The sequence below is a fragment of the Nocardia sp. NPDC004860 genome (genome assembly GCF_040609015.1).
GTDB lineage: Bacteria > Actinomycetota > Actinomycetes > Mycobacteriales > Mycobacteriaceae > Nocardia.
Map to the genome: position 1 here is coordinate 56,726 of NZ_JBEXJI010000017.1, position 57,671 is coordinate 114,396.

Annotated in this window: 48 protein-coding genes and 2 pseudogenes (2 of these 50 running past the window's edge); 21 read left to right on the forward strand and 29 right to left on the reverse strand. The window is 64.5% G+C overall.

Annotated features, from left to right (window positions below; genetic code table 11):
* The 5 genes from gabT to ABZV44_RS27315 all read right to left on the reverse strand — a co-directional run.
* Positions 1 to 912, reverse strand: partial view of a 4-aminobutyrate--2-oxoglutarate transaminase gene (gene gabT / locus ABZV44_RS27295; protein WP_354841954.1) — the 5' portion only. 456 nt of this gene lie to the left of the window's left edge; 912 of the gene's 1,368 nt are visible here — the first part of the coding sequence; it begins with the start codon at positions 910 to 912; its stop codon lies beyond the left edge, outside the window.
* A gap of 566 nt (positions 913 to 1,478) precedes the next feature.
* The gene (locus ABZV44_RS27300) at positions 1,479 to 2,414 is read right to left on the reverse strand and encodes a hypothetical protein (RefSeq protein WP_354841957.1); all 936 of its coding nucleotides are present in this window, start codon (positions 2,412 to 2,414) and stop codon (positions 1,479 to 1,481) included.
* Positions 2,415 to 2,424: 10 nt separating this feature from the next.
* Positions 2,425 to 3,870, reverse strand: coding sequence for an aldehyde dehydrogenase (locus ABZV44_RS27305; protein WP_354841960.1), 1,446 nt, complete (start codon positions 3,868 to 3,870; stop codon positions 2,425 to 2,427).
* A gap of 105 nt (positions 3,871 to 3,975) precedes the next feature.
* Positions 3,976 to 5,688, reverse strand: coding sequence for a helix-turn-helix domain-containing protein (locus ABZV44_RS27310; protein WP_354841963.1), 1,713 nt, complete (start codon positions 5,686 to 5,688; stop codon positions 3,976 to 3,978).
* Between the two features lie 187 nt (positions 5,689 to 5,875).
* Entirely contained in the window at positions 5,876 to 6,616 is a 741-nt protein-coding gene (locus tag ABZV44_RS27315; RefSeq protein WP_354841965.1) for an IclR family transcriptional regulator, read from the reverse strand.
* Positions 6,617 to 6,708: 92 nt separating this feature from the next.
* Here ABZV44_RS27315 and pcaH point away from each other — a divergent pair, with 92 nt between their 5' ends.
* Genes pcaH through pcaC form a run of 4 tightly spaced genes read left to right on the forward strand, consistent with a single transcriptional unit; the run spans position 6,709 to position 10,413 of the window.
* Positions 6,709 to 7,491, forward strand: a complete 783-nt coding sequence (gene pcaH, locus ABZV44_RS27320; protein WP_354841968.1) for a protocatechuate 3,4-dioxygenase subunit beta — start codon at positions 6,709 to 6,711, stop codon at positions 7,489 to 7,491.
* Positions 7,488 to 8,039, forward strand: a complete 552-nt coding sequence (pcaG, locus tag ABZV44_RS27325; protein WP_354841971.1) for a protocatechuate 3,4-dioxygenase subunit alpha — start codon at positions 7,488 to 7,490, stop codon at positions 8,037 to 8,039. Before pcaH ends, pcaG begins: the two co-directional genes overlap by 4 nt.
* On the forward strand, positions 8,036 to 9,241 hold the full coding sequence (locus ABZV44_RS27330; protein WP_354841973.1) for a lyase family protein: 1,206 nt from the start codon (positions 8,036 to 8,038) through the stop codon (positions 9,239 to 9,241). Before pcaG ends, ABZV44_RS27330 begins: the two co-directional genes overlap by 4 nt.
* The gene (pcaC, locus tag ABZV44_RS27335; protein ID WP_354841976.1) at positions 9,238 to 10,413 is read left to right on the forward strand and encodes a 4-carboxymuconolactone decarboxylase; all 1,176 of its coding nucleotides are present in this window, start codon (positions 9,238 to 9,240) and stop codon (positions 10,411 to 10,413) included. The genes ABZV44_RS27330 and pcaC overlap by 4 nt, the downstream gene beginning before the upstream one ends.
* Before the next feature lie 3 nt (positions 10,414 to 10,416).
* Here pcaC and ABZV44_RS27340 read toward each other — a convergent pair.
* Together ABZV44_RS27340 and ABZV44_RS27345 are read right to left on the reverse strand one after the other, a co-directional pair.
* Positions 10,417 to 10,680: pseudogene (locus tag ABZV44_RS27340) on the reverse strand (CoA-transferase); the annotation flags it as partial.
* A pseudogene (locus ABZV44_RS27345) lies at positions 10,620 to 11,471 on the reverse strand (thiolase family protein); the annotation flags it as partial. The pseudogenes ABZV44_RS27340 and ABZV44_RS27345, both read right to left, overlap by 61 nt.
* A gap of 178 nt (positions 11,472 to 11,649) precedes the next feature.
* Between ABZV44_RS27345 and ABZV44_RS27350 the strand changes: the two are divergent.
* Positions 11,650 to 12,099 carry a LysR family substrate-binding domain-containing protein gene (locus ABZV44_RS27350; RefSeq protein ID WP_354842240.1) on the forward strand — a complete coding sequence of 150 codons (450 nt, stop codon included), beginning with the start codon at positions 11,650 to 11,652 and terminating at the stop codon, positions 12,097 to 12,099.
* Between the two features lie 31 nt (positions 12,100 to 12,130).
* Here ABZV44_RS27350 and ABZV44_RS27355 read toward each other — a convergent pair whose 3' ends face one another.
* Together ABZV44_RS27355 and ABZV44_RS27360 are read right to left on the reverse strand one after the other, a co-directional pair.
* Positions 12,131 to 13,972, reverse strand: a complete 1,842-nt coding sequence (locus tag ABZV44_RS27355) for an acyl-CoA dehydrogenase (protein ID WP_354841979.1) — start codon at positions 13,970 to 13,972, stop codon at positions 12,131 to 12,133.
* A 119-nt stretch (positions 13,973 to 14,091) separates the two neighbouring features.
* The gene (locus tag ABZV44_RS27360; protein ID WP_354841982.1) at positions 14,092 to 15,585 is read right to left on the reverse strand and encodes an amidohydrolase family protein; all 1,494 of its coding nucleotides are present in this window, start codon (positions 15,583 to 15,585) and stop codon (positions 14,092 to 14,094) included.
* 258 nt (positions 15,586 to 15,843) lie between these two features.
* On the opposite strand from ABZV44_RS27360, the gene ABZV44_RS27365 reads away from it, so the two are divergent.
* Positions 15,844 to 17,397, forward strand: coding sequence for a PucR family transcriptional regulator (locus ABZV44_RS27365; RefSeq protein WP_354841984.1), 1,554 nt, complete (start codon positions 15,844 to 15,846; stop codon positions 17,395 to 17,397).
* Between the two features lie 147 nt (positions 17,398 to 17,544).
* Here the strand turns inward: ABZV44_RS27365 and ABZV44_RS27370 are convergent, their stop codons facing one another.
* Together ABZV44_RS27370 and ABZV44_RS27375 are read right to left on the reverse strand one after the other, a co-directional pair.
* A complete protein-coding gene (locus tag ABZV44_RS27370) occupies positions 17,545 to 18,252 on the reverse strand; it encodes an ABC transporter substrate-binding protein (protein ID WP_354841987.1) in 708 nt (235 codons plus the stop codon).
* A 72-nt stretch (positions 18,253 to 18,324) separates the two neighbouring features.
* A complete protein-coding gene (locus ABZV44_RS27375; protein WP_354841989.1) occupies positions 18,325 to 19,884 on the reverse strand; it encodes an APC family permease in 1,560 nt (519 codons plus the stop codon).
* A 151-nt stretch (positions 19,885 to 20,035) separates the two neighbouring features.
* Between ABZV44_RS27375 and ABZV44_RS27380 the strand changes: the two genes are divergently transcribed.
* Together ABZV44_RS27380 and ABZV44_RS27385 are read left to right on the forward strand one after the other, a co-directional pair.
* Positions 20,036 to 20,788, forward strand: coding sequence for a GntR family transcriptional regulator (locus tag ABZV44_RS27380; RefSeq protein WP_354841992.1), 753 nt, complete (start codon positions 20,036 to 20,038; stop codon positions 20,786 to 20,788).
* Complete coding sequence (locus tag ABZV44_RS27385) at positions 20,785 to 21,525, forward strand: cache domain-containing protein (protein WP_354841995.1); 741 nt, start codon at positions 20,785 to 20,787, stop codon at positions 21,523 to 21,525. The genes ABZV44_RS27380 and ABZV44_RS27385 overlap by 4 nt, the downstream gene beginning before the upstream one ends.
* Positions 21,526 to 21,710: 185 nt before the next feature.
* On the opposite strand, the gene ABZV44_RS27390 is transcribed toward ABZV44_RS27385, so the two are convergent.
* The 5 genes from ABZV44_RS27390 to ABZV44_RS27410 form a co-directional block, all read right to left on the reverse strand.
* Positions 21,711 to 22,829, reverse strand: a complete 1,119-nt coding sequence (locus ABZV44_RS27390) for a CoA transferase (protein WP_354841997.1) — start codon at positions 22,827 to 22,829, stop codon at positions 21,711 to 21,713.
* On the reverse strand, positions 22,826 to 24,295 hold the full coding sequence (locus tag ABZV44_RS27395) for an aldehyde dehydrogenase family protein (RefSeq protein WP_354841999.1): 1,470 nt from the start codon (positions 24,293 to 24,295) through the stop codon (positions 22,826 to 22,828). Before ABZV44_RS27395 ends, ABZV44_RS27390 begins: the two co-directional genes overlap by 4 nt.
* 34 nt (positions 24,296 to 24,329) lie before the next feature.
* Positions 24,330 to 25,529 (reverse strand): acyl-CoA dehydrogenase family protein, encoded by a 1,200-nt coding sequence (locus ABZV44_RS27400; RefSeq protein WP_354842002.1) that lies wholly within the window; start codon positions 25,527 to 25,529, stop codon positions 24,330 to 24,332.
* Positions 25,530 to 26,093: 564 nt separating this feature from the next.
* Positions 26,094 to 27,410, reverse strand: coding sequence for a helix-turn-helix domain-containing protein (locus tag ABZV44_RS27405; RefSeq protein WP_354842005.1), 1,317 nt, complete (start codon positions 27,408 to 27,410; stop codon positions 26,094 to 26,096).
* Between the two features lie 223 nt (positions 27,411 to 27,633).
* Positions 27,634 to 28,500: a PaaX family transcriptional regulator C-terminal domain-containing protein gene (locus tag ABZV44_RS27410; RefSeq protein WP_354842008.1), complete on the reverse strand. Its 867-nt coding sequence runs from the start codon at positions 28,498 to 28,500 to the stop codon at positions 27,634 to 27,636.
* A 182-nt stretch (positions 28,501 to 28,682) separates the two neighbouring features.
* On the opposite strand from ABZV44_RS27410, the gene ABZV44_RS27415 reads away from it, so the two are divergent.
* From ABZV44_RS27415 to ABZV44_RS27430, 4 genes are read left to right on the forward strand one after another with little or no spacing between them, the layout of a single operon-like run.
* Positions 28,683 to 30,299, forward strand: coding sequence for an AMP-binding protein (locus ABZV44_RS27415; RefSeq protein ID WP_354842011.1), 1,617 nt, complete (start codon positions 28,683 to 28,685; stop codon positions 30,297 to 30,299).
* On the forward strand, positions 30,296 to 31,207 hold the full coding sequence (couN, locus tag ABZV44_RS27420; RefSeq protein WP_354842014.1) for a 4-hydroxyphenyl-beta-hydroxyacyl-CoA dehydrogenase: 912 nt from the start codon (positions 30,296 to 30,298) through the stop codon (positions 31,205 to 31,207). The genes ABZV44_RS27415 and couN overlap by 4 nt, the downstream gene beginning before the upstream one ends.
* Positions 31,204 to 32,094 (forward strand): amidohydrolase family protein, encoded by an 891-nt coding sequence (locus ABZV44_RS27425; RefSeq protein ID WP_354842017.1) that lies wholly within the window; start codon positions 31,204 to 31,206, stop codon positions 32,092 to 32,094. Before couN ends, ABZV44_RS27425 begins: the two co-directional genes overlap by 4 nt.
* A 20-nt stretch (positions 32,095 to 32,114) precedes the next feature.
* Entirely contained in the window at positions 32,115 to 32,588 is a 474-nt protein-coding gene (locus tag ABZV44_RS27430) for a MaoC family dehydratase (RefSeq protein WP_354842019.1), read from the forward strand.
* A gap of 73 nt (positions 32,589 to 32,661) precedes the next feature.
* Here ABZV44_RS27430 and ABZV44_RS27435 read toward each other — a convergent pair whose 3' ends face one another.
* Positions 32,662 to 33,528 carry a bifunctional methylenetetrahydrofolate dehydrogenase/methenyltetrahydrofolate cyclohydrolase gene (locus tag ABZV44_RS27435; protein ID WP_354842243.1) on the reverse strand — a complete coding sequence of 289 codons (867 nt, stop codon included), beginning with the start codon at positions 33,526 to 33,528 and terminating at the stop codon, positions 32,662 to 32,664.
* Positions 33,529 to 33,775: 247 nt separating this feature from the next.
* Between ABZV44_RS27435 and ABZV44_RS27440 the strand changes: the two genes are divergently transcribed.
* Both ABZV44_RS27440 and ABZV44_RS27445 read left to right on the forward strand, forming a co-directional pair.
* On the forward strand, positions 33,776 to 35,284 hold the full coding sequence (locus ABZV44_RS27440) for a histidine kinase (protein ID WP_354842022.1): 1,509 nt from the start codon (positions 33,776 to 33,778) through the stop codon (positions 35,282 to 35,284).
* The gene (locus ABZV44_RS27445) at positions 35,277 to 35,936 is read left to right on the forward strand and encodes a response regulator transcription factor (RefSeq protein ID WP_354842025.1); all 660 of its coding nucleotides are present in this window, start codon (positions 35,277 to 35,279) and stop codon (positions 35,934 to 35,936) included. The genes ABZV44_RS27440 and ABZV44_RS27445 overlap by 8 nt, the downstream gene beginning before the upstream one ends.
* A gap of 50 nt (positions 35,937 to 35,986) precedes the next feature.
* Here ABZV44_RS27445 and purU read toward each other — a convergent pair whose 3' ends face one another.
* On the reverse strand, positions 35,987 to 36,847 hold the full coding sequence (gene purU, locus ABZV44_RS27450; protein ID WP_354842028.1) for a formyltetrahydrofolate deformylase: 861 nt from the start codon (positions 36,845 to 36,847) through the stop codon (positions 35,987 to 35,989).
* Between the two features lie 37 nt (positions 36,848 to 36,884).
* Entirely contained in the window at positions 36,885 to 38,168 is a 1,284-nt protein-coding gene (locus ABZV44_RS27455) for a hypothetical protein (RefSeq protein WP_354842030.1), read from the reverse strand.
* A gap of 330 nt (positions 38,169 to 38,498) precedes the next feature.
* Here ABZV44_RS27455 and ABZV44_RS27460 point away from each other — a divergent pair, with 330 nt between their 5' ends.
* From ABZV44_RS27460 to ABZV44_RS27475, 4 genes are read left to right on the forward strand one after another with little or no spacing between them, the layout of a single operon-like run.
* Positions 38,499 to 40,838, forward strand: coding sequence for a nitrate- and nitrite sensing domain-containing protein (locus ABZV44_RS27460; protein ID WP_354842032.1), 2,340 nt, complete (start codon positions 38,499 to 38,501; stop codon positions 40,836 to 40,838).
* Between the two features lies 1 nt (position 40,839).
* The gene (locus tag ABZV44_RS27465) at positions 40,840 to 41,280 is read left to right on the forward strand and encodes a roadblock/LC7 domain-containing protein (protein ID WP_354842035.1); all 441 of its coding nucleotides are present in this window, start codon (positions 40,840 to 40,842) and stop codon (positions 41,278 to 41,280) included.
* On the forward strand, positions 41,277 to 41,654 hold the full coding sequence (locus ABZV44_RS27470) for a DUF742 domain-containing protein (protein ID WP_354842038.1): 378 nt from the start codon (positions 41,277 to 41,279) through the stop codon (positions 41,652 to 41,654). The genes ABZV44_RS27465 and ABZV44_RS27470 overlap by 4 nt, the downstream gene beginning before the upstream one ends.
* Before the next feature lie 19 nt (positions 41,655 to 41,673).
* Positions 41,674 to 42,228 (forward strand): ATP/GTP-binding protein, encoded by a 555-nt coding sequence (locus ABZV44_RS27475; RefSeq protein ID WP_354842041.1) that lies wholly within the window; start codon positions 41,674 to 41,676, stop codon positions 42,226 to 42,228.
* Between the two features lie 18 nt (positions 42,229 to 42,246).
* Here the strand turns inward: ABZV44_RS27475 and ABZV44_RS27480 are convergent, their stop codons facing one another.
* The 4 genes from ABZV44_RS27480 to ABZV44_RS27495 all read right to left on the reverse strand — a co-directional run bounded on the left by ABZV44_RS27480 (position 42,247) and on the right by ABZV44_RS27495 (position 47,129).
* Positions 42,247 to 42,903: a TetR/AcrR family transcriptional regulator gene (locus ABZV44_RS27480; RefSeq protein ID WP_354842044.1), complete on the reverse strand. Its 657-nt coding sequence runs from the start codon at positions 42,901 to 42,903 to the stop codon at positions 42,247 to 42,249.
* A 498-nt stretch (positions 42,904 to 43,401) separates the two neighbouring features.
* Positions 43,402 to 43,650, reverse strand: coding sequence for a hypothetical protein (locus ABZV44_RS27485; RefSeq protein WP_354842047.1), 249 nt, complete (start codon positions 43,648 to 43,650; stop codon positions 43,402 to 43,404).
* A gap of 131 nt (positions 43,651 to 43,781) precedes the next feature.
* On the reverse strand, positions 43,782 to 45,461 hold the full coding sequence (locus tag ABZV44_RS27490; protein ID WP_354842050.1) for an AMP-binding protein: 1,680 nt from the start codon (positions 45,459 to 45,461) through the stop codon (positions 43,782 to 43,784).
* Between the two features lie 162 nt (positions 45,462 to 45,623).
* Positions 45,624 to 47,129: an aldehyde dehydrogenase family protein gene (locus ABZV44_RS27495; RefSeq protein WP_354842053.1), complete on the reverse strand. Its 1,506-nt coding sequence runs from the start codon at positions 47,127 to 47,129 to the stop codon at positions 45,624 to 45,626.
* Between the two features lie 291 nt (positions 47,130 to 47,420).
* On the opposite strand from ABZV44_RS27495, the gene ABZV44_RS27500 reads away from it, so the two are divergent.
* Positions 47,421 to 47,630 carry a hypothetical protein gene (locus ABZV44_RS27500; RefSeq protein ID WP_354842056.1) on the forward strand — a complete coding sequence of 70 codons (210 nt, stop codon included), beginning with the start codon at positions 47,421 to 47,423 and terminating at the stop codon, positions 47,628 to 47,630.
* A 313-nt stretch (positions 47,631 to 47,943) separates the two neighbouring features.
* On the opposite strand, the gene ABZV44_RS27505 is transcribed toward ABZV44_RS27500, so the two are convergent.
* From ABZV44_RS27505 to ABZV44_RS27525, 5 genes are all read right to left on the reverse strand, one after another.
* Positions 47,944 to 48,423, reverse strand: coding sequence for a hypothetical protein (locus ABZV44_RS27505; RefSeq protein WP_354842059.1), 480 nt, complete (start codon positions 48,421 to 48,423; stop codon positions 47,944 to 47,946).
* Entirely contained in the window at positions 48,420 to 50,408 is a 1,989-nt protein-coding gene (locus ABZV44_RS27510) for a primary-amine oxidase (RefSeq protein ID WP_354842062.1), read from the reverse strand. The genes ABZV44_RS27505 and ABZV44_RS27510 overlap by 4 nt, the downstream gene beginning before the upstream one ends.
* Positions 50,405 to 51,847, reverse strand: a complete 1,443-nt coding sequence (locus ABZV44_RS27515) for an APC family permease (RefSeq protein WP_354842246.1) — start codon at positions 51,845 to 51,847, stop codon at positions 50,405 to 50,407. The genes ABZV44_RS27510 and ABZV44_RS27515 overlap by 4 nt, the downstream gene beginning before the upstream one ends.
* Before the next feature lie 1,275 nt (positions 51,848 to 53,122).
* A complete protein-coding gene (locus tag ABZV44_RS27520; RefSeq protein WP_354842065.1) occupies positions 53,123 to 54,349 on the reverse strand; it encodes a serine hydrolase in 1,227 nt (408 codons plus the stop codon).
* Positions 54,350 to 55,058: 709 nt separating this feature from the next.
* The gene (locus ABZV44_RS27525) at positions 55,059 to 55,436 is read right to left on the reverse strand and encodes a helix-turn-helix domain-containing protein (RefSeq protein WP_354842068.1); all 378 of its coding nucleotides are present in this window, start codon (positions 55,434 to 55,436) and stop codon (positions 55,059 to 55,061) included.
* Between the two features lie 87 nt (positions 55,437 to 55,523).
* Between ABZV44_RS27525 and ABZV44_RS27530 the strand changes: the two genes are divergently transcribed.
* Positions 55,524 to 56,507 (forward strand): zinc-dependent alcohol dehydrogenase family protein, encoded by a 984-nt coding sequence (locus ABZV44_RS27530; RefSeq protein ID WP_354842070.1) that lies wholly within the window; start codon positions 55,524 to 55,526, stop codon positions 56,505 to 56,507.
* On the opposite strand, the gene ABZV44_RS27535 is transcribed toward ABZV44_RS27530, so the two are convergent.
* Complete coding sequence (locus ABZV44_RS27535) at positions 56,504 to 56,773, reverse strand: hypothetical protein (RefSeq protein ID WP_354842073.1); 270 nt, start codon at positions 56,771 to 56,773, stop codon at positions 56,504 to 56,506. The two genes, ABZV44_RS27530 and ABZV44_RS27535, sit on opposite strands and share 4 nt — an antisense overlap.
* Before the next feature lie 549 nt (positions 56,774 to 57,322).
* Here ABZV44_RS27535 and ABZV44_RS27540 point away from each other — a divergent pair.
* On the forward strand, positions 57,323 to 57,671 hold the 5' end (the start) of the coding sequence (locus tag ABZV44_RS27540) for a helix-turn-helix domain-containing protein (protein ID WP_354842076.1). The gene runs 1,274 nt beyond the window's last position; the window shows 349 of its 1,623 coding nt (coding positions 1-349); it begins with the start codon at positions 57,323 to 57,325; its stop codon lies beyond the right edge, outside the window.

Sequence of the window (57,671 nt, forward strand, 5' to 3'; positions counted from 1 at the left end):
CCGTCCGGTAACCGCCGCCAACGGCATTCCTCCGGCGATTCCCTTTCCGGTCGTGATCAGGTCCGGGACGACACCTTCGTGATCACAGGCGAACCAGTCCCCTGTCCGTGCGAATCCGGTCTGGACCTCGTCGGCAATGAATACCACTCCGTTTGCCCGCGCCCACACGCTCAACGCAGGCAGGAAACCCTCTGCGGGAACAATGAAGCCCCCCTCACCCTGGATGGGCTCATATACCAACGCCGCGACGGAGTCCGCGCCGATCTGCTTCTCGATACGCGCGATCGCGCGCCGAGCCGCCTCGGCCCCCGACAATCCCGGCTCGTCACGAAAGGGATAGGAACCGGGCATACGGTAGATCTCAGGCGCGAACGGACCAAACTGCGACTTGTACGGCATCGCCTTTGCGGTCAAGGCCATCGTCAGATTGGTGCGACCGTGGTAGGCGTGGTCGAAGGCCACCACTGCGCTGCGCCCGGTCGCCAGACGTGCGATCTTCACTGCGTTCTCGACGGCCTCGGCGCCGGAGTTGAACAACACCGAGCGTTTCTCGTGCTCGCCAGGGGTGAGATTCGCCAGTTCCTCCGCCACTCGCACGTAGCCGTCGTACGGGGTGACCATGAAACAGGTGTGGGTGAATCGCGCAGCTTGATCGGCGACGGCCGCCGCGACCAGTGTGTGCGAGGCGCCCACGGTCGTGACGGCGATACCTGAACCGAGGTCGATCAGCGAATTGCCGTCGACGTCGACGATCACGCCGCCGTCGGCGTCGACCGCAAACACCGGAACCGAGGAGGCGAGTCCGGCTGCCACCGCCGCACGCCGCCGAATTTCCCACTCAGTCGACCGCGGCCCCGGAATGTCGGTGGCAATCCGGCGCTTCTGCGGCAACCGGTAGGTGAATTCGGTCATCTATACTCCTCGACTCCCCTGGGACCTGCAATCGCCCTGCGCGATGGCTCCGTAACCAGTGTGGGCTCACAGACCCCTCCCCACAGTGGCCGTGATGGACAATTACGCGACCACGATGCGCCGCGACGGCGCCTCTGCTCGGCGCCCGGAACCGCCCACCGGATCCAGTCGTCGAGGCAGTGGTGCTGGTCGATCGGCACATCGGGACACCGCGGCCCGAACCGGATCTAAGCCTCGACCCACCAACAGGGCTGTCGGTTGTCTGCCTGCCTTTGTGGCACATAGACAACCGATCTTCAAGCATCGAGGTAGCCGCTGGTCTGCCCAGCTTTCCCACCATTGTTGCAGGGGTAGGTAGGGATGTTTGAGGTGATCGAGATCGTGGTGGCCTGCCAGAATCGTGGCCCAGTCGGCGGGTAGGTACAGCACGGGCTTGCGCTGTTGGGTGGGCGAAACGGGCGGAACAGCGATGATCTTGCAGCGCAGGGTGGCGCCACGGGCCTGCCCGGGCGGGGCAGCTCCCACCAAGCCGACTCCGCACCGGGGTTCTCCTCACGTCGAACGATCTACAGGGAGCGTGATCTCTCCGCTGGGTCAGGCTGCTGCGACTTGTCCGCCTTGCCCTTCCTGGCCGCTGCGGTTCTGGCCGCTGCGGTCTTGCGATGCCGTTCCGGGGTACTGATCCTCGGGTCGGGAAGGATTTGTTCCTGGCTGTAGACGACGGCCGCGAAAGCGAATTCCACTATCTTGCGGATCAGCACGTTCGGGTAGGGCAGTCGGTGCACGCGGTGCGGGGACTCGTCGAGCAGCGACAGGATCATCTGCCGACCTAGGAATCGGGTGCCTTTCGGGAACCACCGGTTGGCGAACTGGGCGAGGAGTGCCTCACACGTTTTCGCGCCTTCCTCGGTGTACGGCCAGTCTCGTCCCTCGAATTCGGCCATGTACTCGAGCATCCCGTCGAAGCTGGTCGGGAAGTCGGAGATCAGCGCATCCTCCTCGGCTCGGAACAGCTTGGCCATCTCCTGCCAGTACAGGTGCGCCGCGATCTTCTGCTTCTCGGTGTACCCGGAAAGCCCCAGGCGCAGCCGCAGCCGGTGTGCGTCGGCACCGATCCAGCACATCGTGTACGTGAAGTCCTCGATATAGGCGTACCGGCCCGGGTATTTTTTGGCGATTCCCGCATGAATAGCGTTGACCTGCTTGACCGACTTCTGGGTGATCATGTCGGATGGCCCGTATTCGAACCACCGCCAGAAGTGCTTGGCGGTATCGGATTCGCGCTTGTCCGGCTGATTGATCGCCTTCCCGGTGTTGGCCCGGTACATGGCCTCAGCGCCGTGCGGGGGGAGGATGAAGTGCGGCAAGCCGGTGGCGTAAAGAACGTTCATCATGAAGTCGTTGATGTAGTAGCACGTCGACAACTTCCAGATCTTCTCGTAGTCCACGTAGGGATCGAGGCCTTCACGCTCGTCAGCGATCCACTTGTAGCCCTTGCTCATCGCCCGCCTCCTACGCGTAGATCGACTTGGTGTTCTGGAAGTTGGCGATCGCATCGGGGCCGAGTTCGCGACCGATGCCGCTGTTCTTGATCCCGCCGAACGGCGAACCGGGGTCGGGAAGGTAGGTGTTGACTCCGATCGTGCCGGTCCGCACTCTGCGGGCGACATCCATGCCGCGGTCGGTGTCGCAGGTCCACACGGTGCCGCCGAGCCCATAATCGGAGGCGTTGGCGATGGCGATCGCGTCGTCGACGTCGGTGTAGGGGATCACCGACAGCACAGGCCCGAAGATCTCCTCCTGCGCGATGGCACGTTGGTTGTCGACGTCGGCGAAAACTGTGGGTTCGACAAACCAGCCACGGTCCAGTGCGGCAGGCCGGCGCCCACCGGTTACCAGCCGGGCACCGTCGCCGATCCCCTTGGCGATGTACCCTTCGACGCGCTCGCGCTGGCGTTCACTGGCCAAGGGCCCGATCTGGGTGGCCGGGTCCAGAGCGTCACCGACCTTGAGCGAGGAGGCGAGGGCCTCGAACACCCCGACCACCTCGTGGTAGCGGCTACGCGGCGCCAGAATGCGGGTGCCGAGGAAGCACGTCTGCCCATTGTTGAGCAGGGTGGCTCCGAACAACTTCTCACCGATGGTGGCCAAATCAAGGTCGGCGTCGTCGAGGACGATGGCGGCGGATTTGCCGCCGAGCTCGAGGGTCACCGGGCGCAGCAGCCGCCCGCAGATTTCGGCGATCTGCCGACCGACGACGGTCGAACCGGTGAACGCAACCTTGTCGATCCCCGGGTGTTCGATGAGGTAGGCGCCGGTGTCGCGGCCGCCGGGGACGATGTTGATCACCCCGGCGGGCAACTGCGACGCGGCGACGGCCTCGGCGAATAGCACGGCGTCGAGGACCGTTTCGGGGGACGGTTTGAGCACCAAGGTACAGCCGGCCGCCAGGGCGGGCGCATACTTGAACGAGGCGAGAGCCTGCGGGAAGTTCCACGGTGCGATGGCACCGATAACCCCGAGTGGTTCGCGGCGGACGGTGGTGGTGCCGCCGAGCAGGTGCGGGTGCGACTGCTCGAACGTGGCCTCGCGGACGAAACCGGCGTAGTAGCGGATGATCGCCACCGGGAATGCCGTCTCAAGCTGGCGGGCGATGGAGATCGGCATGCCGTTCTGAGCGGAGACTCGCCGCGCGATCTCCTCGGCACGGGATTCGAGTTCCGCGGCGAGGCTGTCGAGAGCATCGGCGCGTCGGTCCGGGGACCACCGCGACCAGCCGGAGGGGTCGTCGAAGGCAGCGCGGGCGGCCGCGACCGCAGCGTCGACGTCACCGTCGCGGGCCTCGGGAACCGACCCGATCTCGTCCTCGGTGCTCGCCGAGATCACGGTGATGCGGTGCGAGGTGGTCGGGGGGATCCACTCGCCGCCAATGAACAGCGAGTCGATGTGCAGCGTCATTGCCAGGCTCCTTTGAAACCAAGAGGTGGTGCGATGCGGCCATCGTGACCCGAATCATGTTCGTGGAGTGTTCGCGGACTGGACATTCTTTTGTCTCAGCATGGGTTAGCTGATGATGCCGAGTTGTCCCATGCGCTTGTAGAGGGTGGTGCGGCTGATGCCAAGCTTTTTCGCCGCCGCCAGCTTGTTGCCGCCGCACCGGTCGAGTTCCCGTTCGATCACGTCCCGTTCGGCGGCCTGTAGCGGGCTGAGCAACCGCCGCGGCTGCTTCCGGCGGGTAAATGCCGGGAGTTGCTCGGCGGTGATGTCGCCGGACGAGCGGTGCGCTACGGCGGCCTTGAGCACCATTTTCAGTTCGCTGAGGTTGCCCGGCCATCGATGTCGGGTGAGCGCCTCGATCGCGCCGGCCGTCAGCCGGACGCTGCTGTCGCCGCCGAGGTCGGCGAGGATCTCCCGGACCAGTTGGGGTAGCTCGTCGGTTCGCGCCCGCAGCGGTGCCAGCGTGATCTGCATCCGGGCGTGCGGCACAATGCGCTGGTGCTCGGCCGCGTCGGGCGCGAGGGGGGCGCTCGAGATCGCCCACCACGCCGGGCTGTCGATCAGCAGATCACTGACCCGACGTGCCATCGGCGGTGGAAGCAGGTGGAAGTCCTCGACCACGACCAGGCCGGTGTGGGCGCGCAGCGACCGGCGCAGGGCGTCGAGCCAGGCTGCGGCCGGTTTCTCGGTCAGTACGGCGGCCCGATGGCTGGCGATCTGGGCGCCAGCGGCCAACAGCATCAGAGTGTGGCTCTTACCCGTTCCCGGTTCGCCCTCGACCAGGGTGGACAGCATGCCCGCTCGGGCGGTCGCCATTTTCATTTCGAGGGTACGCCCGACCTCGGCCTGGATCGGGGGGCGGTGGATGGCAGCACCCGTGGTGGCCGATGCGCCGGAGCCGGTGGGGTCGAACTCAAGCACCACCCCACCGCGGGCACCGCTCCGACTCCAGTTCACCCGAACCATCAGCCCGGAATTCAAGGTGACGATCTTGCTGAGCTGCCGGCCGCTGGGGGTGGACTCGGTCAGCGCCCGCAGCACGGTGTGATCGACCGCATCGAGGATCTGCCGGGCGGCGGTGTTGGTGAACAACACATCGTCGCCGATTGCGGCGACCGGGGCGCCCCGGCGGCGGGCGACCGTGTCCTGGAAAATGGCCAGCAGGGCAATCTCGGCGGAGCGGGCGCCCTCGAGCAGTCGGTGTTGGAGATCCTCGACGGCACGGGCCAGCATGGGTTTGAGCAGTGGACTGTCGTCCTCGCTGAGGAAGGTGACGTCGAGGACGCCCTGGAGTCGCCGGGTCGTGGGATGGACGATCGGATACCCGTAACAGCTGTACTTCTTCATCACCTCGACAAAGTGCTCGTCGCCGTGGACGGCCAGCGGTTGCCGGGTCTCGTAGACGGTGGCGATGGAGTTGGTACCGGTGTATTCCTCGGTGAACAGCCTGCCCTGGACCGCCCCGTCCTCCTCGATTCGGTCCCGGATGCGGCGCTGGCCGACGCGCATATCAATAAGGCGGGCGTCCCGGTCGGCCAGCATTACGCAGTACCGTGTCTCCGCAAAGTCGGACTGCATGCGGTCCAGGATCGGCGTAGCCGCCTCGAAGAGGTGGCTACGCCGATCGGCTTCGGCGATCGAGTCCTCGTCGAACGGGTCGTCCGGGCGCAGACCAGCGAGTATCGACCGCCGCCACGACAGCGCGATCTCGTCGCGCAGCAGCCCCTGCTGCTGCGCGACGAGATCGTCATCGGTACCCGGAGGCGGATCGGTAGTCATCGTGGACCTCGCATTACGGTACGACAAACCCTGGTCCTCGATAAGGTTCTGATCGAGCCAGGGGCCGACTTGTGCCGCGAGGTCATCGCAGAGCTGGACGACATCAGACGAGCAGGCCAAGGGAACGGCGCATGACAGCCTCGTATCGCTGGGCCTCGCACCGGCCGATCGAGGAACCGCCTTATCGTCACAGCGACCGTTCGACCCCGCGCGCCGCGACCCGAAGCGCACCCACCAGCCGCGACTGATGCGCTCGCAGCGACGGCACGACGATGCCGAGCGCGGCCACGACCCGGCCGTCGTGCCGGATCGGGACGGCGACCGAACACGCCCCGAGGCTCATCTCCTGAGAGGTGGTGGCATAGCCGTCACGCCGAATCCGATCCAGCTGCCGCCTCAACGTGACTGAGCTGGTAACAGTGTAGGAAGTCACCCGGTGAAGATCGGCGAGCACGAACTCGACAACATCGGCGGGCGCGTGCGCGAGTAGAACCTTGCCGACGGCGGTCGCGTGCAGCGGCAGACGGGAACCGATCGTGCTCAGGATCGGAACAGAGGCGCTACCGCGCAGCCGGTCTAGGTAGAGGACCCTGGTTCCGTCCCGGACAGCGAGATGGACCGTCGCGTGGGTCGCTCCGAACAGGTCGTGCAGGAAGGGAGATGCCGTCTCGACCAGCCCTCCCTGCACCGGAGCCAGTAGGCCCAGGTCCCACAGGCGACGACCGATCACATAATCCCCGGCACCGGTTCTGGCCAAGGCTCCGAATGCCACCAGCTCACCGACCAGCCGATGAGCGGTGGCGAGCGGCATCGAGGCCCGGGTGGCGAGCTCGGTGAGCCCGAGGCGCCGATGTGTGGTGTCGAACGCCGCAAGCAACGCAAGCGAACGACTGGTCACCGATCGACCGGGGGCATTGGTCGGGGGCATCGCCCGAGTATCACGCAAACTTCCGTTCAACGGAAGAAGACGCTGGCAGTCCGGGATCCCGATCTCATACGGTGCCAACGAACGGAGGACCCATGACGACCACCACCGACCTGGACAGCCAGGTCCAGATCAGCGCCGAGATCGCCGAAGCCGCAACGGGCTACGAGAACCAGCGGGCTACCGGATCCGAGGCCGAACTCGGCCCGCGACGCGACTACCCGCCCTATCGGTCCAGCCTGCTGCGGCACCCGACCAAGAGCCTGCACCACGCCGACCCCGAGGGAATCGAATTGTGGACACCGTGCTTCGGCGAACGCGACATCGATCCACTCGAGGCCGACCTCACCATCCAGCACAACGGAGAGCCGGTAGGCGAACGGATGGTGGTGACGGGCCGGGTTATCGATGGTCACGGCCGCCCAGTACGTCGCCAGCTCGTCGAGATCTGGCAGGCCAACGCCGCCGGCAGATACGTCCACAAGCGCGATAGGCATCCGGCACCGATCGACCCGAACTTCACCGGCGCCGGCCGCTGCCTCACCGACGACGACGGTTACTACCGATTCACCACCGTGAAGCCGGGCCCCTACCCCTGGCGCAACCACCACAATGCCTGGCGGCCCGCGCACATCCACTTCTCACTGTTCGGCACAGAGTTCACCCAGCGTCTGGTGACGCAGATGTACTTCCCCGCAGACCCGTTGTTCGCACTCGACCCGATCTATCAATCCATCGTCGACCCACACGCCAGACAGCGTCTGGTCGCGACATACGACCACGAACTCACAACCCACGAATGGGCGACAGGGTATCGCTGGGACATCGTCCTCACCGGACCCCATCGCACACCACTCGACAAGGAGGACAACCTGTGACCTCTCTCGCCATCCCCACCCCGGGCCAGACCATCGGACCGTTCTTCCACTACGCACTGCCGTTCGACGGCGACCGCGACCTCGTCGCCCCCGGTACCCCGGGGGCGGTCCGCCTCGTCGGCACCGTCCGCGACGGCGCAGGAGCACCGATACCCGACGCACTGGTCGAGATCTGGCAGGCCGACCCCTCTGGACGAGTGCCCGACCGCAACGGCACCTTCCACCGCGATGGCCACACCTTCACCGGGTTCGGCCGCGCGAGTACCGACCGCGAAGGCAACTACACGTTCACGACACTGGCACCCGGCGCGGTCGGCGGTTCACTGCCGTTCTTCGCGGTCGCGGTCTTCGCCCGCGGTCTGCTGGATCGACTGTTCACCCGCGCCTACCTACCGCTGGGCGATAGCGCGCCCGATGCACTGCTCGGCTCGCTCGGCGAGCGCGCCGCAGCACTCATCTGTGTCCCCGACCAGGACGAGCTGCGATTCGACATCAACCTGCAGGGCGTCCAGGAGACACCCTTCCTGTCCTACCGACGCCACCCGTGAACTCGCTGTTTTGGCCCGGCGACCACCGCGCAGGCGACGTGATGAGCGATGCGGCCTTCCTACGGGCACTGGCGCTGACCGAGGACAGGTGGCTACTAGTACTCGCCGAGCACGGCGTCGCTCCCCGGTATGTACCAATCGGCGATCTTGTCGGCGAGTCCGATCTGCCTCATCTGACAACAGACGCCGAATCCGGGGGCAATCCGGTGATTCCCGCGGTAGCACTGCTGCGCGAGCGGCTTCGTGCGACAGGTAACCCGGACGCCGCCGAATGGCTGCACCGAGGCCTGACCAGCCAGGATGTAGTGGACACCGCCTTGATGCTGTGCGCTCGCGACGCTGTCGGGCGCGTTCGGGGCGAACTGACGACGCAGATCCGTCTGCTCACCGACCTCGCCGACGCTCACCGCGCGACGCCGATGGCGGCCCGCACCCTCACCCAACCGGCCGTCCCGACTACGTTCGGCGCCAAGGTCGCGACCTGGCTGCACGGGTTACTCGACGCCGACGACGCACTCATCGCGCGGATCTATCCCGTCCAACTGGGTGGCGCGGCCGGAACCCTCTCCGGGCTCGTGGAGCTCGCGGGGCCGAGCGCAGCACACTCCTGCCGCACTGCCTTCCCTGCGGCACTAGGTCTGGCGGCGGCCGTACCGTGGCACACCCACCGCGCCACAATCACCGCGCTCGGCGACGCCGCGGTCCGCGCGAACGACTCGTGGGGACGGATCGCCAACGACGTGCTCACACTCACCCGGCCGGAGATCGGCGAACTGGCCCAGGCCGACCCGGGCGGCTCGTCCACCATGCCGCACAAGGCCAACCCCACGTTGCCGATCCTGATCAGACGCGCCGCCCTCGCCGCCCCAGCGCTGGGCGCGACTCTGCACATCGCGGCCGGCGAACAGGTGGACGAACGCGCCGACGGCGCTTGGCATCTGGAGTGGGGCACACTCGCCATCCTGCTCCGCCGCACCGTCGTCGCCGCCGCCCAGACCAGCGTGCTCCTCACCGGACTGCGCGTGAACACCACCCGCATGGCGCGGCGAGTGGCCGAGATCGAGACCGATCTGCACGCAGAGCAGCGCGGGATGGCAGCTCTCGCCGGCCACCCTCCCCACCCCACATACCAAGGCCTCGCCGACGACTTAGTCCAGGAAGCAGTCGACCGGGCCCGCACCCACCTCCAGGAGAACGCATGAGCGTCACCGCAGTCCGGCTCGCCGGACACCCTGGCCTTCCGTTGCTCGTCACCGGACCATCCCTCGGAACTTCCAGCACCGCACTGTGGTCCGCGACCGCGACCGAACTAGGCCGCGACTTCCACGTCGTCGGATGGGATCTGCCCGGTCACGGCCACAACACCCACCTCCCCGAGAAGCCGATCACCATCGCCGACCTGGCCAGAGACATGCTCGAGGCACTCCGCGAGATCGACGGAACCGGCGCAATCCCGACCTTCCACTACGCCGGTGACTCCGTGGGCGGAGCTGTAGGGCTGCAACTCCTGCTCGACCACCCCGATCGAATTACCAGCGCGACCCTGCTCTGTACCGGTGCCCGGATCGGCAATCCGGAAGATTGGCGTGAGCGACAGCGCACGGTGCGTACCACCGGAACTACGGCGATGGTAGCGGTCTCGGCGCAACGCTGGTTCGGTCCAGGCTTTGTCGAACGCGAACCCGAGCGCGCCAGCGCGCTGTTGCACGCGCTGGCCGAGACCGACGACACCGGCTACGTCGCGGTCTGTGGTGCGCTCGCGGATTTCGACGTGCGCGACCGGCTCGGTGAGATCACCGTCCCGGTGCTGGCCGTCGCGGGCGCCGACGACGGTCCGACCCCGCCGGACAGCCTGGACGTGATCGCCCGCGGCGTACAACACGGACGGCTGGTCGTGCTGCCCGGCGTCGCTCACCTAGCCCCCGCCGAAGCGCCGCGCGAGGTCGCCAAACTGATCAGCGAGCACGCCCGCGCGGCGTCCAGGGACGAGCGGACCCTCGCGGACCTCCGCGCGGCCGGAACGACCGTACGGCGGGAGGTGCTCGGTGACCGCCATGTCGACCGAGCCACCGCCGCTGCCACCGACCTAACCCGCGAATTCCAGCAGTTCATCACCGAATACGCTTGGGGCGGCATCTGGACCCGACCCGGACTCGACCGGCGCGCTCGGTCGCTGATCACGTTGACCGCGCTCATCGCCCGCGGACACCACGAGGAGTTCGCGATGCACGTGCGCGCCGCCCGCACCAACGGCCTCACCGTCTCCGAGATCAAGGAGCTGATCATGCAGTCTGCAATCTACTGCGGTGTGCCCGACGCGAATACCGCCTTCCGCATCGCACAGGCCACCCTCGCCGACCTCGGTGAGGCGTGAGTCTCACATGCGCAGCGGCACGTCCAAGCGGTCGGTCAGTTCCTCGACCGTGATTCCGAAGGTGTCCCTGACCACCACGCCGTCTGCTGCGATGTCGAAGACAGCGAGATCAGTGTAGACACGCGATACGCAGCCGAGTCCGGTGAGCGGATAGGTGCAGGACGGAACCAGTTTCGCGGTCCCGTCCTTGGCGAACAGAGTCATCATCACGAAGATCTGCCTCGCCCCGATGGCAAGGTCCATCGCATCTCCGACGGCGTGGATCGCGCCCTGCGGCCAGCGATTCTCGCCATCGGGTCGATTCCTGGATCGACGGTATCGTTCGCGATCAGAACGGCCGCGGCACCGTCGTTGAGTGGCGACGCGCTTCCGGCTGTGAGTGAATCATCCGGCCGGAAGGCAGGTTTCAACCCGGCCAGGTTCTCGGCTGTGGTGTCGGGCCGAATTCCCTCGTCGCGGATCAGTTCGCCGCATGGCACGACGAGTTCGTCATAAAAGCCCGCGTTCCACGCCTCGTGAGCCAATCGGTGCGAGCGCGCAGCGAATTCGTCCTGTCGCGCACGGGTAATGCCGAACCGTTGGGCGAGTTGTTCGTTGCACTCTCCGAGAGAGATCGTCCACTGGAGCGGGCATCTTGTCGTTGATCAGCCGCCACCGAAGGGTGGTCGATACCGCGGTGGTGTCGGCCACCGGGAATGCGCGCGCGGGCTTCGGCAACACCCTGGTGCCCGCGTCATAGATTCCACTCCCCCAGCGACCACCAGATCCGCGTCCCCGGCCTCGACGGCCCGGGCAGCGATCATTACGGGGTCGAGGGAAGAACCACACAACCGGTTCACTGTCGTCGCGGGAACAGCGGTCGGCAATCCGCCCACCAGCACCGCCATCCGCCCGACATTGCGATTGTCCTCACCGGCCTGGTTCGCACATCCCCAGATCACGTCGCCGATCTCGGCAGGGAGCAATTTCGGCGCTCGGGCCAGCACACCTGACAGCGCAGTGGCTGCCAGGTCGTCGGGGCGCTGGTCGGAGGGCGCACCTCCCGTCCGGCCGAACGGCGTCCGCGCTGTGGCCCCGGCTGGCCCATCTGACTACTACCTCACTGCCTGGCATCGACCTGCGGGTGCGCAGTGAGCTGCTGTCGCCCCACCTGATCGACGGCCTGGTCACCGGCGAATACGACCTTGCACTGGTTCGTCCGCCTCCGAGCCCGGGCCACGTCCCAGGACCCGGCGCCTGAACCCGCCGACGCCCGACGCGCCCAGTATCGAACTCGAGCGTTTGCACACCGAACAGTTGCTTGCTGTACTCCCCACAGCTCACCCATTAGCCCACAGGGAGGCCGTCGACCTCGCCGCATTGAACGAAGAGACGTTCGTCATCCACCCGTCCGGTGACCGGTCGGCGATGTATCACCTCGTACTCGATGCACGCTCACGCGCAGGGTTCTCGCCCTCGGTCCTCGAGGTGAGCGAGACCGCCAATGTCGCGATCTCCGTCGCTGCAGGGCTCGGAGTGGCGCTTGCACCCGAACCCGTGCGCGCTCTTGGCCTGGAGGGGATCGCCTACCGCCCCCTACGACAACGGGAAACGATCGAGCTGTTTTTGGCTCGGCGGGAGACCGACACCTCGCCAGCCGTCGCAGCGGTCGCCGCGCTGGTCCGTGAGGCGGCAGCCGCCTCCTGAGGAACACAGCGCGGGCAGCTGTGAGCGCGAATCAGAAGGCCGACTCGGCGAGGGCCATCGGCTGTGTGTCCAGCGCCGCCAAAACCTGCCGGGTCGCGGACAATTCGGGTAGCACATTCCGGGCAAAGAACGACGCCACGGCGATCTTCCCCTCGTAGAAGCTCCGGTCCATCATTCCGGCTCCGTCACTCAGAGCGTGGGAAGCGACCCGTGCTTGTTCCAGCAATCGCCACCCGATCAACAGATCGCCCACCGCATATAGCAAGCGCACCGCTGCGAATCCGACCTTGTAGATCTCATAGGGCTCTTGCCTCGACGCCGAGGCGAACTCCGTCATGCTTGACACCATCGCCTGGACATCCTCGAGCGCGCCACGCAGCAGACTCCGTTCGTCGGCCAGGATGCCCTCCGGCCCATCGGCGGTTGCGGAAACGGTGACAAGTCCAAGCAGGTAGGACAGCGCCCCGCCCCGATCACGCAACACTTTGCGGAAGAAGAAGTCGTTCGCCTGGATCGCTGTCGTCCCTTCGTAAACCGTGTCGATCAGGGTGTCGCGGATGTACTGCTCCATCGGATAGTCCTGCAGATAGCCCGACCCGCCAAGAACCTGCAGGCTCAACTTCAGAGTGTCGTATGCGCGCTCGGAGCCGAACCCCTTCACGATCGGCAGCAGCAGGTCGTTGAGGGCCGCCGAGAGCGCAGGATCGGCACCGGATACGCACAGCGGCAGTTCGGTTACACGGTCCTGGTGAACCGCGGCGAACATGTACAGCGCGCGCAGGCCTTCCGCATACGCCTTCTGGGTCAGCAGCGAACGGCGCACCTCGGGGTGATGGATGATGGTGACACCCTGCGCTGACCGGTCTCCCGACCGCACCATGTCCACGCCTTGCACGCGATTCCTGGCGTAGGCCAGCGCATTCAGATAACCGGTGGAGAGGATGCCCGCCGCCTTGGCCCCGACCATCATGCGCGCATTCTCGATGACCTTGAACATCTGCGCGATACCGTCGTGGGCGTCACCGACGAGCCAGCCCACCGCGGGAATGTCAGTCGCACCGAAGGCGATCTCACACGTCGGCGATGACCGGATTCCCATCTTGTGTTCGATACCGGTTACGAAGACTCCGTTCCGTTCGCCGATTTCCATCGTCTGCGGATCGAAGTGGTACTTCGGAACATAGAACAGACTCAGCCCCTTCGTGCCCGGTCCGGCCCCCACCGGACGCGCCAACACGAGATGGAAGATGTTCTCGGCGAGATCCCCGACGTCTCCGCCGGAGATGAATCGCTTCACGCCTTCGATATGCCAGGAGCCGTCGGGTTGCTCGATCGCTCTGGTACGACCGGCACCGACGTCGGAGCCCGCATCGGGTTCGGTCAGCACCATGGTGCCGGTCCAGCCGAGGTCCAGTCCCTGTGCCGCCCAGTGCTTCTGTTGGCTGGTGCCGACCGCGAACAGCGCCTCGCCGATCATCGGGCCCATGTTGAGGAAGGTCGTGGGCGGATTGGCCGCCTGCACCATTTCCCGCACCGCCCACACCAACGACATGGGCGCGGGCAGGCCGCCCAGGGCCTCTGGAAGCCCGAGCCGTAGCCAGCCGGATTCTTTGAGGGCTCGCGCGGACTTGCGCAGCGGATCCGGGATGTTCACCTCGTGGGTGGTGGGATCGAAGGTCACGGGATCGCGGTCCGCCGCGGCGTAGGAGTCGGCGAGCGGTCCCTCGGCCAGGCGCGCGACCTCGTCGAGGATGTGCCGGGCGGTGGTGACGTCGAGGTCTCCGTAATGGCCCGCCTCGAGCAGGTGTCCGACCCGCAAGACCTCGAACAGATTGAATCCGATGTCTTGGACGTTGCTCTTGTAATGACTCAACTCGAAATTCCTCGACTACACACACTGCAAATGGAAGCGCCGACCGCCTCAGCGGTCAGCGCAGGACGGCGAAAACCAGTTCGAACGGGGGCTCAGATGAGACTGCCGCGCGATCTCGATCAGGACGGAATGGGCGTACCTGCGGGCGCGGTGACGATTTTCTTGACCGGCAGCGCCTCGCGATCGACCTGCACACCCTCCTTGTAGACGGCCGCGATGTCGCGCAACCGCTCGGTGTCTTCGAGCGGGTCGCTGTTGAGCAGCACGAAGTCGGCCACCTTGCCGACTTCGATGGTGCCGAAGTCGTCCAGCTTGTTGTAGGACTCGGCGATGTTGTGGGTCATTGCCTGGATCGCGCCCATCGGGCTGAGACCACGACTACGCAGTGCTTTGACCCAGGTGAAGTGGTCCTCGCCGAGGGTCCATGGGCGATCCTCGTGCAGGTTGGCACCGAGGTCGTTGAGCACATCGTGGGTGGTACAGCCGGCATCTGTTGCGACGATCAGGTTCGCGCCGGCTTCGATCAACTTCCGCTCGCTGAGCACATGCCCCTCATTAGCGAGTCCCCCGAACGGGTGCCCCGCGTCGAGCAGCCGCTTGCCGTAGTCGTCGGTGAGCGGCTGGATGCCGGTGCCGATACGCTTGTCGACGATCTTCTGAATCACGTCGTCGGGGATCGGCATGCCTCCGTTCCACGTCGGATGAATCATCACGTCGCTGTCGATGTCGGCGGCGATCTCCAAGGCGTTGAGGGCCAAGGTGTGCGACAGTAGCGGGAGGCCGGCATTGTGGATCTCCTCGGCCATAACCCGCAGGATTCGCTCGGGGAATGTGAGGTAGGTCCGAGTGAACCCGATTGCCGTCAGATGGTCACTGATGGCGAGCTTGACCATGTCAACTCCGCGGGAGATGTAGTCACGGAGGACGGCGCGGACCTCGGCCTCCCGCAGCCAGGCGAGTTCGGCTCCGACTCCAGCGGCGAACAGTGCGTCCATACGGTCGGCGAAGGTCGTGCTGATCACCTGGCGGGCATGGAAGTTGAAGTCCGGGCTGAAAGGGCCGCCCATGCCGACGATGTTGCCTGCGGCGAAGATCCGCGACCCCTGCGTCACACCCGCGGCGATGCGGTCGCGGGCGGCAAGAGTCGGCTCCAGCGCGTTCCAGGTGTCGAACACTGTGGTCACGCCGTTACGGAGGGTGAGCTGGGCACCTTCTTCGATGACCTCGACGAACGAGCCTTCGTAGCGGGCGAGATATTCGACGCCGCCGGTACCCATCATCATGATGCCATCGAGGAGATGGACGTTGCCGTTCATGTAGCCGGGCAGCAGGAACTTGCCGGTGGCATCGATGATCTCGACATTGTCGGGCAGGTCGATCGTGCCGTTCGACACGACTTCGGCGAAGCGCCCGTCCCGGACGACGATGGTCGAGTTGATGTCCGGCGCGCCGCCTCGCCCGTCGATCAGTGTCGCCCCGGTGACAGCGAAGGTGGAAGTCATTGTCTCTCTCTTTTCTCGATCAATCGTGGTCGACTGCGTTTCAAGATTGATCCGATTGTGTAGCGATTGCCGGTCCCATGGATCGGCTTCGGAGTAGTTCTTCGGATCCACGAGGCACCCGAATTCAAAATGAATTGTCGTGGACCAGCGATCGGTTTCACTCCAACGCCCCGAGACGATTTTATTCCTGAAGTTACGACGATGAGCCGGTGGAAAAACCGTAGACCCAAGAGCAACGTCGAGAACATGTACGCTGCGCACAACGTTCCGAGACTCTCTGTGCGGTCCGCACAGAGACCACGTCGGCGAAGAAACAAATAATCGGGAGGACATCAAATTTGGCGGAAACTGTCGACGAGGAGGCGTGCCGTGGCGCTCACAGTCCGGCGTCTTACCCATCAGCGCGACCTAGGGCTGTCGCTCGTCGCGGGGCATGAGAATGCAGATCGCATGATCGACTGGGCTCATTCGATCGAGTTGGCGGATCCGAGTCCGTGGCTCTCCGGCGGCGAACTGGTGATGACCACCGGCATGAGAATTGGCGTCACCGCGGAGGAACAATTCGACTACGTGTCCCGCCTGGTCCAAGCGGGATGCGTCGCGCTCGCGCTGGACACGGGTACCACCGTCGCGCGAATGCCCGACGGCATCCGCCAAGCCGGCGATACCCTGGGCCTACCTGTGCTCGCCGTTCCGCCGACCACGCCGTTTGTCGCCATCACGCGTGCGGTCATCCAGGAGTTGACCGCCGACCAGGTACGTGCGGTCAAGCGAGTGGTCGATCAACAGGAGATGCTGGTTCGTGCGGCGTTGCGGAGCGGGATCCAGGGCGTGGTGTCCACTCTCGGACACACGCTGTCGTCGGCCGTTGCAGTCCTCGACAACGACAACCGTGTATTGGCCGTCCATGGCGCCGACGCCGCAGCGCGGGTGATCGCCCACGCGCAGGCACTGAATGCCGTGGAACGGTCTGGGCCGAATCGTGGTAGACGGGCCAGCAAGGTCCTCGTCGACGACTACGGGCACTACACCGCGCAGAGTCTGCCCGCGGTGCACGGAATTTACGGTTACCTCTGTATCGGCACCGATCAGCCGCTCTCTTCCGCCGATCGGCTGCTCGCCACTCACGCGGTGTCGCTGATCTCGATCGAAATGGGCAAGCCCGCTGACGTCATGGACACCGAGCAGCGACTTCGCGCGGCGGTGACCAGGAGCCTGCTCGAACTCGGCTCCTCGCTCGATCCGAGCACACTTCGATACTTCGGATTCGACGGCGATTCCCGGGTTGTCGCTTTCGTAGTCACAGGCATCGGCCCGTGGTCGGCCGCTGAACGTCGGATCACCATGCTGCTGAATAACCACGGCATCTCGTTCCTGATGGCGCCGCGCGACAAGGGGCTGGTCATCATAGTGTCCGAGGACCGTGCCTTGGACCTGCGGCAGAACGTACTGCAACGGCTCGTCAAGCAGCTGGACCATCCAGTCCACGGCGGGGTCGGTCTGCCGGTACCGGTGTTGGACGCGACCGCCAGTGTCGGTCAAGCTGCTGCCGCCGCAGCTCGAAGTCATACCGCGCTGCACGGCCACATGATCGATTTCGCCGAGCTCGGAACCTTCTCGGTATTGCTGGGTAGCCAGAGCCGCGAACAGTTGGAGGTTCTCGAGTCAGCGCTGGCACCGCTCGACGCTTACGACGCGACGCATGCGGGTACGACCACGCTCTCGACGACCCTCGTGGCCTATCTCGAGCACAACGGGCAAATCGAAGGTGCGGCTGACGCGATCGGAGTACACCGCCATACGCTGCGAAATCGCCTCGGTAAGATCTCCGAGTTGCTGGCCCGCGATCTGAATCAGGCCCATGTCCGGGCGGAATTGTTGATCGCGCTGTCGGCGCGCGAGCTGCGTCGGACCATGAGATAGAAGCTCTCGGTTCGCGTACTTCCCTGTTCGCCGTTCCAAAAAGTTCGTGTATTCACCGAAATCGTCCAACGGAATGTCCGGGCCGAAGGATCCGTTATCTCGTTCCTGCGACAAGGAACGGTGATGAGACGGAAGCGCCGACACCGCTCATTCGTCGTGGGTGAGCGGGAACGGAAGAGTCGGCATCCATTGCTTCCATATCCGCTCGAGGGAACCGTCGCCGATGACTTCGCCCAACGCCGAATCGAGGTCGGCCAGTAGCTCCCGGTGACCTTTCGGCACCGACACGCCCCAGCTGCTGCGAGTAGCGATCGTGAAGGCGATCGCGAGATTCGGTTGCTCGCTCAGCGGGACGGCGACGCCGTGGTCGAGGACAACGGCATCCACCACGCCTCGGCGCAGCGCCCGAACCATGTCCCCCAGGACATCTGCGGAACTCCCGTCGAAGGACACGATGCCGACATCCGGGAAGGTCTCGGAAAGTGCGAGATTCGTGGTCTCGGCGACCGCCGCCACCCGCATGCCGGCCAGATCACCTACCGAACCGATCCCGCTGTCGGCGACAACCAGAGCGGACTCATCGAAGATCGCGTACGAGCGTGTGAAATCGACCAGCTCAGCACGGGCCGGGGTGATGCCTTGACCACACCAGATGGCATCACCCCGACCGTCCCACAGCGCGGGCACCATATCGCGCCACACGGTGTGAACCCAATGAACGGTGCGGCCGAGCCGTGAGCCGACCAACTCGGCCGCCGCGGGTTCGTAGCCGACTCGTGTGCCATTGACGGTCGCCCTGCTGAACAACGGTGGCGCTTCCAGATCGGCGCATATCAGTCGCAATTCGCCGGTCACCTCCGAACGACCTCGGTCCGGACCGAGCGGGTGGAGGTGGCCGAGCCGCAGCGCATCGGATCGGCTGATTGGTCAGTGAGCATCACCGGCGCCTGTGGTTTCGGGGTGCGCGAGGGGTGCGGCGGCCTCGGGCTCGGGGACTGCACGTGCTGGAATGGCATCACCGTAAGGGGCAGTTCCGTTGTTGTGTGACCGAGCGATGCCCATATACAGCAGGCCAGAGCCGATAACGCCTACGCTCAGCAACACCACAATGAAATTGTCGTACCACGACGCCTCAGGAGTGCGCGGCCAGCCAATGTTGACAATGGCTGCCAGCCCGTAGACCAGCGCAGCGATGTTGACGGGCAACGCCCACCGGCCGAGCCGGTATCGCCCATTGGGAACCCAGCCCTTCAACCGAGCACGCAGGGCGGCGAACACCACCATCTGGAACGCGATGTAGATCCCGATCGCACCGAAGCTGATCAACTTGGCCAGCGCGTCAGCGGACATCGCTGACCCGATAATCAGCAAGCCGGGAATCACGGCGGCAAGCAACAGCGCATACGGCGGGATCGCACGACGCTGATCGAATCGCGACAGCTTCCGGCTACCGACGATCATCTCGTCGCGAGCGTAGGAGTACACCAGACGGCTGGCCGCAGCCTGCAGGCTCAACGCGCACGACACGAACGAGATGAGTACAACACCGAGCACCAACTTCGAACCCACTGGCCCGAATGCCCGTGCCAGGACCGTGCTCACCGGATCCGGGTCAGCACCGCTGATCACAGCACCGAAATCGACTACCGACAGGATCAAGCACAGGCAGACGAAGGTCGCTGCCGCACCGCCGATATAGATGGTCCGGCGCATCGACTTCGGGATCTGCACCCCCGGATTGCGCACTTCCTCCGCGACGTCGCCGCAGGCCTCGAATCCGTAGTACTGGAACACTCCGATCAAACTGGCGGCGAGGAAGGCGTACAGAAAGCTGTGCGAGCCCTCGGCACCGAAGCTGTTGAAAAGGACATCGAGCCCGTGATGGCGTTCGGTGAGTAGGAGCCAGGCGCCCACCACGACCGCACCCAGCAGTTCGGCGGAAAATCCGAAGATGGCGATATAGCCCAGGATCTTGGTACCGCCGAAATTGGCGATCGTGGCCAGCGTCAGCACGGCGAGGGCACACACAATGGTTGTCGTCGACGTCGGGGCGAACCCGAAGGCGCCCGCGACGAAAGGTCCGGCACCGTAGGCGACGCCGGCGATGGAGGCGAGCAGCGCGAACAGGTACACCCAACCGGTCATCCAAGCCCATTTGCGACCCCACAGCCTGCGGGCCCACGGATACACCCCTCCAGCGACCGGGAACTGTGCCACGACCTCGCCGAAGATCAGGGCCACCAACAGCTGGCCGGCGCCTGCGATCAGAAGGCTCCAGAACATCGGCGGACCAGCGGCGGCCAGGGCGATGGCGAACACCGTGTAGATGCCGACGACCGGCGACAGATAGGTGAATCCGAGGGAGAAATTCGCCCATGGGCTCATGTCTCGTTTGAACTCGGAGGTGAAGCCGAGAGCGGCGAGTTGAACATCGTCGTCATCAGGGACGCCGTCGGCGGCGGCGGCGTGGGAAGCGTTCTGGTCCACAGCATTCGTGCTTTCGTGAGGATTTGCCACATAGAAGGGCCGGTGTGCGGCGGATCACATCCGCCAGCAAAACATATAGCTTCATAGTTCATAGCTCAAGTCTCTTGCGTTACGATCGCGTTAGCACCTACGACCCCAGAGGGGGTAACCGTTGTCGGCCGATCGGCTGGGAGGTCTGACCGCACTCGGCGCGATCCTCGCTCCGCTCGACGGCGGAGGACCACGTCCGGAGGCAGTCGTCGAGCGAATCTCGGCGGCTATCGGGCTGGGCGTGATGGTCGACGGCGAACAGTTGCCGACCGAGACCGACCTGGCAGGCCAGCTCGGCGTGTCGACAATGACCCTGCGTGAGGCCTTGGCCGTATTACGGGAGCAGGGCCTCGTGGTCACGCGGCGCGGTCGCGGGGGCGGCAGTTTCGTCCAGGCGACCCCCGATGTCGTACAGAGCAATTCGCTCGCCCGGCTACAGACTTTGAGTGTCGAAGAGATTCGCGATATCGGCGATGAGCACTTCGCGATCTCCGGTGCGGCTGCCGCTCTCGCCGCACAACGCAGCCTCAGCGCAGACATTGCCCGGATGCGGGCGCTGATCGCCCGTTTGCGCGACGCCACCAACCGATTTGAGTGCAAACGCGCCGACAGCCGGTTCCACATCGAAGTTGCCGTCAGCGCGCAGTCGCTACGGTTGACCCGCGCCGAGGTCGGATTGCAAGCTGAGACATCGGCCCTGATCTGGCTCCCGCAAATCGCGATCGACCCGGATAAAGAAGCACGAGATCACGAAGCACTGGTTGAGGCGATCGAAGCCGAAGACCCTCGCCGCGCACGCGACCTGGCCGAAGCACACAGCGCCGCACACCTTCGCCGACTGGTCGAATTACTCATGGAGCTGAGAAACGCATGAACGCCGTCGACGACTCGCGGCCGCGGGCCGACCTCGAAGCGATCGGCCGGGCGACGACGGAACTCGTCGAGACGGTCTACGGTTCCGTCACGGTGATCAGAGATGCCTTCCTCGAACTATGGACTCGAATGTCTGCCGAAGGCGCCATGCCCGGCTCCACAGATTTCGCATCACTCGCGACCGTGATCCACAGCGAGCTCAGCGCCAAGGCGGCACTACTCAACGGCGCCGGTGTCGTCCTCGCGGACCATGTGCTGCCTGACCGGGCCCGACATCTTGAATGGTGGCATCCAACCACCACAGGGGCCTCGGAGGCACAACGGCTCGTCGTCGATCTGAACCCGCGCAGCGAGTACTTCTACGACTACACGCACATGGAGTGGTTCGCCGTACCCCGGGACCAGGACAGGCGATGGATCTGCGGCCCGTATCTGGATTACACCGGGGTCGATCTGTATGTCTGCACGTTCTCGATGCCATTGCGGCTCGCTGACGGAACTTTTCTGGGTATTGCCGGCGCCGATATCTCGATATCGACCATCGAATCGGCTCTCTGGCCCTACCTGCAACAGGCATCGGCCACGTTGGTACTGGCAAACGCAGACGGGAGGGTCATCGTCGGCAACGACGCCGAATACCTCACCGGCTTGCGGGTGGGAGCCACCGCACGCACCGAGCGGGCGGTAACGGTTCGGGCCACTCCGTGGTCGCTGATCGTCGTGCGTACAGCGGGCTGACAACGGTATGCCGGACACACCGAGTCCGTCCGGCATACCGTTCGTGGCCCGGGGAAGCAGACCACGAGTTCATAGCGTTCGTCATCCATAGCGGGTTAGCGCAGTGGTACGGAGCCGAAACGAGCCGTCCGCCCGCCGTCTGCACCCGCTGGGGAGCACGTCGTCGAGAGCCACGGGGTCGACGGTCATTCGGGCTCGTCGTTGCCGAGGGCCGGCGGGGCACAGCGATAGCGCACGGGAGTGCGCGAGAACGTGATCGGGTTGGTGATCTGGGCGGTGTCGCTGCCGGGGACGCGAACAGTGGGCTCGAGACCGAGGTTCTCGGCCAGTGCCACGGCTTCGGCGACATCGTTGATCGGTCCGGCGGGCACGCCCACCGCGGTAAGGGTGGCGAACCAGTAGTCGGCTCCGTGCGCGGCAAGCGATGTATCGAGAACATTCGTGAGTTCGTCACGGTGGGCCACGCGAGCGGAATTGGTCGCAAATCGCGGATCATGGACCAGTTCCGGCCTGCCGAGTGCAGTCATGAGGTCGGCGAACTGCCGATCGTTGCCGACAGCCAGCGCCACCGGACGATCCGAGGTGGGAAACACTTCGTAGGGCGCGATACTCGGATGACGGTTCCCCAAGATACCCGGAACTACTCCTGCCCCGAGATATCCCGAGCCCTGATTGACCAGGGACGACAACAAGGACGACAGCAGGTTGGTGTCGACGCGCTGTCCTTCGCCGGTGAGCTGGCGATGACGCAGCGCCGCGAGAATCCCGACAAGGGCGTGCAGACCGGTGAGCACATCGACCAGCGCGACCCCGGTCTTCGTCGGAGCCCCCGGCTCGGGTCCGGTCATGCTCATCAGCCCACCGACCGCTTGGACCAATAGGTCGTATCCCGGTAGCGAGGCACCACCCTTGTCACCGAAGCCGGTGATGGAGCAGTAGACAAGACCCGGATTGACCCTGCGAAGATCCTCGTAGCCGAGGCCCAGCCGCTCCATTGTCCCCGACCGAAAGTTCTCGACGACCACGTCAGCGCGACGGACCAGTTCGAGGGCACGATCCCTGTCACCGGAATCACCGAGATTCAGTACGAGCGACGACTTGTTGCGATTCACGGCGTTGAAATAGGTTGCGGTCCCGTTGGGGTCGAACGGTGGCCCCCAGGCCCTGGTGTCGTCACCAGTGTTGGGGCGTTCGATCTTGACAACCTCGGCACCGAGGTCGCCGAGCAGCATCGTCGCGTACGGTCCCGCCAGCACCCTACTGAAATCGGCGACGACGATGCCGTCGAGTGCGCCTGCGCTCATAGGCCCGCCCGCCCGCCACGGAGGTAGACCGTCGACGTGTGAGTGAAGAATTCGCGCGCCGCACGTCCCTGTTCGTTCGGTCCGAGCCCGCTCTTCTTCGCACCTCCGAACGGAACATGTGGATCGGCTCCTGCGGATTCGGAATTGATGTGCAGAACCCCGACGTCCAATTCCTCGACAGCCTGCAATGCTCTGGTGAGGTCCTGGGTGAACACAGCAGCGGAGAGCCCGAACTCGCTGTCAGCCGCCATTGCGAACGCCTGGTCGGCGTTGGCTGCTCGTCGCACCGCCAGCACCGGACCGAACAGCTCGTCGCGCCACAGGTCGGGAGCATTCGAGGAGAGTTCGAGCACGGTCGGCGGGACGTAGTATCCGGTCGCGAGTTCGCCGTCGTCGTAGGCGATTCCGCCGACGATGCGTCGTGCTCCCTGCGTCAGAGCAGTATCAACGCCCTTCTGGATTGACTGCCGCGCATCGGCAGTGATTACCGGCCCGAGATCGGTGTCCTCCTCCATGGGGTTCCCGACCCGCAGGTCTTGTACGCGTTCGCCTAGCAGGGACAGGAAGTCCGCCGCGATGTCATCGGTGACGATCAGCCGGGATGTGGCCGTGCACTTCTGGCCCGTGGAGCGGAATGCTCCCGCCAGCACCTGGTCGACAGCGAGTTCGATGTCGGCGTCACCCAGAACCACCGCGGCGTTCTTGCCACCCATTTCCGCTTGCACCGAAACGCCGCGCAGAGCTCCGGACGCGGCGATCCGGCGCCCGACCCCGGTAGATCCGGTGAAAGTGACGGCGTCGACATCGGCTCGCTCGGAGATGGCGGCACCAATGGCACCGTTGCCGATCAGTAGGTTGAGGACTCCGTCCGGAAGCCCCGCGTCGACGAGGGCCTCGGCTAGTCGGGTGGCCAGAAGCGGTACGGTGCCCGCGGGCTTCCATACGACGGTATTGCCGTAGGTCAGCGCTGGCGCGATCTTCCACGCCGGAATCGCGATAGGGAAGTTGAACGGTGTGATGACACCGACGACGCCCATGGGCCTGCGGGTGACCAGGATCCGTTCGCCGCGTCGAGGCGAGGCGAACACCTCTCCAGCCTCGCGGTCAGCGTCCTGGCCGTGGTACCGCAGGATATGCGCCGCGCGCAGCACCTCACCAATCGCTTCTGCCCTGGTCTTGCCTTCCTCCTGAGCGAGTTCCGGTCCCCACTCCCCCGCCGCCGCCTCCACAACGGCGGCGGCCCGGACGAGAACCGCACCTCGCTCGTGTGCCGGAGTGCGGGACCAGTCGGCCGCCGCCGCACGAGCCGCAATGACCGCGTCGTCGAGGTCACCGGCATCGGCTGCAGTCCCAGACGCGACCACCAGTTCGGGTTCGGCCGGGTTGACACTGGCAGCAGTGGTGCCCCCGCGGCCTTCGCGCCAGCGCCCGCCGATGAGATTTTGCAGCTGCACAGGTTCGGTCATGACTCCACCTCCGGTTGCAGATCGGTGCCGGCGGTCAACGGAATGCGCCGTATCCGGTCAGCGCCTGACCGATCGACAGCAGATGCATCTCACTCGTACCCTCGTAAGTCAGCACCGATTCCAGATTGTTCGCGTGCCGCAACGGCGAGTACTCGAGAGTGATGCCGCTGCCGCCGAGCAGTGTCCGGCATTCACGGGCGATGGACAGTGCCTCCCGGACGTTGTTGAGCTTGCCCAAGCTGATCTGCTCGGGTCGTACCCCGTCACGATCCTTGATCCGCCCCAGGTGCAGTGCCAACAGCACGCCTTTGCCGAGTTCGAGCGTCATGTTCGCCAGCTTCTCCTGGGTGAGCTGGTAGCTCGACAGCGGCTTGTCGAACACCTCCCTGGTTGCGGTGTAGGCGATGGTCGTATCGAGGCTGTCCCTGGCGGCGCCGAGTGCACCGAACACGATGCCGAATCGCGCCTCGTTCAGGCAGGACAACGGCGCGCTCAGACCGCGACCTTCGGGCAGCATCGCCGACGCGGGCAGCCGCACACCGTCCAGGACGAGCTCCGAGGTGACGGAGGCGCGCAGGGAAAGCTTCTTGTGAATCGTGTTGGCGGTGAACCCTTTCGAGTCCGTAGGGACGAGGAAGCCGCGAATTCCCTCGTCGGTTTGCGCCCAGATAGTCGCGATATCGGCGAAGCTGCCGTTGGTGATCCACATCTTTGTGCCGTCGAGAATCCAGTCGGTGCCGTCGCGACGCGCCCGGGTACGCAATCCGGCAGGGTTGGATCCGAAATCGGGCTCGGTGAGGCCGAAACAGCCGATCGCATCGCCAGCGGCGAGCCGAGGGAGCCATTCCTGCTTCTGCTCCTCGGAGCCGTACCTGTGGATGGAGAACATCGACAGCGACCCCTGCACGGAGACAAAGCTGCGGAAACCACTATCGCCGGCTTCGAGCTCGAGACAGGCGAGGCCGTAGCTGACTGCAGTGGTACCCGCACATCCGTAGCCCGGCAGGTGCATACCCAGCAGGCCGAGAGAGCCGAATTCCTTGGCGAGCTTCTTGGGCAGGGTCGCGGACTCGAACCAGTCCGCCAGATTCGGCCGGAGGCGGGTGTCGACGAACTTCCGCACGGTGGCAGCGATGTCGCGCTCGTCGGACTCGAGTAGTCGGTCGATGTCGAACAGGTCGAGCGGCCGTATCGGTTCGGTGCGGCGATGCACGGTAGGCGAGGTAGTGGTCACAGGGTCGGTCGTCCTTCGTACTTGATCAGTCACAGCACCGAACGGCGTGGGCGTCTCGGGATCGTGCACACGACGGGTGTCGGGACAGTGGGCGTGTGGTGTCCTGCTGTCGGTCGATTCGGACTGTACGAAGTGGGTGATGCCGAGAGCACTGTCCGGGTCGTACAACATCGAGCGCATGGTTGGCAGATACGGCGACCGCGAATCTCGCTGCGCTATCGTAGATTCGCCGCATCGACGGGATGCGATGGAAGGACACCGCCATGAGACATCAATGACACACGGTTGAGGCAATCATTCTCTGTCCGGACCGCGCGCCACCGCTGGCCACGGCACCGGCCGACGTCGTTATCGAAGCTACTGCCACAACCGGCAACCCCCGGCCTGTTCCGGGACCGGCTCCGTTTCCTCGTCGAGGCGTTCGACGTTTCGATGGTGTCGTCGCCGAAATCCGTTCCTACGGTGCGGTGATGGACCTGGTCTGAGCGCGCACCACCAGGTGGAACTGGAACTACTGATCCGCGCCGGCCGCGGCGTATTGGACGGACGCGGCCTGACCGCTCGTTAGGCCGAGCCGGCCATAACGTGCCCTTGCCCGTCGCCCGGGAGCCATTCCGCGATCAACAGGGCGTTGCTCAGTGGAGCCATCCGCTCGCTCACTGCGTATCCGAGGGTCCGCTCTACCTTCTGCACTCGGTAGAGAACCGTATTGCGATGCACGAGAAGATGTTGCGCAGTTCGCGCATAGCTGCAGCCATTCTGTAGGAAGGCATGCACTGTCTCGCGCAGCACCCGCTGGTTCGGACCATTCTCAGCCAACGGGCCAAGCACACGCCGGGAGTACTCGAGCGCCGCCTCGCGATCGGTGACGAGGAGAGCGGCAAGTGCCACACCTTCGTAAGTCGTTACTGTCGGTGCCGGACGGCCACTGTAGGAGACGATCTCTTGCACGCGGCGTGCGTCAGAGTGCCCGCGTCGGAATCCCGCCATCCCCCCAGCAACCTCCCCGATCGCAACATGCACCGCCAGCCCATGAGACCGAATTGCTCGCAGGAGTGCGGCTTCGTCGATGCCGGTAGATCCGCGGGGCCGCTGGAACCACCCCCACATTTCGCGTCCGCTTGTGACGATCGCAAGATGCCTGCGCGCGGGCGATCCCGCGTTCAGCAGGTCGGCGACGGCCTGTAACTTCCGGTGCTCCACCGGCTCATCCGACCAGCAGATGAAGGCGACGTGCTCGCCGTCCCAGTCGTAGGGGATCGTCTGCAACACACTCCGGTCGACCGGACGATCAGCCACGATCCCGGAGACGAGCGTCGCCCGGCGCGACTGCGGATCCTGTGCGTTCACATCCCGATGCCTCTTGTACTCGCCCACCACCTCGTCGAGTGCACGCGCCAGATAGGCCGCCAATTGCTCTCGCGCGAACGCCGTGCATACAACCAGTTCCTCGGCTGTGCAACATTCCGCGACGAGCGCAGGGAACAACACTCGGTCCCAGACGAAGTTCTCGCCCACGTGGTAGATCCGCACCAAGAGATCATCGGCCGAGGGCAGGATGGGGGCGATGAGCCGACCGATCGCGAGAGCCTCGGGTGGAGGTCCCAGCGATCCGCCGTCGATATCGGACCTGAACATCGTGAGAATGTTCCGTAGATTCGCCATGAAACTGGCCCGGGCATGATGCCGCAGAGTAGAGCCGACCTCGCCGAATTCGGTGAAGCGTAGCGCGAGTGCCGCCGTCGTCTCGTCTGCCAGCGCGGACAGTCGTTCCAGGAGATCCCCCGCGACTTTGACCAGCGGATCACGCGAGCATCCGCCATAGACGCCCGGGCCGCCGATGGCGGACGAATCCGCTGTCGACCGGTGCGAGGGGCCCACGGCTCCAGGAGCGTGAACGCACGGACCATGTCCTATACAGGTGGTCGCTTCAACAGAACTCAACGGATCGTCACCTTCGGTTTGAGAAATTCGACGACCCGGCTCTACTCCGCACTCTGGTAGCGGCCGACCCGGTGACCGTCTGCCGCGCCCACCGAACGGCCCGGCACTTCACACTACTACGATCTAAGATCTTGTTTTATATCTTTTTGGTTCGCGCCCACTACCGAGTGGCGGACGACGAGTCCAGCATGCGGGTCAACATCAATTCCGCCGGGTGTCCGAGCATTTCGTGGGCATGGCGATAGACCCTGACCGACTGCGACGACGGCCAATCCTCGGGCAGGAACCGGGCCGGCAGACCCGGATCTCGTGCCAGCAGGTGAAGCCAATCCGCAACGAGCGCGGTGAACGCGGCAACCGGATTCATGGACCGGCCGCGCAGATCGGACCACATAGAAGCGAACGAGCGGTGCTCCGACTCGATCATGTTCAAGTCCCATGCCTCGCGAACGAAATGCTCGGACGCCGACCCTCCGATCGGACGGCCGGCAAAGGCGAAGGTGACCACGTCGGTGGCATCCACACGCTCGAGTACGCGGCGTGGATCGACCACGCCGGGCGCGATCCACAATCCGTCCTGGACACGACCGAACCCCGCCCAGGCCAGCTCGGATCTCAGTCGGTGGCGGATGTCCCGGCGAAGTTCCGGCACGGTGTAACCGAGCAGCGTCCACTCTTCAGCGTCCGGCGTGAACGGATCCTCTGCCTCCACGCGAGCCCGGCCTTCCCGGAGCATCTCCAACGATTGCGGGGTCAGCCCGAACTCAGCGACCCGACCCCGCTGTGTCCGATCCAGCAGACCGATCCGGACCATGCGATTGAGCGCCGCCCTGGCCGCCGATTCGGTGACACCGAGCGAGTTCAGCATGTCGAGCAAGATCCGGGATCGCACGCGCTGCCGATCCTCCCGATCGAGTACCAGCGAGCCGTAGAAGGCGAGCAACAGACGTTGCGGGGAAGGAGTCGGAGGCGCCGGAACCCCGCGCACACCTCCCGTGTCGGGCACCACGCCAGGGGCGAGAGACATCCGTGAACCTCCAGTCGTTCCTGTGGGGCAACCTCAGCGTGCCACATCATTCAATCTACACATTCTTGACGTTCGTCATGAATGTGCGTAGCTTTTGAGCGACGCGCACCACGTTTTCGCGGCATTCAGCGGCGGGCGTGCCGCCGTTCTCTCTCATTCGGGACGACACAGGAGTCCACTCGATGATCTACAGATCCGAGTCCGTCACAATCGATATCCCTTCACGTACCGTCTCCGCCCACGTTCTCGAGCGGGCACAGGAACTGGGGGGTAAGCCCGCGCTGATCGACGGCGTTACCGGGGAGACGATCACCTACGCAGAGCTCGAGGAGCTCACTGCGCGGGGAGCGGCGGGTCTGACCGCTGCCGGAATTCGTCCAGGCGACGTCGTTGCGCTGGCCAGTCACAATCAGCCGTCCTGGGTGGTGGTCGCGCACGCGGTCCTGCGGGCGGGTGCTGTTCTTACTCCCTTGAATCCGATCCTCACCGCCACCGAGATCAGCAAACAGCTGACCGATTCGGGCGCGAAGGCGGTCGTGACGTCTGCCGAGGCTCGCGACACCGTGTTCGATGCCGCTGAGCGGGCAGCGGTGCAGCGCAGATTCGTGTTGAGCAGCGACGACCCGGAATCGTTCTCGTCCCTGCTGCAATCGCAACCTTCCGCTGAGGCAGCGATCGATCCGGCCACTGCCCTGGCGGCTCTGCCGTACTCGAGTGGCACGACGGGCGCGAGCAAGGGTGTGATGCTCTCGCACCGCAACCTTGTCGCCAACCTCGAGCAGATCAGATACGGGTGGACCACCGACGGGTCCGACGTAGTGTGCGCCGCGTTGCCGTTCTTCCACATCTACGGATTCACCGTGGTGCTGAACTCGTCGCTGCTGGCCGGAGCCACGATCGTGACGATGCCACGCTTCGACATGAATGCCTACTTGCGCATCGTGCAGGACTACAAGGTCACCGTGGGCCACCTCGCGCCGCCGATGGTTCTGGCCCTTGCACACGCCCCCGAGGTCGACCAATACGACCTGTCATCGATGCGATTCGCCATCTCCGGGGCCGCACCGCTGGACGAGGAAGCGGTTGCCCGCGCGCAGAAGCGCACAGGAATCGTCATCCGCCAAGGCTTCGGTATGACCGAAGCGTCCCCGGCCACGCATATGGTCTTCACTCGCGACTTCGAGAGCACCCCAGCAGGATCGGTCGGTCGCCTGGTCGCCGGCACCGAAGCACGCATCGTCGATCCGCTCACCGGCACCGATGCCGCCCCCGGTGAGCGGGGCGAACTACTGGTCCGCGGACCACAGGTGATGCGCGGATATCTGGGGAGGCCGGAAGCCACTTCCGCGACGATTGTGGACGGCTGGCTGTACACCGGCGACATCGCGGTGGTCGACGGCGACGATTTCTATATCGTCGACCGGATCAAGGAACTGATCAAGTACAAGGGCTATCAGATCGCCCCTGCTGAGCTGGAAGCTCTCTTGCTCACTCACCCCCTGATCAGCGATGCCGCGGTCATCGGCGTGCCCGATGCCGCCGGTGGTGAAATCCCCAAGGCTTTCGTCGTCCGAAGCGGTGACCTCGAGGCTCACGTCCTCATGGATTGGGTGGCAGCACAGGTCGCGCCGTACAAGCGTATCCGCAGGCTCGAATTCGTCGACACGATCCCCAAGTCCCCCGCAGGCAAGATCTTGCGGCGCGTCCTGCGAGATTCCGAAGCCGACGCAGCAGAGCGAACGGCCCCCGAATCCAATCCGCAATCCGCCCCTGAGACAGAAAAGGACTCATCGCAATGAACTTGATCGGTAAGGTCGCCGTGGTCACCGGCAGCGGCCAAGGACTGGGCCTCGCCTATGCCAAGGATCTCGCCCGGCATGGAGCCGCTGTCGTCGTGAACGACGTCAACCCCGCTACCGCCGACAAGGCCGTCGCCGAGATTCGGGAGTCGGGTGGGTTGGCTGTGCCCGTGGTCGCCGCGGTCGGTCCGACCGCGACCGCACAGCAGCTCGTCTCCACCGCCGTCGAGGAGTTCGGCCGACTCGATGTGATGGTCACAAACGCCGGCATCCTGAGGGACTCGGTGGTGTGGAAGATGACCGATGAGGCGTTCGACTCGGTGGTCGACGTGCATCTGCGCGGCACGTTCACCTGCGTCCGGGAAGCCGTACAGCGTTTCCGAGAGCAAGGTGAGGGTGGTCGTATCATCTGCATCGGCTCTCCCGCCGGACAACGGGGCAACTTCGGGCAGACCAACTACGCCGGTGCGAAGGCCGCGATCGTCGGGATGGTCCGCACGTGGGCAATGGAGCTGCAGCGCGCCGGCATCACCGCTAATGCGGTGTGTCCCGTGGCCGCCACCGCGATGACCGAGACGATCCCCTTCCTCGCCCCGTACATCGACGCCATGAAGAACGGCGAGGCGCTCCCCGCGATTATCCGTCGCGAGGTCGGTATGGGCACCCCGGAAGACGCGGCGGGCATCATTTCGTTCCTCGCGAGCGACGCCGCCGCCGACATCACCGGCCAAGCGATCTCCGTCGGCGGTGATCGACTCGCGTTGTGGTCTCACCCGCAGCTCACCGCAACCGGTTATCACGACGGCGGATTCTCCGCCGATGATGTCGCCGCCGAGTGGGCGGGCACCTTCGCCGACGCCATGGAATCAGTGGGCGAAAAGTTCCCCGAGGAGCTGACCACGCGATGAGCAGGTACGAGTACGGCATAGATTTCGAAAGAATCGATGCGATAGATTTCCACACCCACGTCCAGCTCGACGGATGCGGTCAGCACGCTCTCGACGAGGTCCTGCTCAACGCCACATCTCGCTACTTCAAGTCGGCCGAGGACCAGAACCCCACCGTCGATGACGTCGCCGCACACTACCGGGCCCGTAACATGGCCGCGGTCGTGTTCACCGTCGATGCCGCGTCCGGCACCGGACATCAGGCCAACTCTGTCGAGGAGATCGCCGAAGGCGCCGCTCGCAACAACGACGTGCTCATCCCGTTCGGATCGGTCGATCCGTGGCAGGGCAAGGCGGCGGTCCGCCGTATTCGTCATCTGGTCGGCGAATACGGCGTCCGAGGGTTCAAGTTCCATCCCAGCATGCAGAACTTCGAACCGAACAATCAACGCTTCTACCCTCTGTACGAGGCGATGGCCGAGGCCGGTGTGCCCGCGCTGTTCCACACCGGGCAGACCGGAATCGGCGCCGGACTGCCGGGCGGGCACGGCATCAAACTTCGATACTCCGATCCGATGCTGCTCGACGACGTCGCTGCCGATTTCCCAGAGCTGACGCTCATCCTGGCACATCCCTCGGTGCCGTGGGTGGACGCACAGATTGCGATCGCGACACACAAGGCCAACGTCTACATCGACCTGTCCGGGTGGGCACCCAAGTACTTCCCGCCCCAATTGGTCAGGGCCGCGAACACGCTGCTGCGGTCGAAGGTTCTGTTCGGCTCCGATTTCCCCGTCATCCAGGTCGATCGGTGGATGAGCGACTTCGACGACCTCGATCTCAAACCCGAGGTTCGGCCCCTGATCCTCAAGACCAATGCCCTCAACGCCCTGCGCGTCAAGGCCTGATTCGACACAGGAGTCCACCCATGACCACTGATATCTCCACCTCGACCACTGTCGAGTCACCCGCGCAGCTCCTGGGTCTCGTCGGTGAGTTACTCGGAACGAGCAACTGGCGAGAAGTCACCCAGCCCGACGTCGACCGATTCGCCCAGGCCACCGGTGACGAGCAGTGGATTCACATCGATGTCGAGCGGGCCGCGAGCGGTCCGTTCGGGGGCACCATTGCGCACGGCTACATGACCCTGTCGCTCATCGCTCCGCTGATGGCCGACGTGCTCCACATCACGAACCTCGGGATGGGGGTGAACTACGGGCTCAACAAGGCGAGGTTTCCCGCACCGGTTCTCGTCGGCTCCCGGGTCAGGCTCAGTGCACGCGTAGCCGCGGCAGAACAGATCAAGGGCGGAGTCCAGATCATCGCCGCGGTGACCATCGAGCGAGAAGGTGGTGACAAGCCCGTCTGCGTCGCAGAAGCCGTCCTGCGATACTACGAGTGAGCGCAAAAGGGCGAGGCCACGATCATGGCCTCGCCCTTTGTGCATTCGCCCGGTCCCGCGTGGGGACGATGGTTCAGCGCAGCACGTATCGGCGTTCTGCGGCTTCGACGACGTTGGAGAGCAGCATGGCCCGCGTCATCGGCCCCACTCCGCCAGGCATCGGCGTCAGATACCCGGCCACTCCCCATGCGTCCTGTGCGACGTCACCGACGATGCCCTCGTCGGTGCGCGTGATCCCGACGTCCAGGACAACGGCCCCCGGCCTGATGTCGGATCCTGTGATCAGGGCCGGACTGCCGGCGGCGGCGACCACGATGTCGGCCCGGCGAAGGTGTTCCCGGATATCCCGGGTGCCGCGATGGCACAGCGTGACGGTAGCGTTTTCCGACTCACGCGTGAGCAGCAACCCGAGCGGACGCCCCACGGTGATGCCGGATCCGACGACGACCACTTCGGCGCCGTCCAGCGGGATGTTGTAGCGGCGGAGCAGCTCGATGACGCCGCGTGGAGTGCACGGCAGTGGACCGGATGTCTTCAGCAGCAAACGCCCCAAGTTGATCGGATGAAGGCCATCGGCGTCCTTGTCCGGGTCGACGTGCTCGAGCACGGCGGCCCGATCGATCCCGGCGGGAAGCGGAAGTTGAACGATGTATCCGGTACAGGAGACTTCGGAATTCAGGTCGTCGATGGCACTCAGGACATCGGCGGTGCTCGCTTCGGCGGGCAATCGGATCCTGTACGACGACAGCCCGATCTCCGCGCAGTCTCGATGCTTGCCTGCCACATACGCGGCGCTGGCAGGGTCGTCTCCGACGAGGACTGTTCCCAGCCCAGGCGCGCCCACGTCCCTTCGGATCTGCGCTACTCGATCGGCGAGCTCGCGCCTGATCGCCTTCGCCACCATCTTGCCGTCGAGAGCGACCGTGGAGGTGCTCGTCATCGTGGAGAATATGCCCACCGAAATTGCCCCTTCAAGTAGTACAGAAAGCGAAAATGTAGTTCGGCAACTCACACACGGCGTACAGCGCGCGAGCCGTTCGTACACGATCGAGGCTATCGGGAGCACCGGATTCGCAGCAGTGGCGTCCGACGCGAGAACCTCGCCTGAAATGGCTTGTCAATGTAGGTCATTCGACCTACCGGTATATCCGGCACGAGACATTGTCGAGTGCTCTATTCTGGATACGATGAAAAACGAACTGATCATAGATTTACTTCCCTCGGGTGTGGCGGTCCTCGATGCCGCGGGACGGTTCGTTTCGATCAATTCTTTCGGCGCCAGGTTGCTCGGCTACGCCGATCCCCGCGAATTGCATGGAGTGCAGAGTCCCTTCGGCACGGGTGACGAGGCCGACGTGGCCGGCTACGATTCGCGTGCCGACGAGCGGACTGCATTCTGGGATATCGGCCAAGAGGAATACTCTCTGCTCGCCTACCGGATCGGGGGCACCACGGCCGACAGTGTCGCGGTGACGTTCCGCGACGTGACCGAGCAGCACCGTCAGCACGCCCGCGTGGCCGCGCTGGCGCGAACAGCGGCGAATCTCGCTTCCCAGGGGTCTATGGTTGCCACGGTCCTCGATGCGATGGCGCGAGAGGTGCAAGGCTCCGAGGGTGTCGCGGGCGCTCAACTGTTCACGGTTTCACCGTTGACAAAGCAACTACAGATCATGGGATCGGCCGGGTTCTCCGAGCCACAGACCTTCTTCGATCTGTTGATGGCCGCAGGCCGCCGCGGTGCGACCCTGGCCACCTACGAGGTCCTCGACAGCGGAAAACAGATTGTCTACCCACGGCGCAAGGCCGCGATGCTGACCGATCCGAACTGGCAGTCCCTGCATGAGTACATCTCACAGCTGGATTGGGAGGACTTCGTCTGCACTCCGCTTACGGTCCGCGGCGAGCCTGTCGGCGTTCTCAACGTGTACATGGCGCCGGGGTTTCATGCCGGGGAGTCGATGCTCGGATTCTTCAGTGCGATGGCAGAGCAGGCTTCACTGGCGGTGGACTACGCCACACTGCTCGAGCGTGACCGCATCGCGATCAGACGGGAGGAGCGCAAACGACTGGCTCGCGATCTCCATGATTCCGTGGTGCAGCAGGTGTTCTCGATCGGAATGCAGGCGCGAGCCCTGCAACGCGAAGGGGCGAAGATTCCGGGACCATGGGGTCGCAACGTCGCCGCTATCGCGCACGAGATCACAGAACTGGGCCGCGCCGTGCAACGTGATCTACGCGGGATCGTGCTGGCTCTGCAACCTTCGATATCCGCCGAGCTCGGCCTTCCCGCCGCACTGCGGTTGTTGGTGGACGACCTCGCCCGACGCACCGATGTTCGATTCGAGCTCTCGGTGGACCCGGCGTTCCCGCAGTCGGATGTGAGCCTGGTCGAAGACGTCTACCAGGTGGTCAGCGAAGCCGTCCACAACGCGGTCAAACACGCCGCACCGGCGACCGTAGCGATCTCGGTCGGCTTGGCACCCGACTCGCGCGCCGTCACCGTCGACGTGGTCGACGACGGGATCGGCCCGGGTGAGCCGGCCTCGGACTCGAGCGGCTACGGCCTGACATCACTGCGCGAGCGCGTCGCACGGTGGTCCGGGCACATCGAGATTACGGCGAACGCGTCCGGTCGCGGTACCGGGGTCCACGCATCGCTCATGCCTGCCCGCCCAGAAGGACTACATGATGAATGAATCCAAGCACACGATCGAGGTTCTCGTGATCGACGATCATGTCGTGGTTCGCCGCGGCATCGCGGCCTTCCTCGAGTCGAGCGAGGATATCGTCGTCGCCGACGAAGCCTCGAACGGTGTCGAAGCCTTGGAGCGATTGGCGGTGATGGCGGCACATCACTCGCTGCCCGATGTCGCCCTTCTGGATCTGATGATGCCGCAGATGGACGGGGTGGAGACGGCACGAGAGATCACCACCAGATACCCCGACGTCCGGGTTGTCGTCCTGACGAGTTTCGGCGAATCCGAGCGAGTCCACGCCGCGCTCGCCAACGGCGCGTCGGGCTATCTGCTCAAGGACGCCGACCCGTCCGAAGTAGAGGCAGCGATCCGTGCGTCTGTCCGCGACGAGGTCTATTTGGATACGGCCGTGGCGCGGCATCTCACTCCCCGGGTCGCCACTCCGATCGGATTGCGCTCACTGAGCGCCCGAGAGCGTGAGGTACTCGCGCTGGTCGGGCGCGGGCTGTCCAACCGTGCCATCGCGACGGAGTTGTCGATCAGCGAACGCACAGCGCGCACCCACGTGTGCAATGTACTCGCCAAAATGAACCTCGACTCTCGCACCCAAGCAGCTCTCGTGGCCGTGCGGGAGGGACTGGTCCGGATCTGAGTGGGCGTGGCGACCCGCCCGGATCGCCACGCCCATTCACCCGTATCGAGTCAGTCGGCGAACACCACGGTGGTGTTGCCGTTCGTCAGGACCCGTCCCGTCACGTGGTCGCGCACCGCGGCGGCCAGTACCCGCCGCTCGATATCACGCCCTTTGCGCACCAGCTGTTCCGGCGTGTCGCGGTGGCTGACCGGCTCCACATCCTGAGTGATGATAGGCCCCTCGTCGAGGTCGCCGGTGACATAGTGCGCCGTCGCGCCGATGAGTTTCACGCCCCGGGCATGGGCCTGGTGATACGGCTTGGCGCCCTTGAAGCCGGGCAGGAACGAATGGTGGATGTTGATGCATCGACCGGACAATCGAGCCGACAGCTCGTCGGACAGGATCTGCATGTAGCGGGCGAGCACCACCAGATCCGCTCCGTAGATGTCCACCAGCCGGAGCAACTCGGCCTCCTGCTCCGGCTTGGTCTCCTTGGTGACCGGCAGGTGATGGAACGGCACTGATCCCAAGTCGAGGTTCCCGTACACCTCACGGGGATGGTTGGAGACGATGGCCACGACGTCCATCGGCAGCTCTCCGATGCGCCAGCGATAGAGCAGATCCACCAGGCAGTGATCAAGTTTGGAGGCCATGATCAGTACCCTGGTCCGTTCAGCAGTGCTCTTGACTGTCCATGAGGCACTGAGCGAGGTCAGTACCGGGGTGAGCCCGATCGTGATGTCGGACTTCGTCAGTTCGCCACGGACGGTCTCGAACTCTATGCGGGAGAAGAACCTCCCGGTGAGGTGGTCGTCGAAATGCTGCGCATCGATGATATTGCAACCCAGTTGCAATAGGCAGGTGGATACCGCACTGACGATACCCGGCTCGTCGTCGCACGAGAAAGTCAGAACATGGGAATTCGACATGATTTCTGGGCGTCTCCTTTCGACATCGCCTCGCGACTCAGATCATGTGCAGGTCGGCGCGGCGACGATCTGGCTTATAGGGCGCGGACGCGACCGTGGCGCGGATGGCCTTCTGCGGACCGCCAGGAAGGCCCCAATGCACGGTCAGTTCCGTTCCGAGGTCACTGTGGGCGACATCGATCGTGCTCAGCGACAGCATTTCCCGGTAGTAGTAGCTGTATCCGCGCGAGGTCGCGACCCCGACGATGTCGTCGCCGGCGGTCACTTTGTCGGCCCACATGAACCCACGCTGGTCCCGCGGCATCTCCATATACGGAAAGTTCTCCCCGGGGCGGAACAACGACGCGAACACGTCTTGGACGTCCTCTGCGTTCCATACGAGTGTCCGGATAACTCGCCGCGGGTTCGCCTTCTCCGCGATTAGTGCTTCCCGGCCGAGGAAATCGTGATCGAAGTTGATATTCCGAGCCCATCCGAGTTCGACCGGGCTCCGGTAGTATTCGGAGATTTCGCGACCGTCGTAGCTACCCGCGATATACGCAGGCTGGGCATAGGAGGGCATCGACGAGGTGAAGCTATCGAGATATTCTGCGGTATCCTCATCAAAAATCGCCGGGATGTAGTCGGTTGCGATGGTTGGAAAACATGCCTCGAGGTGATTGATCATCACGGTTCGGCCACCGAGCTTCCGTAGCCCGAATTCCTGTCCGGCCTCGACAATCAAGTCGTAGATCTCGGGTCCGATCTCTCTCGGACCCTGTAGTTCGAAGCCGATCTCCCCGGACATCCCCTGCCGCAACGCCCAGATCTGGTGCCCTCCGATGGTGATCGGGTGCACCCGCATGAAGCCGGTGTCACGCAATCCGGTATCCCCCGACAATTTCTCCAGAACCTTCACGGAATTCGGTCCCGACACCTGATATATGAACCAGTCCTCTTGCTGAACCGTCACATCATAGTTGCCTCGCGCCAGCTGATAGCTCATCCAGAAGCCGCCACGGCCGTGCAACACGAATTCCTCGTCGCCGAAGCGGGTGAGAATTCCTTCGTGAATAACTTTTCCGCCCGAGTTCGTGTGGATTACATGTTTCGACTGACCGTGCGTAAATTTTCCGAAGGTATTCACCGAGTAGTCCGAGAAGAGCCGTAGCGTGTCCGGGCCGGTGAAGCGATGCTGCCACAGGAACGACCAATCACCGATGTAGCAGGTGTTCTTCCACGACATGCTCTCGTCGAGCCAGTCTGTGTATTCCTGTTGTCCGAATCTGCTCCATGCGTATACCTCCGGTGCGGTACGCATTCCGTCGACAGTGAACGCCATCGTCTTCCCATCTGTGCCACCGGCGGACCAGGGAAGGCCGCCTACGTTCGTTTCACGCTAAGTCCGAGAACCGCTCGGGCGCACGGTGAGGATGACTTCGATGCAGTTGATTCACGACCTGGTCGGCCTAGGTCATTCGACGCACAGACACGTACGCCGGCACCGACGAGGCCGGGTGTGACACGGCGTGTCCGCCCGGCCCGGCAGACATTCCGGTTTGCATAACCGTTTGGTAGGTCTATCGTCTACGTCCATCAGTCACCCCCGAGCCCTGAAGGACGGGCCTGTGAAGTTCCCCCACGACGCCCTCGCGCCGAAGACACCGCACGCATGAACGAATCCAGCCCGCAGACGGCTGCGCGACGGCCCCGGAAGCTGTGGCGCGGCCGCAGTATTCGCACGTACGTCCTGGCGATCGCGCTGGTACCGAGCACCGTGCTCCTGATCACCGGCATCATCACCGCTGCGACCCTTGCCGACCAGGCCGCAGCCAGTCGAGCGTGGTCCAGCTACCGCAGTACGGTTATCGCGCCGGCCTCGGCTTTCGTAGCCGCAGTTCAGAATGAACGCGGGGCAAGTATCGCGACAGTGGTCGGTGATCAACAGGCCGCGGGCCGTTTGCCGAGTGCCCGCCGGGCCACGGACGACTCCCTTGCCGGTATGCGGGACATGGTGTCCGAGCAGAACCGGCTCGACCCGGCGGCGACGAAGCAGAGCTCGGCAATCTTCGATCAACTACTTGTACAACTTCCCCTGCAGCGCCGGGATATCGATGTGCGTCAAGCAGATGTCACCGCCGTCGACGCCTACTACACCAGTTTGGTCGACTTGATCGCCGGCGGCATGCAGGAGAGCGCCGTTCACAACTCCCCTAACCCGAAAACCCTCGCCGAGGAGTTCACTGCGGCGGCGCTCGCGCAGATCCTCGATCTGCATTCCAGGGCTGCTGAACGCGTCGCTGCTGTGGTATCGATACGGAAACTCGATCCCGGCGAGCGACGGACGATCGCGGAACTGAACGGTGCATTCCGACAGAAACTGACCGAACTTGTTCCCCGCCTGACCGAATCGGAGCGATCGCTCTACGGGTCTCTGGTGAACAGCCAGGCATGGAGAACTGCGAGCGAGGAACAGAACTCTCTTGCTGAACGCGGTGAGTTGATCGGGACCTCCGAGCAATGGCAGGCGGCCGAGCAACAAGTCGGCGATGTGCTGACCAAACTGCTGGCGAGCCACGCGGCATATGCCTTCCGATCCGGCGAGGACTCGACGACGAGCTCGATCGCTCGCGCCGTCACCGTCGGTGCGGGAGTCGTGTTGGTCGGGCTCGCGGCGTTTCTGATTTCACTGACGCTCGCCAACCGGCTGGTGCGGCGGCTCCGGGCCCTGCGCACACGTACTCTGCAGGTCGCCAACGAAGATCTTCCCGCGCTTATACAACAGGCGCAGGCCGGCGAGGTTGTCGATTCCGTCGACAGCGCATTCATGACCGACGCCGGCGCCGACGAGATCGGAGAGGTGGCCAGCGCCTTCGCGATCGCCCACCGCACTGCGGTCGACACCGCAGTCAACGAGGCCAGGACCCGCGAAGGGTTCAACAAGGTTTTCCTCGACATCGCCTATCGCAGTCAGACGGTGGTGCGACGACAGCTCGAATTGCTCGACGTCGCCGAGTCCAAACAAGACGATCCTGAACACCTCGAGCTGCTCTTCCAACTCGATCATCTAACAACCCGTGCCCGGCGCAACGCGGAGAACCTCCTGATCCTGGGCGGAGGCCAGCCGGCCCGACGATGGCGGAAACCAGTGGCGCTGGAGCAGATCGTGCGCAGCGCAATCTCCGAGACCGAGAACTTCGCGCGTGTGAGCGCGCTGCGACTGCCCGACGTCAGCCTGGCGGGCAGCGCCACCGCCGACCTGATCCACCTACTCTCCGAACTCGTCGACAACGCGACCGCGTTCTCGCCGCCTGATTCGCCGGTATCGGTACGCGGCAACCTCGTCGGCCGCGGCGTCGTGATCGAGGTCGAAGACCAAGGCCTGGGCATCCGGTTCGAGGAGCGCGCGGCGTTGAACGAACTGCTGCGGCAGCCGCCAGGATTCCATGAGATGGCACTGCAGGGTCGCCGTCACCTGGGTCTATTCGTTGTCGGCAAACTGTCGCTTCGCCACGATATCTCGGTGACCCTTCAGGAGTCCGCGTACGGCGGGGTCAAGGCTGTCGTCCTGATTCCCGCCGAGCTGATCGGCCAGGACAGCGCCCCGACGACAGTGGTGAGTGCGGTGCAAGAACCGCCGAGGTCCGTGCCGCTACCCGCTCCCACACCGGAAGTCGGCGCCTCGGATGTGCTCGTAGCCCGGAACACGGTGACGCAAACTGCACTGCAACTTCCGGCTGAGGATGCACGCCACCCGGTAAATCCGAGCGCCGGGCTCCATCGCCGCTCGATTCCCTCCCGTGGGCGGGCGGCCCTGCCACGGCGACAGCGGCAGAGCCACCTCTCGCCACAGTTGCGACGCGAACACACCGAGATCACGACCTCCCCGATGACCGATGAAGCCGACCAGCCTCGCGCCGCCGATTCGGTGCGAAATTCCATGGCTTCCTTCCAACAGGGAACACGTCGCGGACGCCGTTTCACCCCACCCCCTCACGAAATGAACGAATGACATGATCAATGACGGCAGCCACCGCCCAGCAATCGTCTCTTTGGACTGGCTCCTGAACGGATTGGTCGAACGCACGTCCGGCGCCGAACACGCCGTCGTACTGTCCGCCGACGGACTGGCCCTCGCAGGCTCGAACGGCCTGGATCGAGAGAATGCCGAACACCTGGCCGCCATGGCCTCGGCGCTACACAGCCTCGGGCGCGGCGTCGGCACACGATTCAACAAAGGACCTCACCAACAGACCGTCGTCGAGTTGGATCGCGGATACCTGGTGGTCACCGAGGCGGGCCCGCGCGCCTGCCTGGCCATGCTCACGGCCGCGGACGCCGATCTCGGGCTGGTCGCCTACGAGATGAACGTGATAGTCGGACAAGTCCGGGATCAGATGTCGGCGGCTCCCCGGTCGCAGACGAACACACAGCACGCACGGTTATTCTCATGAACGGCGACGTGAGCCCGGAGGACTTCGATGAGGACCCCGGGCCTCTGGTGCGTCCGTTCGCCGTCACCCGTGGCCGTGCGGGTAACAATACGCATCGCCTCGACTTTCTCACACTAGTCGTGGCGATCCCGTCGGCCACAGACTTCACCGGATACGACCGCGAATACGGCGAGATCATGAGCTTGTGCCGTGGCAGGCCAATCTCAATTGTCGAGCTGGCCGCGCACCTGGGCCTGCTCGTGGCCTCGGTCAAGGTCCTCGTCGGCGACCTGATCGACGCCGGCCACGTAATCTTCCGGTCCCCGGCGCCACCGGAATCCACCCCCGATCTACACCTACTGCAGGCGGTTCTCGACGGTGTTCGCAAACTCTGATTATCAAGCCGGACGGATTGTGGAATTCGCGCAAGTCACCAAGATTCTCGTTGCCGGTGGTTTCGGTGTCGGGAAAACCACGATGGTGGCCTCGATCAGCGAGATCACGCCACTTCGCACCGAGGAGCAATTGACCGAGCTCAGCGCGGGGGTGGATGACCTCACTGGCGTCGCGTCCAAGACGACCACCACCGTCGCCCTCGACTTCGGCCGAATCACCTTGGAATCCGGGGTAGTTCTCTACCTCTTCGGGACGCCTGGGCAGGAGCGATTCTGGTTCATGTGGGACGAACTGTCCGTGGGCGCGGTGGGCGCTGTCGTGCTCGCCGATACCAGGCGGTTGGAGGACTGCTTCGGGCCGGTCGACTTCTTCGAATCACGAGGTATCCCCTTCGTGATCGGGGTCAACTGCTTCGACGGCTCCGACATTTACGACGAGGACGAGATCCGCGACGCCCTCGACCTTTCGCCGTATACGCCGGTATTACTCTGCGATGTCCGAAACCGCGAGTCTTCCAAACAGGTACTGATAGGAATCCTGGAGCACGCGATCAGTTCATGGGCGGGCAGATGAGTGTGGGGCTCCGTTCGATCACTGCTCGTCCTCCCCCGTTGTCCCCGGACCGACGGGCCCCGACGAGCAGTCGCCGCGGGTCGTCAGTCCGTCCGCCACCAGTGTCCGGACTGTCATTGCGAAGGCATCGTCCACTCGTGCCTGCTCGCCGGTCGCCAGCAGATCGAGCTGCAGCCCGCGCACCTGGGCCAGCAGGAACGTGGCGGCGACCCGAGCGCGAGCCGCCGGATACCCGTGGCGTGCCAGCGCGCCGATCGTCATCTCGATCCAGTCGCCGACCAGCGGATGCTCCATCTCAGACGATCGGTCGGTCCGCCCGAAGTTCGCGGCCAACTCGAACAGAACCTGGAACTGACGTTGTTCACGGGGACGGCACAGCCGTCGCCAGGTCGACCACAGCAACTCTTCCCCCGAGTCCGGCAAACGCAGCTCGTCGGCCTGCAATGTCTGCTCGAACTCGAGCCGGATTCGCCCCAGGACCTCGTTGATCAACGCCTGCTTGGTCGCGAAATGATGGATCAACGTCGCGTGGCTGACCCCCAACGCCTGAGCGAAGGGCCGTAGCGACAGGTCGCTCACACCGTGATCGAGGACGTATTGCGTCGCCGCCTCCAACAGTTCGGGCCGAACATGCTGGTAGCGCACTGTGCGTCTGTCTACCTTCTTGTTCTCCACCGATCGCATCATAAGAGGGCGACTGCCCTCCGGTGTCGGCAGACCCGTCAGGTCTGCCGACACCGGACAACTTCTGGAGGGTCTGCCTCCGCAGTTCGTTCCGGACAATCCGGCCGCGCTCCGCGGCAGATCGTCTGCGGAAGCCAATCTGGGCGGCTAACGTCCTGCCCGCCTACGCGGCGTCGATGAATCCGAGATGGAGGTCGAATCCGGCGTCGTCGGAGAAATCACGGTGCGGGGGGCGGCCCGAGAATGCTCGGTTACTGGGATCGCCCGACGACGCCGACCGGGCTTAGTGCAGCGACTGGATGCATGCGACTTTGTCGGCCCTGGTCGATGGCGCGCTCGGCGTCCAGTTCGGCCGCAACGTCGGCACCACCGATCAGGTGTGGAGTAAGTCCCCGGGCGCAAGCGGCGTGATGAGGTCGCTCGACTACGACGAGCTCGTCGCGCCCGAATTCATGACTCCGGCGAAGATTATTCACGACCCGATGACGGTCAGTTTTCGGTCATCTTCGTTATCTCCGTGGGCCCCGACCACCCACACGGTAGTCCGCAGGAACCGACGGTCATCACTTTCGTGGTGCCGTCTACATGACGTGCGGTGGCGATGAATGCGTGGGCTGTGTAGCCGCATTCCGGGCACAGACCGAAGTGGTCGAGCACCTCGCGCCATTTCTGCTCCACAACGAATTCGGAATTGGTAAGCACCGCAAGATCCGCGTGTCGATAGTTGTCGTTCTCCATACCTGTGTCCTTATTTACTCTATTCTCATGTACTTTATTCTCGCGGTGACAAGGTGTTCGCCCTCGACGACGTCGTCGAGGTATACCGCCACCTCGAGCAGGGGCTCCGCAAAGAAGATCATCGTCACGGTTTAGAGCGCGAAGTCCTCGAGCCGCCATTCGCCGGCGGGTTGATCTGCTGACTCGCGATGACGAAGGTCGACTCGACGGATCTTGCCGGAGATGGTCTTCGGCAAGTCGAAGAACTCCAGCCGACGAACTCGGAGGTAGCCGGGCAGGCGGCCGGATGTAAAGGCAAAGATGCTCGCCGCCAGCTCCGCGGAAGGCTCGTAACCGGGCGCCAAGGCCACGTACGCTTTGGGCACCGCGAGACGGATCGGGTCCGGTGAAGGGACGACTGCGGCCTCGGCCACGGCCGGATGCTCGATCAGGACCGACTCCAACTCGAAAGGGCTCACTTTGTAATCGGAGGACTTGAACACATCGTCTGTGCGTCCGACGAAGGTGATGTAGCCGTCCTCGTCTCGGGTAGCGAGGTCACCGGTGTGGAAGAAGCCTCCACGCTTGGCCTCCGCGTCCTTGACGGGATCACCGTAGGCGGTCATCAGCGGTAATGGCTTGCCGTCCCGCATATCCAGGCAGAGCTCACCCTCGTCGTCTCTCACCTCACCGGTTCGTGGGTCGACCAGGACCACTGGGACAGCGGGCAACGGGCGCCCCATCGAACCGGCCTTGACCGGCTGTCCGGGTGTGTTGCCGACGACGGCGGTCATCTCCGTTTGTCCGAATCCGTCACGGATCGTGAGTCCCCAGGCGTCCCAGATCTGGGTGACAACCTCGGGATTGAGCGGCTCTCCTGCGGCGACGAGCTCGCGGAGTTGGCCTGGACCGGTAGACAGGTCGGCGTTGATGAGCATTCGCCACACCGTCGGCGGGGCGCAGATCGTGGTGATCCCATGCTGGTGAAGTCGGGTCAAAAGGCTCTGCGGGTCGAAGCGCGCATAAGCGAATACGACGATCGTCGCTTCGGCAAGCCACGGTGCGAAAAAGCTTGACCAGGCATGCTTTGCCCACCCCGGTGAAGAGATGTTGAGGTGAACGTCGCCGGGACGCAACCCGATCCAGAACATGGTGGTCAGATGGCCGACGGGGTAGGAAATCTGGGTGTGCTCGACGAGCTTCGGGCGACTGGTGGTGCCGGAGGTGAAGTAGAGCAGCAATCGATCGTCCGGCGCGGTCCCAGGGTGGCCGATGGGAGCCTCGCTTGCTGCGCGGTCGCTGGTGAAGGACGTCCATCCGTGGACTGGCTGACCGACCACGATCCGGGTGAATTCGCCTGGGACCTCAGCGAACTTGGCGGAGTCGGTCGCTCCACAGATCACTGCTCGGACGTTGCCTCGATTGACGCGGTCGATGAGGTCTTTGGTGCCGACGGCTGTCGTGGTCGGCATAACCACTGCGCCGAGCCGAATGATGCCGAGCATCGACTCCCAGAGCTCGACCTGGTTGCCCAGCATCACCATCACAGAGTCGCCTTTCCCGATGCCGAGGGAGCGCAGTTGATGGGTGACGGCGAGGGAGCGCTCGTAGAGCTGGGTGAAGCTGTAACTCTCACTACTGCCGTCTTCATGGACGACTACGAGGGCGGGTGCGTTGTTGTCCCGCGCCAGAGGGTCGAACCAGTCGAAGACCCAGTTGAACCGGCCCTCGATTCGGGGCCAGGTGAACTTCGTGGTCGCGCTCGTCCAGTCGTGGGCGTGGGCGACCAGCAGATCCCTGGCTGCTCGGAGTCGCTCGGTGTTGGTCGGCATTGTGTTCCTCCGGCGGTCGTTACGTGCAGTCGTTGTCAGTAGCTCTCTCGAGGGGTTGCCAGCGTGGATGCACGTGGCGGCTCTGGTCGATTGTTGATACGAGGCCCGAGCCACCACGGCAACCAAGGGACGGCTCAGAGGAGCTGGAGGGGTCGGGAGACGTCAGAGGAGAATGTTCACAGCCTTGATCTGGGTGAACTCCTCGATGGCTGCAGCGCCGAGTTCGCGACCCCAGCCGGACTGTTTGTATCCGCCGAAGGGGATAGCGCAGTCGAAAGCGTTGTGGCAGTTGATCCACACGGTGCCAGCCTTGATCTCCGCGGCAGTGCGGTGCGCTTTGGAGAGGTTGCTCGTCCACACGCTGGCGGCCAGCCCGTAGGGGGTGTCGTTGGCTGCCGAGCGCACACCAGCTGCTGCGTTGAACGGAGTCGCGACCACGACGGGGCCGAAGATCTCCTCGCGGTAGACGCTGAAGGACGAGTCGACGTCGACCAGAACAGTGGGCTCGATGAAATAGCCACGGTCGCCGTGACGGCCGCCACCGGTCAGCGCGCGGGCGCCATCTTGCAGACCCTGGCTGATGTAGCCGGACACTCGGGCGAATTGCTCCTCAGAGACCAGCGGCCCCATCTCGGTCGCCGGGTCCAGCCCGGGGCCGAGCCTGGTTGCCTTCGCAACTTCCGCGACGCCCTGGGTGAACTCGTCGAAGATCCTGTCCTCAACCAGGATGCGGGTGCCAGCCGTGCAAGTCTGACCTTGGTTGAAGAGGAATCCCGACGCCGTACCCGGGATCGCGGCCTCGAGGTCCGCATCCGCGTAGACCACCTGCGGACTCTTACCGCCGAGCTCGAGACTGACCTTCTTCAGATTTCCCTTGGCGGCGTCGACGATCAGCTTGCCCACTTCGGTCGAGCCGGTGAAGGCAACCTTATCCACGTCGTCATGACCTGCGATCGCCGCGCCGGCGTCTCCGTAACCAGTCACGACATTGAAGACACCGTCGGGAAGGCCCGCCTCCGCGAGGACCTCAGCGAGAAGCAACGCTGTCAGCGGCGTCTGTTCGGCAGGCTTGAGAATGACGGTGTTACCGGTCGCAAGCGCCACTGGCACCTTGAACGCGGCCATGACGAGCGGGAAGTTCCACGGCACAATCGCGCCGACGACGCCGACCGGCTCGCGCAGCGTGTACGCATGGAAGCGCGCGCCAGGCGCCCACGGCACTGACGGAGTCACGGTGCTGCCCTCGATCTTGGTCGCCCATCCTGCGTAGTACAGAAAGAGCTCGGCGCTCCAGGTCACATCGACGGCCTGGGCAACCGTGGCGGGCTTGCCATTGTCGAGCGACTCGAGCTGCGCGAACTCCTCGGCCCGGCTATACAGGGCCTCGCCCACGCGGTACAGCAGCCGCTGGCGCTGGGCGGGCGTCCACAGGCTCCATTCACCCTCGTACGCCCGCCGCGCGGCGGCCACCGCGCGGTCTACGTCGGCGGCGCGACCGCGCGCAACCGTCGTCAAGACCTCTCCGGTCGCCGGGTCACGGGTCTCGAAAGTCTCACCGGCAACAGCGTCGATCCACTTGCCGCCGATAAAGAGTTGACGCGGGCGGCTGAGGAAGTCCCGAACCGCGGGCAGGAGCACGGCGGCGGGCGGTGTGGTGAGATCGGTCATGGCGACTCCTTCGGATTGGGCGGCGTAATGCACGCCATCCCTTGACGGTTGAAGTCTGGTCGCCGAAAGGACCGCGGATTGTTCACTTCCTGGACGATTCGCGCGATCGCTCGTCGGATGAATATTTCGAAGAACACGGTGAAGAAGGCGCTGGGTTCGCATGTGCACCGCAGTATCAGCGCAAGCTGGGTCGGCGGTCGATGAGTTCGAGCCGCAGATCCAGGCGTTGCTGACCGACTTCCCTGACAGGCCGACGACAGTGATCATGGAACGAGTCGGCGGCAGCGTGGTATGACGGTGTTCTTCGAGCGGGTGCAGCAGTTGCGGCTGTTGTTCAAGCCGGTGGGTCCGGCCACGCGCACCGCGTATCAGCCTGGTGAGCTCGCGCACCGCGGTCTGTGGTTCCCACCGGCCGATGTTCTGCTGGGGCTCGGGCATGTCGGTCATCCGCCGTTGATGGTGGGGTCAGCGGCTATTCGCGGAATATGGCAGCGACGATGATCCCGACCCGGCAGAGTCCTGATCTGCTGGCCGAGCATTGCCTGTTGGTCTCAAGGTGGGGCCGGGTCGCCCGAGCTCTGGTCTGGGACAACGAATCCGCGGTCGGTCGATGAAGTGGCGGAAAGCCACAGCTGACCGAGACGATGAACTCGTTTCCGAGGATCGCCGGGCATCAAAGTGATTCGGTGCCGCCTGATCGGAGTACGCGCTACGGAGTTCGAGGTATCTCGCCGCAACCCTGAGACCCGGTCCAACGTTCGAACCCAAGGACGAGCCTTGCAACCCAGTCGGCGACCGACCGGCGCAATCCGTCCTATCCCGGCGAACTTGCGGGAACCTCTTGACCCGTCGCTTGGCTCTGCCTCGACGCCAGTCCGATCCCGAGTACGGCGACTGCGAGGAGCAGCTCGGCGACGGCGACGGCCGAGGCGTAGTGCATGAGGTCCCAGCCCTGGCCGTGTAAGTGAGCGGTGGCGTGCTCACCCATCGACGTGTGCCCGGTCGACGTCCCCATCGAATCGCGCGGCATGTCGGCACTCCCATGGTCGCCGCTGGGGGTGCTCATCATGAGGGCATGGATGCCGAGCATGGCACCGCTGCACGTCGCCATGAGGGTCCAAGCGCGCGCTGTGCCGCCGTGCCACAGATGGATGGCACAGCCGGCGCAGACGAGCGCCAACGCAAGCATGACGATAGCCCAAGGCGGTGCCATGCCACCGAGCCCGGCGATGTGCAGGGCCACTGACACGGCGGCCAGGCCGGTGCCGAGCCTGGCCACGAGAAGCCTGATCATCCGCAGTGCTCGTTGTGGTGCCCTGCGTGCTCGTTGTGGCCGGCCGCGGACCTGCAATGGTCGCCACGCGTAGCCATCGGAGCGTTGAGCGCGGGGTTGCGGCCGAAGAACCCGACGGGCTTGAGCTTGAACCCTGCATAGTCGACGGGCATGACGGGCCAGTCCTCGGGGCGGGGGAAGTGGGTCAGGCCGAAGGAGTGCCAGACCACGATGTCCTCGCCGTCGATGGGCCGGTCGGCCTCGACCCAGGCGGCAAGACCGTCATCGCCGGGGGCCTGGTTGATGATCTCTCCCGACGGCCATCTCTGGGTGGCGTCGTACTGGGTCACCCACAGGTGGTTGCGACCGAAGGCTCCGCGCTTGTAGACGGCGCTGGATTCGTCGGCCAGCAGCGGGGGCTGGCCCTCGGGGTAGAGCGCGTACGCGGTCGGCTGTCCGAGCCGGTTGGTCTTTTCGGGGTTGGAGATGAGCCAGTACCGTGACTTGATGTTGTCGGCCAGACGCTGGGCCTGGGTCTCGGTGGTCAGGCGGGTGAACTGTTGACGGAACCCGTTGCCGTGCGGGTTGATGTCGCTGACCGGGATGCGCACCGCGTCGACTTCGTCGACGGCATTCTTGTGGCCGTCGACCGCTACGTCCAGCCGCGCGCAGAACAGGTGCTGGTGGAAAGGCGCGCCCAGGCCCGGCGCCATTTCCGTCGCGAAGCCGTCGGGGCCGGTGTAGGCCGACGGGAATACGATGCCGGTCGCCTTGGCCTCCAGCTCGATAGTGCCGTCGAGGTAGAGGTACCAGTAGAAACCGTAGTCGTAGTTGCCGATGGTCAGGAAGAACGAGATCACGAGGCGGCGCTGGCGTCGGGTCTCGTTCATGCCGTTGAACATGTCCGTGTGCTTCCACAGCACGCCGTAGTCCTCCTCGTGCAGGCAGATCGCATTCTTGATGGAGCGCGGCTGACCCTTCTCGTCGGAGATGACGGCGTCGAAGTACTGGATCTCGCCCAGGCAGTCGCAGCCGAGCTCGAGCGAGTTGGTGTAGCGGCCGAAGATGTACTCACCCTGGTCGAAGTAGTTGATCCAGTAGCGAGCCGGCTGCGGGTCGCCGTACGGAACTACCATCTCGGGGATAGACGCACGGTTCAGTACGGGACGGACGATCTCGCCGTCCTTCCAGTTCAGCTGGTGCAGGATGAGACCCTCGCGGGCGTCGAAGGTAAACCGGAACTCCCAGTCGGCCCAGGTGATCTTGTTACCCTCGATGACGAAGGAAGGGCCTTCGGGCTGGGCAATCTCGATGGGCTTGAGGTCGGTGCGGGCGACGCCGTCACCGTGGGGGGCCGCGTTCCACTCGCCTCGTTCCGCGGGAACCGGATAGCTCTCGTGGTCAAGGACCTCGAAAACCGTGCCTTCGATCAGGTCGACGTGCGCGACAAGGCCGTCGATGGGGTGCGCCCACGCCAGGTCGGCCTCGTCGCTCTGCACGAACGCGATGACGCGGCACATACGGCGGGCGTTCTCCGCCTCGTTGCCGAAGTTGCCGGCCGACAGTGGAACCGCCCGGACTGTCGCGGGGTCGATGCCGCGGCGGGCCAGCGCCTCCAGGAAGATCGGGTCGGCGATCAGCCAACCCTCGATCTCGTCGAACTCCTCGTCCAGGATGGCGGGCTGTCCCTCGGACCTGTCGATCGTGCGGCTGGCGACGACGTCGCCAGCGGTCACGTCGACCATCGCGATCGTGCCCACGCCACTCGTGCGGTCCAGAAGCATCAGTGAGACGGTGCGGTGGAACGCATCACCGGGCTGATGGGCCACCACCTCGGCCTTCGGCCCCTCGGCCAGTCCGACGTAGACGAAGCGGGTCGTCTCGGTCAGCAGACCGGCCGAGGCCGCGATCTCACGAGCCGCGTGGATCTCCGACGGCGTCAGAAGTTCCAGCGGGTGGGCCACCAGCAGCGGCTTGCTGACAGCGGGGGTGGTTGGAATGGTCATGCTGCGGTCTCCTCGAGGATGTCGTTGGCGACATGGGGACGAATCTGGGCCAGCGTGAAGCCGACGACGAACGACAGGACGAGCCCGATGCCGACGCACCAGGCGATGGCCGTGGAACCGCCAACCAGCAGCGGCAGGTTCTGGATGGTCATCGCGAGGAAGACGATCAGGCCGAGTCCACCGAGGGCAGGCGCGTACAAGGAGTGCCACCGGGAGGTGAGCCCGGGGCGCTGCCGGAAGAACACGATCACGGCCGCCGAAGTCAGGCCCATCAGCACGATCACTCCGACAGCGGCAACACCTGCGAACCAGGTGAAGATCTCAGCGACCGGGTCGAGGCCAGCGACCACACAGATCGCGAACCAGACCAGCGCGGCGAGCGACTGGACCACCGAGGCGACATGCGGGGAAACATGGTATTCATGCGTGGCACCGAACCGCTGCGGGAGCACACCAGACTTGCCCAGGGCGTGGACATAGCGAGCCAGCACGTTGTGGAAGGCGAGTGCCGCTGCGAACAAGCTCGTCACCAACAGGACCTGTACGAGGTCGGACGCCCCCGAGCCGACGAAGGACTTCGCGACGCTGACGATGCCCTTGCCCGCCCCGATCTGATCGACGACAGCGCTGTCACCGAACGCGCTGACCAGTGCCCACGAGCTGATGGCGTAGAACACGCCGATCACGACCAGCGCGAGATAGGTGGCGCGCGGGATGGTGCGGTCAGGATTACGCGCTTCGTCGCGGAAGATCGCGGTGGCCTCGAAGCCGATGTAGCCCGCGATGGCGAAGGTCAGCGCGATACCGGGCGCGCCGTTGAAGAACTGCGATGGTTGGAAGGCCGCGGTCGAGATTCCCTCCGGGCCACCTCCCTTCCCGACGATGAAAGCGTTGACCAGCAGTACGATCAGCACCTCACTGACCAGCAGTACGCCGAGCACTTTGCCCGACAGATCGATGTTGCGGTAGCCGAGCCAGCCCACCACCGCCATGCACACCAGTGACCACACCCACCACGGCAGGTGGGGGCCGCTGTGGGATGTCAGCAGGTCATCGATCGCAAAGCCGATGTATCCCCACACGGCGAGCTGCACCGTGGCGTAGGTGACCAGCGCAAGCATGGCCGACCCGACGCCGACCTTCCTGCCCAGGCCCTTGGCGATGTAGGTGTAGAACGCACCGGCATCCTTCACATGGCGCGACATGGCGGTGAAACCTGCGGCGAACAGCAGCAGCACCGCTGTGCAGGCCACGTACGCCGCGGGATACGCGGCACCGTTGCCGAGGGTGATTCCCGCCGGAACCACGCCAGCGACCACCGTCAGTGGTGCCGCGGCCGCCACGACCATGAAGACGATGGCTCCTGGCCCTAGCCCTCCGCTGAGGCGTTGCGAGCCCATCGTGGCTCGCCCCCCCGAACTGCCGATGCTGGTGTCCATGCCGTCTCCTATCGTGCTGCGCTTCGGGGTGCTCACACCCGTCACCCGGAGAGTATCGAGAACCAATCGGTATGCGTACCAGATGGAACGTATATTTACATCTGCGTGACGGGCCGTTACCGCACGGAAACGAGGCAGGCAGGAAGAAGGCTCTGAGCTGGCACCCCGCTGGTAGCGCTCCGACTCCTCGACGGTGGTGTGGAAGCCGCGCATCGCTCCTCCGTGAACAAATGCCGGAGCGCAGATCGACCTGGACGGTGGGCACCTTGCCGGCCTTCGGGTCTGAGTTGTCGAGGTTGACCGAGTGGATCTCCATCTCGGAGGCCCTCGTGGCGCCCACCTGATGCAGGCCCGCTTCCCCCTCGTTGCAGAGGTTCTCCTGCGCCGCCGGCTCGGCGCTGATTGCCACTCCGCTAAGGAGAGCCAACGGCTTGCCTCGCAGCCGTAGAAGAGCAACAAGATCACTGTGGCGCAGGTGGTCCCTACGATGTTCATCGGGCTCTTCCGGTTCGGAGACGAGCGGCTCTCGCACGACATCTCCACGGTGGAGCTGGTGCCACATACCGCGCCACCGTGTCCGCCGGAGGGCCGGCGCGGGCAATGATCGAGTGGTTCGGCTCGATGCTCCTCTAGCACTGTGCGTCGGCCGAAGGTGCGGGAGTTACCGCGGCGACCTTCGAGAGAACAGCTCAGCCTGCTGGTGCAGTCGGTGGCGCGGCATCGGGAACGATCCGAATATGCAGTGCGAACGGCAAAGAATTTCCCGTCGGCTCCATCTAACTTCCAGCGAGACTATCGACAATTCGAACATCACGGCCGAGCGACGAAGGCCGCGCAGTCCCGGCATTCGCAGCATCCCATTTCGCCCGAACGTGCCGAACGTCGGTCAGCTCCGACACGGCAGACGACGCGCAGTCGCTGGGGTCTTGGGCTTGCGACGCAGGACCACGATGACCAGCAGGATCTATGAGAAGCATGAGCGGCACGACCGTTTTCATTATCGTCAACAGTTGTCCGCTGGAGGTGGCCTTCTCGGTAAGTTCCTGCTGGCTTCAGATGTCATCTACACATTGATCTGCATGACTGGTACAGAACACACATAGTCGTCGTCCGGCACCTCCAGCCGAACCAGCAGCTCATCACGGATTGCGGTTGGCCCGGTTCTGCTGCCCCGAGCAGCGTTAAGGCCGACGGCGTGCATGTTGTCCAACTCGCGATGGCGCACGCGGTGGTGGCGCGGCCCGAAAGTTGGTGGCCAGAGCTCGACCAGCACAGTCAGTGCTGATGCTGTGCGATGGCACGCAGGAACTCTACGTTCTCCTCGTCGCGGTTGGTGGCCTCGTGGGGACTGGTTCCGTACAAGCGGTTCGCCGAGAGCTTGACGATGACGGTCTTGGTCGGCGGATCGACGTAGACCAGCTGGTTGAGCACTCCGATGGCGCTGAAATCGCCACGATGCCCACCGGGAATCCACCACTGGTAGCCGTAGCCGAGGTTGAACTGGTGGTCGCCGACGATGGGGTGTCCGGCCTCGCGGATCGGGGAGTCGATCGTGGTGGATGCGGCGACCCATTCCTCGGAGAGGATGCGCTTGCCTTGCCACATGCCGCCGTTGCGGTAGAGCTCGCCGAGTTTGGCGAAGTCGCGAGCCGTGAGGTTGACGCCGGCGAACGACATCTCCACGCCGAGCATGTCGGTGATCCAGTAGCCGGGCGACTCGAAGCCCAGAGGTTCGACGAGCTTCTCGTGCATGTAGTCGGCCACGAGGCGGCCGGTGGCGTGGTAGAGCAGGGCACCGAGGATCTGGGTCTCGCCGGAGTTGTAACGGCAGACTTTCTGCGGCTCGCTCTCCCTGACCATCCGGGCAACGAAGCCGTCCAGGCCACCCTTGGAGCCGCGCAGTGCAAGACCGAGCTGGTAGATGTCGGACTCCGGGTCATTGTAGTCCTCGTTCCAGCGGGCGCCCGAGGACATCTGCAGGACGTCTTTGATGGAGACGCCGTCATAGGCCGACCCGGGCTGGACCGGCACGTAGTCACTGATCGGTTCCTCGATGCTCTTGATGTGGCCTTCCTCGAGCGCGATGCCGACCAGGGCGGAGATGAAGCTCTTGGCCACCGACATCGACAACCAGTTCACGGTCGGTCCGCCGGTCAGCAGGTAGCGCTCGTAACGCACTTTCCCGTCGATGAGGACCAGCAGTGCCGACGTGTCGGTGTCGACGAGGAACTGCCCCGTGAGGCGGGTCTCGCCTTGGAATATGTAGGACTCGGGCAGCTCGATATTTTCCCCGACCGGCCAGGTATAGGGCTTGGCGGAGGCGGCCATCTTCCGGGTAGGAGCCAGGTCGCGTACTCGTGCGAAGTTCTCGTGCTGGGGCGCACCGGTGAACAGGCCGATGTCATCCATCGAGGCGGGGCGGTTCGGGTTCTTCCCGATCGTCAACCGGTACAGATGGCGGAACAGGAACGGAGCGACTGACAGACGACGACGCAGCGGCATGGAGAAACCTTCTGAAGATGAACAGGATCCGAGTAAGCGTACCGACTGGTACTGATACTTGGGGTTACTTTCGAGTTTCTTTCTTGAATCAACGGCGGGCGGCCGGCGCGATGACCGCGATCGGCCTGCTCGGCGAGTACGTCTCCGACGATCCGCACCATCATGAGCACGCTGTGCGGATGTCGTCGCGGCCTCGCTCGCGACGATGGCACGACGACCCATCCGAGGCGCCGGACCGGACCTCGTGCGGCTGCTTAGATGGCCAGCGGCGGACGGCGGGGCAACGCCTGAAACACCGATGCGACTGCGCCGCAACGCTTTCGCTGCAGGGACTGAGTCAGGATCGATCGCTGGTCACGGGTGTTCCGTCGAGGTGTTCCACGACCTGGTCCGCTGAACCCCGTCAATCAATCCGATCTCGCATCTGATGCGAATAATGGGTGGTGGCGGCAGGTGTCCACCACCTGACTCCGGTGACCCGGCAATACGCGCCCGAATCCGCTTGGCCTCTGTGCCGCTTCGGTGACGGCAGGTTTCCGACGCGGTCCGGTCGTTCCTCTAATGCCTTGCTATCGGGATTACGTGATATCCGCCCGACTTTCGGCGAAAACCTCGAGGACCCCCTCGACCACCACCGACGAGCCTCTGGCTGACGAGATGCGGCGCAAATCGACGGTCGCGGCCCCGCCGGCGAGGCCGCCCACCAAGATCAGCCCGCCGCCGAAGCAGAAGTAGCGGCTGACCTCGCCTCCTGGAAGTCGATGATGGCCCCGCCGTAGTTCCTCGCCCAGTTCGTCAGGACCTCGATCGGCTCGACAAGGGTCCAGCCGAGGTCAGTGAGGCTGTACTCGACTCGCCGTGGCGCTTCGGCACGACGTTCGACCAGACCGTACTGCTGGAGCCGGCGCAGCGTCTGGGTGAGGACCTTGCGCGAGATGCCGCCGATGAGGCCGGCGAGCTCACCATGCCTGCGAGGCTGATGGCTGAGCCCGAAGAGCACGAGCACGGCCCATTTGTCGGAGATGATCTCGACCGCCAGGCGCGTGGGGCAGTCGGCGAGGAAGGCAGGTCCAGCCGGGTTCTGCATGAAAATCAAAGGTACCAGGAGGTAACTCACGACTCCGTAACGTCTTCCGCGAGTAGGGAAACCAGCAACAGATGTGGAGGAGCGTCCATGCCACGAGTCGTCGTTTTCAACCAGTTCGGCGGGCCGGATGTCATGCACATCGTCGAGGAACCGGTCGTCGAGCCCGGAGCCGGCGAGGTACGGGTCAGGATCGAAGCGTTCGCCGTCAACCCGCTCGATCAGATGATGCGTTCGGGCGCCTCGTCCGCGAGCGTCCCCCTGCCACACGCTCGTCTCGGCGTCGAAGGCACCGGTGTCGTTGATGCGCTCGGCTCCGAGATCGCCGGGTTGCAGGTCGGCGATCCGGTCATCCTCACGGCCATTCCGGACGCGAGTGTCAGGGGCAGCTACGCCGAATACACCACAGTCCCCGCGAGCCGGGTCATAGCTCGGCCGGCCGGGCTCGCAATCACCGAGGCAGCGGCGATCTGGGTCGCGTACTCCACCGCCTACGGCGCCCTCATCGAGAAGGCGAAAATGCGGCCCGGCGACCACGTCCTCATCACTGCCGCCTCCGGCGGCGTCGGCCGGGCCGCGATGCAGATCGCCAATCAGATCGGCGCCGTGCCCATCGCCATCACTCGGCACACTGCGAACAAGGACGACCTGGTCGCCGCCGGCGCCGCCGCGGTCATCGCCACCGACCACGTAGACGTCGCCGAAGCCGTCCGCCACCACACCGGCGGTACCGGCGCCGACATAATCCTCGACGTTGTCATGGGCCCCGGCCAGCAGGACCTCCTCGAGGCGGCCCGTCCCGGCGGAACACTGGTCGCCGCAGGCTTCCTGGACCCTCGGCCCACCCCCTTCCCGAGAAGTGCGCCACTCACGATCTTCAGCCACCGGAGCTTCGAACACACCCTCGACGCGGTCGTGGTGAAGCGCATGGCGGCATTCCTGAACGCTGGTGTACGCCTCGGCGCGCTGCGGCCCGCCATCGACAAAGTGTTCGCCCTCGTCGACGTCGTCGAGGCACACCGCCACCTCGAGCAGGGGCTCCACAAAGGAAAGAAGATCATCGTCACGGTCTAGCTGGGCGCGGTGTCGCCCACCGGGAGACGTTCCAGCCGTCCGCGTGCTTCACCACGGCCCGGTCCGCGGCGTAGCGGGTGGCGAGCATCGGCGACGAGCGCGACACCGTGTCCGCCGATCCCGGGTATCCCCAGCAGCTCGGTGTCCGACCGGCCGAGTAGATCGCCCACGACGCGGACTCCGAGCAGATACCGTTCGAGCCGGTATCGCTTCGGACACCCGATCCGCCGCAGCAGCGTCGTGCGCCGAGCACGCCGGACCGACACAGCGGGCACCTGTTCCACGAAAGTCCTTGTCGCGCAAACACTGTTGTCACCGAAACAACGGTGTACCCGCAGCTTGATCAGTACCTCGCGGCCGGCAACGGCGGCGGAGGACAGCCGCCGTTCAGACCGGCTGTGCGCCCGCTGCGACCTCGCTCCGTATCCAGGGCAGGCAACCGGCTCGTCGCAGCTGCTGCCTGTATGGATAGTACCCGGTCGGATGCATAGAGGCGCTCGATCGACAGCTGGGCATGATGCGGGAACAGGACCGCCGACAGTCCAAGATCAGGGGACCCGCGACATCTTCAACTATCAAGCGCCCGAACGGATTTTGAACTGGTTGATCACGCAAACCGTGCCAGATCCACCATTCAACCGACATTGACTCACGCCGTGAGGGACATACTTGTTCACCACGCTCCGGCGGGTGAGCTGGGCTTCCGCGCAACGCCGCGTCGCGCTGGTTGTCAACGGATCAGTCATGTCACACTATGTAGCGGCGGTCACTCTTCTCCGATGACTGCTCATGCATTCCCGGTACGAGGAGCATTTGTGACCAGTGCGACGATTCCGCCGTCGCGCGGTGTCATCAAGGCATCGTGGTACCGCTCAGGTTTGGCGGGGGTAGATCCCTCGCATGCGCTCGAGGCGCTCACGCCGGACGGACATTCGCATCGAACTCCCCTGCTCGAAGCCTCACAGCCAGTGCTGGAGGAGTTGAGAGCGAATCTTGCGGACACTGCCTACGCCTCCCTGCTCGTCGACCGTGAGTGTCGAGTCGTGCACCGCATCTGCGGGCGGAGAGCAGTAGCCACCGCCTTCGACGCCGTCGGGATCGACTTGGGGGCCAGCCTGCTCGAAACCCGCATCGGCACGAACGCACCTGGGACGGCGCTGGAGA

What these genes read in the sequence shown, in the direction of transcription:
- ABZV44_RS27300 (WP_354841957.1), bottom strand. Translation starts at nt 2,414, where the DNA reads ATGAGCAAGGGCTACAAGTGGATCGCTGACGAGCGTGAAGGCCTCGAT.
- ABZV44_RS27305 (WP_354841960.1), bottom strand. Translation starts at nt 3,870, where the DNA reads ATGACGCTGCACATCGACTCGCTGTTCATTGGCGGCGAGTGGATCCCC.
- ABZV44_RS27310 (WP_354841963.1), bottom strand. Translation starts at nt 5,688, where the DNA reads ATGACTACCGATCCGCCTCCGGGTACCGATGACGATCTCGTCGCGCAG.
- ABZV44_RS27315 (WP_354841965.1), bottom strand. Translation starts at nt 6,616, where the DNA reads ATGCCCCCGACCAATGCCCCCGGTCGATCGGTGACCAGTCGTTCGCTT.
- pcaH (WP_354841968.1), top strand. Translation starts at nt 6,709, where the DNA reads ATGACGACCACCACCGACCTGGACAGCCAGGTCCAGATCAGCGCCGAG.
- pcaC (WP_354841976.1), top strand. Translation starts at nt 9,238, where the DNA reads ATGAGCGTCACCGCAGTCCGGCTCGCCGGACACCCTGGCCTTCCGTTG.
- ABZV44_RS27385 (WP_354841995.1), top strand. Translation starts at nt 20,785, where the DNA reads ATGAACGCCGTCGACGACTCGCGGCCGCGGGCCGACCTCGAAGCGATC.
- ABZV44_RS27390 (WP_354841997.1), bottom strand. Translation starts at nt 22,829, where the DNA reads ATGAGCGCAGGCGCACTCGACGGCATCGTCGTCGCCGATTTCAGTAGG.
- ABZV44_RS27395 (WP_354841999.1), bottom strand. Translation starts at nt 24,295, where the DNA reads ATGACCGAACCTGTGCAGCTGCAAAATCTCATCGGCGGGCGCTGGCGC.
- ABZV44_RS27410 (WP_354842008.1), bottom strand. Translation starts at nt 28,500, where the DNA reads ATGTCTCTCGCCCCTGGCGTGGTGCCCGACACGGGAGGTGTGCGCGGG.
- ABZV44_RS27415 (WP_354842011.1), top strand. Translation starts at nt 28,683, where the DNA reads ATGATCTACAGATCCGAGTCCGTCACAATCGATATCCCTTCACGTACC.
- couN (WP_354842014.1), top strand. Translation starts at nt 30,296, where the DNA reads ATGAACTTGATCGGTAAGGTCGCCGTGGTCACCGGCAGCGGCCAAGGA.
- ABZV44_RS27425 (WP_354842017.1), top strand. Translation starts at nt 31,204, where the DNA reads ATGAGCAGGTACGAGTACGGCATAGATTTCGAAAGAATCGATGCGATA.
- ABZV44_RS27430 (WP_354842019.1), top strand. Translation starts at nt 32,115, where the DNA reads ATGACCACTGATATCTCCACCTCGACCACTGTCGAGTCACCCGCGCAG.
- ABZV44_RS27435 (WP_354842243.1), bottom strand. Translation starts at nt 33,528, where the DNA reads ATGACGAGCACCTCCACGGTCGCTCTCGACGGCAAGATGGTGGCGAAG.
- ABZV44_RS27440 (WP_354842022.1), top strand. Translation starts at nt 33,776, where the DNA reads ATGAAAAACGAACTGATCATAGATTTACTTCCCTCGGGTGTGGCGGTC.
- ABZV44_RS27445 (WP_354842025.1), top strand. Translation starts at nt 35,277, where the DNA reads ATGAATGAATCCAAGCACACGATCGAGGTTCTCGTGATCGACGATCAT.
- purU (WP_354842028.1), bottom strand. Translation starts at nt 36,847, where the DNA reads ATGTCGAATTCCCATGTTCTGACTTTCTCGTGCGACGACGAGCCGGGT.
- ABZV44_RS27455 (WP_354842030.1), bottom strand. Translation starts at nt 38,168, where the DNA reads ATGGCGTTCACTGTCGACGGAATGCGTACCGCACCGGAGGTATACGCA.
- ABZV44_RS27460 (WP_354842032.1), top strand. Translation starts at nt 38,499, where the DNA reads ATGAACGAATCCAGCCCGCAGACGGCTGCGCGACGGCCCCGGAAGCTG.
- ABZV44_RS27465 (WP_354842035.1), top strand. Translation starts at nt 40,840, where the DNA reads ATGATCAATGACGGCAGCCACCGCCCAGCAATCGTCTCTTTGGACTGG.
- ABZV44_RS27470 (WP_354842038.1), top strand. Translation starts at nt 41,277, where the DNA reads ATGAACGGCGACGTGAGCCCGGAGGACTTCGATGAGGACCCCGGGCCT.
- ABZV44_RS27485 (WP_354842047.1), bottom strand. Translation starts at nt 43,650, where the DNA reads ATGGAGAACGACAACTATCGACACGCGGATCTTGCGGTGCTTACCAAT.
- ABZV44_RS27490 (WP_354842050.1), bottom strand. Translation starts at nt 45,461, where the DNA reads ATGCCGACCAACACCGAGCGACTCCGAGCAGCCAGGGATCTGCTGGTC.
- ABZV44_RS27495 (WP_354842053.1), bottom strand. Translation starts at nt 47,129, where the DNA reads ATGACCGATCTCACCACACCGCCCGCCGCCGTGCTCCTGCCCGCGGTT.
- ABZV44_RS27500 (WP_354842056.1), top strand. Translation starts at nt 47,421, where the DNA reads ATGACGGTGTTCTTCGAGCGGGTGCAGCAGTTGCGGCTGTTGTTCAAG.
- ABZV44_RS27505 (WP_354842059.1), bottom strand. Translation starts at nt 48,423, where the DNA reads ATGATCAGGCTTCTCGTGGCCAGGCTCGGCACCGGCCTGGCCGCCGTG.
- ABZV44_RS27510 (WP_354842062.1), bottom strand. Translation starts at nt 50,408, where the DNA reads ATGACCATTCCAACCACCCCCGCTGTCAGCAAGCCGCTGCTGGTGGCC.
- ABZV44_RS27515 (WP_354842246.1), bottom strand. Translation starts at nt 51,847, where the DNA reads ATGGACACCAGCATCGGCAGTTCGGGGGGGCGAGCCACGATGGGCTCG.
- ABZV44_RS27520 (WP_354842065.1), bottom strand. Translation starts at nt 54,349, where the DNA reads ATGCCGCTGCGTCGTCGTCTGTCAGTCGCTCCGTTCCTGTTCCGCCAT.
- ABZV44_RS27525 (WP_354842068.1), bottom strand. Translation starts at nt 55,436, where the DNA reads ATGCAGAACCCGGCTGGACCTGCCTTCCTCGCCGACTGCCCCACGCGC.
- ABZV44_RS27530 (WP_354842070.1), top strand. Translation starts at nt 55,524, where the DNA reads ATGCCACGAGTCGTCGTTTTCAACCAGTTCGGCGGGCCGGATGTCATG.